Here is a 57,671-nt window from a genome sequence, read left to right as displayed (position 1 = left end):
GTCACGACATATCAGGACACACCGGCCTTGCCGTCTGTCACACTGAGGCGTGGAGGGAGTTCTATGAAGCAGACGCTTCCCGCTGCAGAGATCGGGGTCGTGGTGATCGACGACCGCGCCGAGATCCGCGAGCTCATCGAGGCCCAGCTGGCCCAGTCGACCCGCGTCCGGGTCATCGGCGCAGCGGGTGACGGCCGCTCCGGCATCGAGACCGTGCGCCAGCTGCAGCCCGACGTCGTCCTGCTCGACCTCGGCATGCCCACGATGGACGGCCTCGAGGCACTCCCGCTCCTGCGCTCGGCGGCCCCGGACGCCAAGATCATCGTGCTCTCCGGCTTCCAGGAGCTCTCCCAGGCCCAGCAGGCCCTCGACGCCGGCGCCCACCTCTACCTGGAGAAGACGCTGTCGCTGCAGCTGGCCGACGTCATCGAGGAAGCGGTCGACGGCGACTGAGCCCTGCTGTGGCGGGGGGCCGGCCGGCGCTCAGGCTCGTGGCAGGTAGCCGGGCCTACGGTCCCGTCCATGCCCACCACTCCCTTCGCGGCACCCAAGGTGCCTGCCGTCCTCCTGCTGCTCTGGGTCGTCAAGCTGCTCACCACCGGGATCGGCGAGACCGGGGCCGACTTCCTCGGCACGCTCAGCATCCCGCTGGCGGCCGTCGTCGGTATCGGTGGCTTCGCGGTGGCGCTGTGGCTGCAGCTGCGGGCCGACGCCTACCACCCGGCCCGGTACTGGACGACGGTGCTCAGCGTCGCCCTGTTCGGCACGATGGTCGCCGACGGCCCGCACGTCGCCCTCGGGACGCCGTACTGGGTCGACTCGCTGGTCTACCTCGTGCTGCTCTGCGGGTTGCTGGTCTGGTGGCGGCGCAGCGAGGGCACCCTGTCGGTGCACTCGATCGTCACCGCGCGCCGCGAGCGCTTCTACTGGGGCGTCGTCCTGCTCACCTTCGGTCTCGGCACCGCCCTGGGTGACGCCGCCGCGATCGACGCGGGCCTGGGGTTCGTGTGGTCGATCCTGCTCTTCGGCGTGCTGATCCTGGTGCCGTTGGCCCTGTGGCGGCTCGGGCTCGACGCCACGATCGCCTTCTGGGCGGCGTACGTGATGACGCGGCCGCTGGGCGCCTCGGTGGCCGACTGGCTCGGCAAGTCGCGGCACGACGGCGGCGTGGGCTGGGGAACCGGACCGGTCACCGCGGTGGGCCTGCTGCTCTTCGCGGCGCTGGTCGCCTACCTCGTCGCCACGCACGCCGACCGCGAGACCGGCGTCGCTGCTGCTGCCGTCGTTCCGAGCGAGGCTCAGAGCGAGGCTCAGAGCGACGTGGTGCGCACCGGCATCGAGGCCTGAGCGTCCCAGCCGCACCCGAGCTGGTGACCCGAGAGCGAGGTCCAGGGCAGCCGGACGAGGGCGGCAGTCTCCTCGCCGGCACCGCCGACGTCGTCGGGCGTCACGACCGCCACCCCGCGGGCCACGACGCTCCAGCCGGCCCAGCACTCGTGGCTGACCAGGTCGACCTCGAACGCGACCTGCGCCTGGTGGGCCCAGCGGGCCAGCAGGGTGCGGGCCCGGGTCCTGATCACGACCTCGTCGCCCCACACCCGGTAGTGGACGGGCACGATCTCCGGGCCGCCCGGGGTGGTCAGGGCCATCCGGCCGAGGATGCCGGCGCGCAGCAGCCGATCGCACTCGGCACGGGCCAGCACCGTGGGGTCCTTGAAGGTCCTCATCGCGCCATCGTGGACGGCGCCGGGCGGGGGTCCCAGGGTCCAAGGTCCCGCCCACGGCGTACGCGGCCCCCACGGGGACCAAGGTCCCGGCGCGGCGTGACCGGCGCCCCTGCTGAGCGCTCTGGCGGCCACGACATGATGGGGGGTGTCGAGGAGGCAGAGGCGGCAGCGTCCCGAGGGAGGGAGCGCGCTGCTGCTGGTGCGGCCGGGGATCCAAGGGAGGGAGTCCCGGACGACGAGCCTCCTCGACCTCCCTCGCGCCCGGGGCGTCCCTGCCAGGACGGTCCGGGCGCGAGGCACGCCGTCGGGACGGCGCGCCAGCGGGCGCCACTGGCGCACCGTCAGTCGACGACCTCGAAGCTGATGCCCTGGGCCCGCAGCCGGGCCAGCAGGTTGTCGCCCATCGCCTGGGCGGTGGTGACGCACCCGGCGGTGACCGGGTTGTCATCGAAGGCCAGGCACAGCGCCGACTCGGCGAGCATCTTGGCGGTCTCGGTGTAGCCGGGGTCGCCACCGCTGACCCGGGTGTGGAGCGTCCGCCCGCCGGACTCGGCGACGAAGTCGACGGTGAACCACGACTTCGCGCGCTTGGCCTCGTCGGGCCCCTGGCCCTGCGGCACCTTCGCGAGCAGGAAGCTGCGGGCCGGCGGCACCTGGGCGGCGACCGCGATCAGCGACACCCCGGCCATGCCACCGGCGGCGTAGCGCAGCGTCTTGGTGCCGGCGTAGTGGGAGTAGCGGAAGTCGGGCCCGTACGCCGCCAGCGCGGCGCCGCTGCGGGCGATGACCTGCGGGTCGAGGGTCGGCAGCGGCAGCAGCCAGTAGCCGAGGACCTTGTCGCGGTGGGGCTTGCCGGCCACGGCGCGCGAGGACCGGCCGTCGGCGGGCTTGCCCTGCGCCCGGCGGCGGGCCTTGGCCGCCGCCGACATCTGCTTGGCGCGGGAGAACGCGCCCATCGCGGAGTGGAAGGTGCCGCCCGAGGCGGTGCCCGCGGCGCGGACCACGCCGCGCATCGTGACCGGGTCGCCCTGGGCGCCGCCGGCCTGCAGCTGCTGCACGGTGAAGTAGGCGCCGAGGTCGTGCGGGATCGAGTCGAACCCGCACGCGTGCACGATCCGGGCGCCGCTGGCCTCGGCCGTGGCGTGCTGGGCGACGTAGGTGGTGTCGACGAACTCGGGCTCGCCGGTCAGGTCGACGTAGTCGGTGCCGGTCTCGGCGCACGCGGCGACCAGCGGGCCGCCGAGCTGCTGGTAGGGCCCGACCGTCGTGACGGCGACCTTGGCCCGGCGTACGACGTCGGCCAGGGCGGCCTGGTCGCCGGCGTCGACGACGACCAGCTCGAGCTCGCCGAGGTCGGGGTGCGCGGCAGCGAGCCGGCTGCGGACCGCCTCGAGCTTGGCCCGGTTGCGCCCGGCCAGCGCCCACCTCAGGCCGCTGGGGCCGTGCTCGGCGAGGTAGTCGGCGGTGAGCCCCCCGGTGAACCCGGTGGCACCGAAGAGGACGAGGTCGAGGTCGCGCTGGTCGCTCGGCATGCGCTCATCGTGGCATCCGCACACATCTCCACGCGATCGGGTGGAACCTTCGAGACGGTGCGGCCCGTCGTACGGCAGGACGCACCCGTGCGATCCGTGACGAGAGGACCCGATGGACCACGACGCCGACTACGCGGCCTACGTGCGCGAGTCGTGGAGCACGCTGGTCCGCTCCGCGGTCTTCCTCGGCTGCTCGCCGCACGAGGCCGAGGACCTGGCCCAGACGACCTTGGTGCGCTGCTACACGGCCTGGCCTCGCGTGGTGGGCGCCGACGACCGGGCGGCCTACGTCTACCGGATGCTGCTCAACTGCCTGCGCGACAGCAGGCGGCGACGCTGGTGGGGCGAGCGGCCGTCCGAGCGGCTGCCCGAGCCCGCTCCCGGCGGCGCGGCGAGCCGCGACGAGATGGCCGACGTCGACACCGCCGACGCCGTCCACCGGGCCCTGGCCGGGCTGACCAAGATCAACCGCGACGTGGTGGTGCTGCGCTACTTCACCGGGCTCAGCGAGCAGCAGACCGCCGAGGTGCTCGGCGTGCCGGCCGGCACCGTCAAGAGCCGGCTCTCGCGCTCGCTGGCCCAGCTCGCCGCCGACGACCACCTCACCGACCTGCGGCCCGACGTCACCGACTCCACCGACTCCACTGACTCCACTGAGGGAGCGACCCCATGACCGACCTCGAGAAGCACTGGGACGACCTGCCGGTCGGGCCCGCCCCCGTCGCCGCGATCCTGCGCGAGGCGCGCCGTACGTCGGCCGCCGAGCGCCGGCGCCGCCCCGAGGCCCGGCTCAAGCGGTCGCTGGCCGCGGTCACCGTGCTGGGCGGCGTCGCTGCGGCGTTCGTGGCCGGCACGGTGGTGTCGTCGCCGGGGCCGTCCGGGGAGGGGCCGCTGGGCGGCTCGCCGGGTGGCGCGGCGGGGATCACGCCGGCGGCGTTCCAGGGCGAGCTGCAGGCGCCCGCGTCGTGCGACGAGCTGCGCCAGCACTACGTCGACCGCGGGCTCGACCTGGTCAGCGAGTACGGCTGGGGCGGGCGGGTCTACTACGACGGCCTCTACTACAACCCCACGCTGAGGCGGGGCCCGAACGAGCGCTTCACGGACTTGTCCGGCGCCATGCCCCGCGGCGGCTACGCCCCCCAGCTCACTACGGGAAAGGGTTTGCAGACGGCCGGCGCGTACGGCTCCGACACCGGCACCAACGTCCAGGAGGCCGGGGTCGACGAGCCCGACAGCGTCAAGACCGACGGACGGATCCTGGTGCGGCTGCGCGAGGCCGAGCTGACGACGTACGACGTCTCCGGCGACACCGTCCGCGAGCTCGGCCGCCTCGACCTCGGCGACTTCCACGACGGCGAGATCCTGCTGTCGGGCCAGACGGTGGTCGCGGTCGGCGACGACGGCACGCGCTCCCCGGGCTACGACGTCTACGGCTACCCGCAGGCCTCCCCGCAGACCCGTGTGCTCACGATCGACATCGACGACCCGGAGGCGCCGACGCTCGAGCACACCGTCGACTACGACGCCAGCCTGGTCGCGACGCGCCAGCACGGCCCCGACGTACGGGTGGTGCTGTCGAAGGGCCTGCCCGACCTCGCCTTCGCCGACCCCGACGAGCCCGGCGCCCTGCGCACCAACCGGAGTGCGGTGGAGAGGACCACCCTCGACGACTGGCTCCCCCACGTCTCGGTCGACGGTGGCGAGCCCACCGACCTGCTCACCTGCGACCGGGTGGCGATCCCGCGCGCCGAGCTCGGGCTGGCGACGATGGCGGTCGTGGGGTTCGGCACCGCCACCCCCGGCGAGACCGACGCCCTCGGCCTGGCCGGCGACGCCCCGCTGACCTACGAGTCGTCCGACCACCTCTACCTCGCGGCCAGCGGCTCGACCGACGTGTTCGGCGGCACGATCCCGCGCGGCGGGTACGAAGCCCCCGACGGCACGACCCACGTCTACGACTTCACCCTCGGCGGCACCTCGGCGGCCTACGTCGGCGCCGGCGAGGTCGAGGGCCACGTCCGCGACCGGTGGTCGATGGACGAGCACGACGGCGTGCTGCGGGTCGCGGTCGGCCCGTCGTCGGAGACCGACGCCGCCAACTCGATCGTCACCCTGCGCGCCGACGGCGACGAGCTGGTCGAGGTCGGCCGCGTCGACCGGCTCGGCGTCGGCGAGGAGATCAAGGCGGTGCGCTGGTTCGACGACCTCGCCCTGCTCGTCACCTTCCGCCAGGTCGACCCGCTGTACGCCGTCGACCTCACCGACCCCGCCACTCCGAGGCTGGTCGGCGAGCTCAAGATCCCCGGGTTCTCCAGCTACCTGCACCCGCTCGGCACCATGCGGGTCGTCGGCGTCGGCTCCGACGGCCGCTCCGGCGCCCAGGCCGGGCTCTTCGACGTCACCGACCTGACCGACCCCCGCCGGCTCGACGTGACGTCGTACGGACGCGGCACCTACGCCAAGGCCGGCGACGACCCCCGGCAGTTCACCTGGCTTCCGGAGCAGCGGATCGTCCTCACCGTCATCGCCAAGGGCCGCGCCGGCTACGTGTCGCGGCTCCAGCTCGGCGGTGGGCGGATGACCAACGAGATGACGCGCGTGGAGTTCGGCAGCGACGTCGACGCGGTGCGGCTGGTGCCGGTGTCGGGGAGCAAGGTGGCGCTGGTGACCGGCGAGGACGTGGAGTTCTTCGACCTAAACTGACGGCATGTGCCGCAACATCCGCCCGCTCAACAACTTCGAGCCACCGGCCTCCGACGACGAGGTGCACGCGGCCGCCCTGCAGTACGTCCGCAAGGTCGCGGGCACCACCAAGCCGTCGGCGGCCAACCAGGCGGTCTTCGACCAGGCGGTGCGCGAGATCGCCCACCTCACCCGGCACCTGGTCGACGACCTCGTCACCACCGCGCCACCCAAGGACCGTGCGGTCGAGGCCGAGAAGGCCCGCGCCAAGGCCCGCGTGCGGTACGGCGCGTGAGCACTGCTCTCGGTGCGGCCGCCGAGCCCGGCGTCGAGGCGGCCCTCGAGCTGCTGGCCGGTCGACCCCTGGTCCTGCTGACGGGTGCAGGGATGTCGACCGACTCCGGCATCCCCGACTACCGCGGTCCGGGCTCGCCCAACCGCACGCCGATGACCTACCAGGAGTTCGTGTCGGGACCGCAGGCCAAGCAGCGCTACTGGGCGCGCTCGCACCTCGGCTGGGGCCGCATGAAGCACGCCGACCCCAACCCCGGGCACCACGCCTGCGCCCGGCTCGACCCCACCCTGCTCATCACCCAGAACGTCGACGGCCTGCACGAGGCCGCCGGCTCCCGCGCCCTGGTCGCGCTGCACGGCCGCATCGCCGACGTCGTCTGCCTGTCGTGCCGCGCGACCTCCCCGCGCTCCGCGCTCCAGGCCCGGCTCGAGGAGCTCAACCCCGGCTTCTCCACGCGGTACGCCGACGTGGCCGCCAACCCCGACGGCGACGTCGACCTCGACGACCCGAGCACCTGGGCCGGCTTCATCGTGCCCGCGTGCGAGACGTGCGGCGGCGTCCTCAAGCCCGATGTGGTGTTCTTCGGCGAGAACGTCCCCAAGCCCCGCGTCGAGCGCTGCTACGCCGCCGTCGAGGCGCTCGCCGACTCCGGTGGGGCATTGCTGGTCGCCGGCTCGTCGCTGACGGTGATGAGCGGCTTCCGCTTCGTGCGCCACGCCGCCAAGGCCGGCACCCCCGTCGTCATCGTCAACCGCGGCGCCACCCGCGGGGACGAGCTCGCGACGTACAAGGTGGACGCCGGGTGCTCGGAGTTCTTGGGGGCGTTGGCGTCACTCCAGCCCCAGGATTCACCGGCCGGCCGGTGAATGCTTGTCCGGGACGACGAAATTTTATCGTCCCGGTCAGGGTTTCACCGGCCGGCCGGTGAAACCTGGGACCCGTGGGACGAGACCGCCCTCAGAGCCGCTTGACGAAGATGTGGTCGGCCGCCTCGGGCTCGATCTCGGCGGTCTCGCCGCCGGAGCCGATCAGCACGCCCTCGGTGGTGGCGATCGCGGTGACGGTCTTGTCGGGCATCGCCCCGACGCGGCGCAGGGCGCTCATCAGCGACTCGTCCTTCTGCATCTCCTCGGAGATGCGGCGCACGAGCACCCGGCTCTCGGCGTCGGTGGCGGCCTTCGACAGCGGCTCGACGCCGGCCATGAAGTCCTCGCCGAGCTCGACCTCGCCGAGCTCGTCGAGGCCCGGGATCGGGTTGCCGTACGGCGACTCGGTGGGGTGGTCGAGCAGCTCGACCAGGCGGCGCTCGACGGTCTCGGAGATGACGTGCTCCCAGCGGCAGGCCTCCTCGTGGACCAGCTCCCAGTCGAGGCCGATGACGTCGGTGAGCAGGCGCTCGGCCAGGCGGTGCTTGCGCATCACGCGGGTCGCCAGTCGGCGGCCGTCGTCGGTCAGCTCGAGGTGGCGATCGCCCTCGACGGTGAGCAGGCCGTCGCGCTCCATGCGGGCCACGGTCTGCGAGACGGTCGGGCCGCTCTGGTGCAGGCGCTCGGCGATGCGGGCCCGCAGCGGCACGATGCCCTCCTCGACCAGCTCGTAGATGGTCCGCAGATACATCTCGGTGGTGTCGATGAGGTCGCTCACGCGCCCCATTCTTACCCATGCACGACAGGGTGGTCGCCACGGCGGCCCCGACTGGCACAGTGGCCGCCGTGACGTCCGTGATGTGGTTCCGCCGCGACCTGCGTACTGCCGACAACCCCGCGCTGCTCGCCGCGCTGGCCGACGGGCCGACGCTGCCGCTGTTCGTCCTCGACCCCGCTCTGTGGGACCCGTCGGGCCTGCCCCGCCGCGCCTACCTCGTCGACAGCCTGCGCGCGCTGCGCCGCGACGTGCCCGTCTCGGTGCTCCACGGCGACCCCGTACGCCGTGTGGTCGAGACCGCGCAGGAGGTGGGCGCGACGTCGGTGCACGTCGCCGCCGACTACGGCCCCTACGGCCGGCGCCGGGACGAGGCCGTCGCCGAGGCCCTCGAGGACGCCGGCATCGAGCTGGTCCGCACCGGCTCGCCGTACGCCGTGGCGCCCGACCGGGTCAAGAACGGCAGCGACCAGTCCTACAAGGTCTTCACGCCCTTCTCCCGGGCCTGGGCGGCGCACGGCTGGCGCGACCCGGCCGGCGCGCTGCCCGACGACGCCCGCTGGCGCCACCTCAAGGACACCGTCGACCTGCCCGACGTCGCGCTCCCCGACGGCATCGAGCTGCCCACCGCCGGTGAGGCCGCCGCGAACGAGGCCTGGCACGCGTTCCTCGACAAGGTCACCGACTACGACGACGCGCGCGACAAGCCCGGCGTCGAGGGCACCTCGCGGATGAGCCACCACCTCAAGTACGGCGAGATCCACCCCCGCACGATCCTCGCCGACCTTGCCGGCCGCCAGGGTGCGGGCGCGACGACGTACCGTCAGGAGATCGCCTGGCGCGAGTTCTACGCCGACGTGCTCTTCCAGCGCCCCGACACCGCCCGCGACTACTTGCGCCCCGAGTTCGCGAAGATGCAGTACGACGCCCCCGGGGCCGACTTCGAGGCCTGGCAGGAGGGGCGCACCGGCTACCCCATCGTCGACGCCGGCATGCGCCAGCTGCGCGCCACCGGCTGGATGCACAACCGGGTGCGGATGATCACCGCCAGCTTCCTGGTCAAGGACCTCCACGTCGAGTGGCAGCACGGCGCCCGCCATTTCCTGCAGTGGCTGGTCGACGGCGACCTGGCCTCCAACAACCACGGCTGGCAGTGGACCGCGGGCAGCGGCACCGACGCCTCGCCGTTCTTCCGCGTCTTCAACCCCACCAGCCAGGGTCGCAAGTTCGACCCGTCGGCCGCCTACGTCCGGCAGTGGGTGCCCGAGCTGGCCGACGTCGACGACCCCCACGAGCCCAGCAGCGCCGACCGCAAGGCCACCGGTTACCCCGAGCCGGTCGTCGACCACAAGGCCGAGCGCCAGGAGGCCCTCGACCGCTACCAGCAGATCAAGGCCTGACCCCGGTCCACGCTAGCGTGGCTGCCGTGTCTCACACGCGGCCTCCCCTGACCATCCGCGCGCGGTTCTGCGGGCCGCCCTCCTCCGGCAACGGCGGCTGGACGGCCGGCGCCCTGGCCGCCTACCTGGCGCCCGGCCCGGTGCGGGTGCGGCTGCGGGTGCCGCCGCCGCTCGACGTACCGCTGACCGTCGAGGTCGGCGAGGACGAGCGGCTGGGCGAGACGGCGTGGGTCGTGCGGGGTGACGTGCTGGTGGCCGAGGCGGCCCCGGCCGACGCCGTCGTCCCCACCGTGCCGGGGGTCGACGCGGCGACCGCGCGGGCCGCGGAGGCGTCGTACGCCGGGCTCACCTCGCACCCGTTCCCGACCTGCTTCGTGTGCGGCACCGCGCGCGGCGAGGGCGACGGGCTGCGGATCTTCCCCGGCCGGGTCGCCGACGACCCGCAGGGCCGGGTACGGGTGGCCGCCACCTGGACCCCCGACGCCAGCCTGGGCGACGACACCGCCTCGCTGCCCGTCACCTGGGCCGCGCTCGACTGCGTCGGTGGCTGGGCCGGCGACCTCGAGGAGCGGCTGATGGTGCTCGGCTCGATGACCGCCCACGTGCGCGACCTGCCCCGGGTGGGCGAGCAGCACGTCGTGGTCGGCAGCCACCAGGGCACCGCCGGACGCCGTACCTACACCGCCGCCACGCTCTACGCCGCCGACGGGCGCGTGCTCGGCACCGCGGAGCACGTGTGGTTCGCGGTGGACCCGAAGGACTTCGCGTGAGCGCGCCAGGGCGCGAGTGGTGGCGTGACGCGGTCGTCTACCAGGTCTACGTGCGCAGCTTCGCCTCCTCCGGCGAGCGCGGCGGCGGCCCCGGCATCGGCGACCTGCCCGGCATCACCAGCCGGCTGCCCTACCTGCGCGACCTCGGCGTCGACGCCGTGTGGATCACGCCGTTCTACACCTCCCCGCAGCACGACCACGGCTACGACGTCGCCGACTACCTCGACGTCGACCGGCTCTTCGGCACCCTCGACGACGCCGACGACCTGATCGCCCGGGCGCACGAGCTCGGCCTCAGGGTGATCGTCGACCTGGTGCCCAACCACACCTCCGACGAGCACGCGTGGTTCCGGGCCGCACTGGCCGCCGGGCCCGGCAGCCCCGAGCGGGCGCGCTACCTGTTCCGTGACGGGCGCGGGGCCGACGGCAGCGAGCCGCCCAACAACTGGCGGTCGGTCTTCGGCGGCCCGGCGTGGACCCGGGTGCCCGACGGCCAGTGGTACCTCCACCTCTTCGACACCACCCAGCCCGACCTCGACTGGCGCAACCCCGAGATCGGCGACATGTTCGAGGCGGTGCTGCGCTTCTGGCTCGACCGGGGCGCCGACGGGTTCCGCGTCGACGTCGCCCACGGGCTGGTCAAGGAGGCGTCGCTGCGCGACCAGGAGATGCCCCCGGGCACCGAGGGCCGCGACCCCAACAGGGTGCGCGAGGAGTCGATGGTCGCGCGCACCGACTTCGACGAGCCGATGTGGGACCAGCCCGAGACCCACGACGTCTACCGGCGCTGGCACCGCGTGCTCGCCGACTACGACGGCGACCGGATGGACGTCGCCGAGGCGTGGGCCCGCACCCCCGAGGCGATCGCGGCCTACGTGCGCCCCGACGAGATGCAGCAGGCGTTCAACTTCCTGTGGCTGCTGGCGGGCTGGTCGGCGCAGGAGTTCGCCGACGTGGTCACCAGCACCTTCGCCGCGATGGACCCCGTCGGTGCCAGCCCGACGTGGGTGCTCAGCAACCACGACGTCGTCCGCCACGTCACGCGCTACGGCGGGGGCGCGCAGGGCCTGGCCCGGGCGCGGGCCGCGACCCTGACGATGCTGGCGCTGCCGGGGTCCTCCTACCACTACCAAGGCGAGGAGCTCGGGCTCGAGCAGGTCGACGTGGCCCCCGAGGACCGGCAGGACCCGTCGTGGTTCCGTACCGGCGAGGTCGGCCGCGACGGCTGCCGGGTGCCGGTGCCGTGGTCGGGCGACGCCCCGCCGTACGGCTTCGGCCCGGGCACGTTGCAGCCGTGGATCCCGCAGCCGCTCGACTGGGCGGGGCTGACGGTCCAGGCGCAGACCGGGGTCGAGGGGTCGACGCTCGAGCTCTACCGTGCCGCGCTGGCCGCGCGGCGCGAGCTGCCGGCGGTCGACGCGGTCGACGTGCGCGTCGAGGCCGACGTGCTGGTGGTCGAGCGGGGCGACGTCACGGTCGTCCTCAACTGCGGGACCACCGAGGTGCCGCTGCCCGAGGGTGAGCTGCTGCTCGCGAGCGGCCCGGTCGACGCCGCCGGTGGCGTCGCGGGGTCGCTGCCGCCCGACACCGCGGTGTGGCTCAGGCCTGCGGGTCGGTCGCGTTGAGGGCCCGGTTGTAGCGGCTGAGCTGGGCGACGAACGACGACAGGTCGTCGTCGGACCAGTCGGCGAGCTTCTCGCCGAGCTGCTTCTGTCGGTGCTCGGTGACGTCGGCCATGCGGGTGCGGGCCTCGTCGGTGACCGAGAGCAGGGTGGCGCGGGCGTCGGCGGGGTCCTTCTCGTGGGTCAGCAGCTCGAGCTCGACGAGGTGCTTGACCTGGCGGCTGATCGCTCCCTTGTCGACCTCGAAGAGCTCCGAGATCGCCGAGGCCCGCACGGGCTCGCCCTGCGCGATGGTCGTGAGAATCAGGTACGACGCGGGCTGCAGGTCGGGGTGGACCAGCCGAGCCCGCTCGCCGATCACGCGGCGTACGCGACGGATCAGGACGCCGACCTCGCTCTCGAGGTCACGCAGGGTGTCGGTACGACTCATCGCACGCCCCGCGCGGGCACGGGCACGGTGGCACCGCGCTCGCCGACCGCGTCGCCCGCCGCCTCGACGGGCTCATCGCGGTCGTCGATGGTGGTCCGCAGCGGGACCTCCTTGATGAACAGCACGCACACGAGGGCAAGGATCGCAAAGGGCACGGCGATCAGGAAGATGTGTCCGATGGCTGTGCCGAACGCGTGCTCGTAGAGGTCGCGCACGGGCGCCGGCAGGGCCGCGAGGTCGGGGATCGAGCTGCTCTGGTGGCTGGTCTCGGTGATGCCCATGGCGGCCAGGCCGGAGCGGACGGTGTCGGCGACCTGCGTGGAGAGCACCGCACCCAGGGCCGAGACCCCGATCGAGCCGCCGAGCGAGCGGAAGAACGCGACGACCGAGCTGGCCGCACCCATGTCCTCGAGCTTGGTGTTGTTCTGCACGGCGAGCACGAGGTTCTGCATGGTCGCACCGAGGCCGAGGCCGACCAGGGCCATGAAGAGGCCCACGACCGGCAGCGGGGTGTCGGCGTCGATCGAGCCGAGCAGGGCGAGCCCGGCGACGACGAGCACCAGCCCGCCGACCAGCCAACGCTTCCAGATGCCGGTGTTGCTGATGATGCGGCCGCTGACGACGCTCGACACGAGCAGCCCGCCGACCATGGCGACCGACATCAGGCCGGCCTCGGTCGGGCTCATGCCGCGGGCGAGCTGGAAGTACTGGCTGAGGTAGACGGTCGCGCCGAACATCGCGATGCCGACCATGACCGACGCGGTGGTGGCCAGGGCGGTGGTGCGGTCCTTGAACAGGCGCAGCGGGATGATCGGCTCGACGGCCACCTTCGCCTCGACGTAGAGCGCGGCGGCGATGGTCAGGACGCCGGCGGTGACGAGGACGGCGGTGGTGGTGGAGGCCCAGGCGAACGAGGAGCCGGCCAGCGACACCCAGATGAGCAGGAGGCTGACGCCGCCGACGATGAGCGTGGCGCCGAGGAAGTCGATGTGCACCTCGCGCTTGACGACCGGCAGGTGGAGCTTGCGCTGCAGCACGACGAAGGCCGCCAGGGCGAAGGGCATGCCGACGAAGAAGCAGCCGCGCCAACCCAGGGGGCTGTCGACGACCAGGCCGCCGATGAGCGGGCCCGAGACGGTGGCCAGGCCGAAGACCGCGCCGATGTAGCCGGAGTAGCGACCGCGCTCACGCGGGCTCACCATCGAGGCGATGACGACCTGCACCAGGGCGGTCAGGCCACCGACGCCGAGGCCCTGGATCACCCGGCCCCCGATCAGCACGCCCATGCTTGGTGCGAACGCGCAGACCAGGGACCCGGCGGTGAAGATGACCAGCGCGCTCTGGACCAGGAGCTTCTTGCTGAACAGGTCGGCGAGCTTGCCCCAGATCGGGGTCGTGGCGGTCATGGCCAGCAGGGTCGCGACGACCACCCAGGTGTAGCCGGACTGCGAGCCCTCGAGGTCGGTGACGATGCGCGGCAGCGCGTTGGTGACGACCGTGCTCGACAGCATCGCGACGAACATCGCGAGCAGCAGGCCGCTCAGCGCCTCGAGCACCTCGCGGTGCGTCATGGGTTCGGAGGACGTGTGGACTGACGGGTCGGTCGTGGTCACGGTGGCTGGCTCCATGGGAACTAGAAGGTTGTCGGGGTCAACCTTATTCCAGATTGGTTGACCGTGACAACCAACGTGAGGTGGGTCACCCGGGGTAGTCCCTGCGAAAATCACGACGCGGGGCACCAGATCCGTGATTGTCGTCAGGGACTATCCGGGGCCACCGTCGTCCGCGACCGCGCAAAAACGGACAACCCGCAGGCGTGGCCTCCGGATCCGGGGATCTGGAGGCCGCCCCCGGGGACATGGTCCGGGTTCGCCTGCGGGTCGGGTGACTGCGGTGGATTGACCAGCAGCCTCATCGGGTCGTGTCGGTGGCCCGATGTGATGCCGGGCTGCTAGTGCGCAGCCACCTCACTTGTCCTATGGGAATGCATGCTTAGGACCACCTCCTTTCCGTGTACGACGAGCGTAGGTCGGCCCACCACGGCCCACAAGAGGTTTAACTAACCCCTATGAGTGAGCGCCCCCGACCAACCGTCACCACGTCGTACGACGGCCCCGTCGCGGTCGTGACCCTCGACCGCCCCGAGCGGCGCAACGCCGTCGACAGCGCGACCGCGGCCGCGCTGCTCGCGGCCGTCGAGGCGGCCGACGCCGACCCCGAGGTGGCCGTGCTGGTGCTGACCGGCGCGGGCGGCTACTTCTGCGCCGGCGCCGACCTGCAGGCGCTGGCCGCGGGCGACCGGCAGGACGTCGTGCTCGGCGCCGACGGTCCGGGCCCGATGGGTCCGACCCGGCTGCGCACCGTCAAGCCCGTCGTCGCCGCGATCGAGGGGCCGGCCGTGGCCGGCGGTCTGGAGCTGGCGCTCTGGGCCGACCTGCGGGTCGCGGCGTCCGACGCCGTGCTGGGCGTCTACTGCCGCCGGTTCGGCGTGCCGCTGATCGACCTGGGCACCGTCCGCCTGCCCCGCCTGATCGGGCACAGCCGGGCGATGGACCTCATCCTCACCGGCCGCGGCATCGACGGTGTCGAGGCCGAGCGGATCGGCCTGGTCAACAGGGTCACCGAGCCCGGCGACGCGCTGCGCACCGCCGTCGCGCTGGCCCACGACCTCGCCGCGCTCCCCCAGCAGTGCCTGCGCAACGACCGCCGCTCCGCGATCGAGCAGTGGGGCCGGTCCGAGGACGACGCGATGCGGCACGAGTGGATGCTCGGCCTCGACACGATGGCCTCGGGCGAGACGCTCGACGGCGCGTCGCGCTTCACCGGAGGGGCCGGACGGCACGGTGGTTGAGGTGCGAGCGCAGCGAGCCTCGAAACCCCGTCAGCCGGTCGCCGCGAACTGCGCCTGGTAGAGCCGCGCGTAGGCGCCGTCGGCCGCGAGCAGCTCGGTGTGGGTGCCCTGCTCGACGATCGCGCCGTCCTCCATCACCAGGATCAGGTCGGCGTCGCGGATCGTGGACAGACGGTGGGCGATGACGAACGACGTGCGGTCGCTGCGCAGCGCGGCCATCGCGTGCTGCAGCAGCAGCTCGGTGCGGGTGTCGACCGAGGAGGTCGCCTCGTCGAGGATCAGCAGCGCCGGGTCGGTGAGGAACGCCCGCGCGATGGTCACCAGCTGCCGCTCCCCCGCCGACAGGTTGGAGCCCTCCTCGTCGACGACCGTGTCGTAGCCGTCGGGCAGCGAGTGCACGAAGCGGTCGACGTAGGTCGCGCGGGCGGCCTCGAGCACCTGCTCGTCGGTGGCGCCGGGACGCCCGTAGGCGATGTTGTCGCGGATCGTGCCCTCGAAGAGCCAGGTGTCCTGCAGCACCATCCCGATCCGCCCGCGCAGCACCGACCGGGGCAGGTCGGTGATGTCGGTGCCGTCGATGGTGATGCGGCCGGCGTCGATCTCGTAGAAGCGCATCACGAGGTTGACCAGGGTGGTCTTGCCGGCGCCGGTGGGGCCGACGATGGCGACGGTCTGACCGGGGCGTGCGACCAGCGAGAGGTCGGTGATCAGCGGCTGCTCGGTGTAGGAGAACGACACGTGCTCGAAGGCGACCTCGCCGCGCACGGGGCCCTTCGCGCCGTCGTACGAGGTCACCTCGGAGACCTCCTCGTCGGCGTCGAGCAGCTCGAAGACCCGCTCGGCCGACGCGACGCCCGACTGCAGCAGGTTGACCATCGAGGCGACGGTGGTCAGCGGCTGGGTGAACTGGCGGGTGTACTGCACGAACGCCTGCACCTCGCCCAGCGTGAGCGAGCCGCTGGCGACCCGCAGCGCACCGATGACGGCGACGACGACGTAGTTGAGGTTCCCGATGAACATCATCGACGGCATGATCAGGCCGCTGACGAACTGAGCGCGGAAGCTGACGTCGTAGAGCTCGGCGTTCTGCCGGTCGAACTCCTCCTGCACGGCGTCCTGGCGACCGAACACCTTGACCAGCGAGTGGCCCGAGAAGGTCTCCTCGATGTGGGCGTTGAGCTTGCCCGTACGCCGCCACTGGGCCACGAACTGGCTCTGGGAGCGCTTCATGATCGCGCGGGTCACCAGCAGCGAGACCGGCACGCTGACCAGGGCGACGAGGGCGAGCAGCGGAGAGATCCACAGCATCATCGCCAGCACTGCGACCACGGTCATCAACGAGGTGAGCAGCTGGCTCATCGTCTGCTGCAGGGTGGTCGAGACGTTGTCGATGTCGTTGGTGACGCGGCTCAGCAGCTCGCCGCGCGGCGAGCGGTCGAAGTAGCCGAGGGGCAGCCGGTTGATCTTGTCCTCGACGTCCTGGCGCATCCGGCGCACGGTGCGCTGCACGACGCCGTTGAGGACGTAGCCGGCCAGCCAGCCCAGCAGCGAGGCCAGGGCGTAGATCGCGAGCACGACCAGCAGGGTGCGCCCGACGGCGCCGAAGTCGACGCCGGCGCCGGGCACGACGTCCTGGCCCTGGACGGCGTCGGGCAGCGCCGACTCGGGGGTGCCGGCCGGGAACTGGCGGCCGATGTAGCCGTTGAAGACCAGGTCGGTGGCGTGGCCGAGGATCCGCGGGCCGACCGACATCAGCGCGACGCTGGCGACGGTGATGCCCACGACGAACAGCGCCGGGACCTTGTCGGGGCTCATCCGGCGCATCATCCGCTTGGCCGAGGGACCGAAGTCCATGGCCTTCTGGCCGACCATGCCGCCGCCCATCGGGCCGCGGCCGGGACCGCCGGTCGGGGCCTCGATGCGCTCGGTGGCCTCGAGGACGTGCTCCTTCTTCGACGGCTTGTCACCGTGGGTGGGCTGGGTCATGCCATCGCCTCCTCGGCGGAGAGCTGGGAGCCGACGATCTCCTGGTAGGTCTTGCAGGTGGCGAGCAGCTCGGGGTGGGTGCCGCGGCCGACGACGCGGCCGTCCTCGAGCACGAGGATCTCGTCGGCGTCGCGGATGGTCGAGACGCGCTGGGCGACGACGACGACCGTCGCCTCGGTCGTCACCGGCGCGAGCGCTGCTCTCAGCCGGGCGTCGGTGGCCAGGTCGAGCGCCGAGAACGAGTCGTCGAAGAGGTAGATCCCGGGGCGTCGTACGACGGCGCGCGCGATGGCCAGCCGCTGCCGTTGGCCGCCGGAGAAGTTGGTGCCACCCTGAACGACCTTGGACTCGAGGCCGTCGGGCAGGTCCTCGACGAAGTCGCGGGCCTGGGCGACCTCGAGCGCGGCCCACAGCTCGTCGTCGGTGGCGTCGACCTTGCCGTGGCGCAGGTTGGAGGCGATGGTGCCGGAGAAGAGGTAGCCCTTCTGGGGCACCAGGCCGATCTGGTCCCACAGCACGTCGGGTGCGAGGTCGCGCACGTCGACGCCGGCGACGCGCACGGTGCCGGAGGTGGCGTCGAAGAGCCGCGGCACCAGGTTGACCAGCGTCGACTTGCCGGCGCCGGTGGAGCCGATGACGGCGACGGTCTGGCCGGGCCGCGCGTGCAGCGAGACGTCGGCCAGCACGGGTGACTCCGCACCGGGGTAGGAGAACGTGACGCCGTCGAGGTCGAGCTCGCCGCGCCGCGCGGGGTCGGGGGTGACCGGCTCGGCGGCCGGCACGACCGACGACTCGGTGTCGAGGACCTCGATGATCCGGTCGGCGCACACCGCCGAGCGGGGCACCTGCATCAGCATGAAGGTCGCCATCATGATCGACATCAGGATCTGCATCAGGTAGCTGAGGAACGCCGTCAGCGCGCCGACGCCCATCTGGCCCGAGTCGACGCGGTGGCCGCCGAACCAGATGACGCCGACGCTGGCGACGTTGACCACGAGCATCACCAGCGGGAACATCGTGGCCATCCAGCGCCCGGCGCGCACCGCGACCTCGGTGAGGTCGTCGTTGGCCTTGCCGAAGCGCTGCTTCTCGTGGGGCTCGCGGACGAAGGCGCGCACGACGCGGATGCCGGTGATCTGCTCGCGCAGCACGCGGTTGACCTCGTCGATGCGGCCCTGCATCAGCCGGAAGCTCGGCACCATCCTCGAGATCACGAAGCCGACCGAGAGGAAGAGCGCCGGCACGACCACGGCGAGGATCCAGCCCAGGCCGACGTCCTCGCGCAGCGCCATCACCACGCCACCGACCATCATGATCGGCGACGACGCGGCGATCAGGCAGGCCATCAGCACCAGCATCTGCACCTGGGTGACGTCGTTGGTGCCGCGGGTGATCAGCGACGGGGCGCCGAAGTCCTGCAGCTCGCGGGCCGAGAAAGTGCCGACCCGGCCGAAGAGGTCGGCGCGCAGGTCGCGGCCGAACGCCATGGCGGTGCGGGCGCCGTACCAGGCGGCTCCGACGGAGCCGGCGATCTGCAGCAGCGAGACGCCGAGCATGATCGCGCCGAGCCGGACGATGACGCCGGTGTCGCCGACCGCGACGCCCTCGTCGATGATCTGGGCGTTGAGGCTGGGCAGGTAGAGCATCGCGAGCACGCTCACGAACTGCAGGGCGACGACGGCCAGCAGCCACGGCCGGTAGGCCGGCAGCCGCTCGCGCAGGAGTCGGATCAGCATCAGGGGGTCTCCTCGTCGGTCGGGATGCAGGGGCGGGCGAGTCCGTGCAGGACCGTGGTGACGATCTGCTCGGGGGTCAGCAGGTGTCCGTCGGCGATGTGCTCGTGGCTGCCGGCGAAGGTGAGCAGGCGCAGGACGTGGACGAACTCGTCGACGGGCCACGCCAGGCGGTCGGCGTCGGGGCCGACCACGCCGTGGATGAGCAGCCGCAGCCGCTCGCGCCACGCCACGGCCTCTGGGCTGTCGTGGACGTGGTCGGGCGGACGCACGAGTCCGACCTTCTGCATCAGGGCGAAGGTCGCCCGGAAGCGCTGCTGCAGGATCGCCACCAGCGTCACCAGCCGCGCCTCGAAGGGCAGCCCGGAGTCGATCTCCTCGATGCGCGCGACCAGGTCGCCGGGCTCGAACGCGCGGGCCATCGCGGCCTCGACCAGCTCGTCCTTGGTCTCGACCACGCGGAAGATCGTGCCCTCGGCGACCCCGGCGGCCTCGGCGATCTGCTTGGTGGTCACGTCGCGGCCGTGCTCGCGCAGCAGCCGCAGGGTGACATCGACCAGCACGTCACGCCGGTCGGTCGGGCTCATCGCGGGGGCACGGGGACTCACCCGGCGAGCGTAGGTGAGTGAGCGCTCACTCACAAGCGGGTCCGGGGTGACGACGGCGGGAGTTTCACCGCTGAAGCGGTGAAACTCCCACTTCAGCCACGAAGGTTCGTACGAGGAGTGGGAGTTTCGTCATAGGGGTCACTCCGGGTCGGCGACCGCGGAGCCGGTGCCGGTGACCCGCGCGCCGGACGCCACACCGGGGACGGCGAGCGGGAAGTCGGCGGCGGCGGTGATGCTGACCTCGATCCGCGCGCCGTCGACGGCCACCGAGAACGTCAGACCGGGATGGTCGCGGTAGGCGCCGACGTCGCGCAGGTAGTCCGCGACCGCCGCGCGCGCGACCGACTCGGTGAGCCGCAGCGGCTGGTCGCCCAGCCCGCCGTCGTAGACCTCGGTGCCCTCGGCACCGAGGTCGGCGCCCTGCAGGGCCGCCCCCTCGGCCAGGGTCGCCAGTCCCTGGCGACGCAGGAACGCAGTGCTTGCGTCGACGACGACCGCGATGGTCAGCAGCAGGATCGCCGCGAACCCGATGATCAGTGGCGTCACCGAGCCGCGCTCGTCGCGACGGCTCCCCTCACGGCGCCGCGCCACCGGTGATCTCCTGGTAGCGGCCGATGGGCACGGTGTGGGTGGCGTCGAGGGCGAAGGACGGCGTGCCGCTGCCGAGCATGTCGGGCAGCAGCGGCAGGTCGACCCGGGTCGCGACCCGCACGCTGATGACCGAGGTGCCGCTGTGACAGTCGGCGTACGGCGTGCAGGTGATCCGGACGGCGACCGGCATCCCCTCGAGGCCCTGGTCGGCCAGGGCCTGGGCGGCCGCGGCGGTCGCCGCGCGCTGTCCGGCGGCGTCGTCGGGGGCCAGGGCGAACGCCCGCGCGGCCGAGCGCGCCGCGGTCGTGGTGGCGAAGGCACCGCGCTGGACCTCGAAGACCGACAGCACGACGTAGACCAGTGGGACGAGCAGCAGCACGCCGAGCCACACGGTCTCGACGATCGCGCTCCCCCGGTCGTCGCGGACCCGCCGCGGGCCGGCGCTCACGGCAGCTCCTGCACGGCGTGGCCCTCGACCTCGACCTGAACGGCGGGTCCGCCGAGACCGAGCGCCGGCACCTTCGCGCGGACGACGACCTCGATGGTCGACACCCCGCCCACCACGATCCGGCGCACGGTGATGTCGTCGGCGAACCGGCCCGAGACCGCGCCGTCGATCTGGCTGCGGGTGCGTGCCTCGCCGTCGCCGGGGCCGCGTCCTTGCACCGCGGCGTACCGCGCGCCCTCGGCGGCCGCCGAGGCCAGGGTGTTGCGCACGTGGAGGACCAGCGCGAGCTGGAGGATGCCGAGCACCAGCGGGACCAGCACCACGAGCACCAGCACGAAGTCGACCACCGCCGCCCCGTCGTCGTCGCGGCGACGGGCCGGGGCGCCGGTCGCGGCCACTACTGCACCTTGTTGAGCGCGGCCTCGAGCATCGCGGACAGCTGCGGCTTGGCGATGGCCCCCAGCGCCGCCACGATCGTCGCGCTCATCACGGTGATCAGCACCCAGCCCGGCACGTCGCCGCGCTCCTTGTCGCGGTCGGGGGCGAGCAGGTGCACGTAGATGCGGACCAGCAGGTCGTTGACGTTCCCCATGGTGGTGGGCCTTTCCGAGATGGGCGGGACGGTGGTGCGGGTCAGACAGTGAGGGAGAGCCCGACGAAGCCGGGCCAGAACGCGAACAGGATGGTGACGGGCAGGACCTAGAACTGCCCAAACAGGTACTTTGGAGGCGTGACCAAGCGCGCCGCTCTTTACGCCCGAATCTCCCTCGCCTCCGAGGAGTCCGTCTCCGTCGCTCGGCAACTCCAGGCTGGCCGAAGCCTCACCGAAGCGCGCGGATGGGAGGTCGTCGGGGAGTACGTCGACGACGGCGTCTCCGCCACCAGGAACCGGCCCGAGGACCGCGCGGGCTGGCGAGCCTTGCTCGACTCTCCCGATGCCTTCGACGTCGCCCTCATCTGGAAGATCGACCGACTGTCCCGGTCAACGCTCGACTTCCTGAACGCCGACCGCGCACTACAAGCGAGAGGCGCCGCCCTGGCAGCCGTCGAGGACCCCGTCGACATGACCAGCGGCCAAGGGCGCGCGTTCGCCACGATCCTGGCCGTGTTCGCGCAAATGGAGGCCGAGGCGATCTCGGCCCGTGTCCGGGCATCCCGCGCGCAGCTGCGAGCAGACGGCCGTGTCACCGGTGGCCGACTTCCCTACGGATGGATGTCTGAAAGGCGTGGCGCCGGCCTATACCTGGCCCAGGACCCCGAGCGCATCGGCTACGTAAAGACGGCCGCTCAGATGATCCTGGACGGCAAGACCGTCAAGGCCGTCTGCTCTTGGCTCGACGCCGAGGGCGCGCCGCTACCACCCTCTGCGAACCGCAAGGGTGGTGGGTGGCACTTCTCGACGGTCGCCGGTCTGCTCAGGAACCCGGTGCTTGCTGGCATGCGGCTCGACAATCCCTCAACCAGCCTCGGCGCCTCATCGAAGAAGCGCGGTCCCGAAGTGAAGCGTGACCGTTCCGGCATGCCCGTCATCGACACCGAGGTGGCAATCCTCTCGGCCGCCGACCACCGGCGCCTAATCTCGCTTCTCGACGCCCGAGAGCGCCCCCGCTCGACGCAGACCTCGACATCTCCGTTTTTCTCCCGCCTGGTGAGGTGCGGGCAATGTGACCAGCTCATGCACCGCACCAGGAAGAACGAGCGCGAGGCCCTGGTCTGCCCGGCTTGCTCGATGACCATCGCGACGGCGCAACTCAGGGATCACGTCGTCGGCCGGATGCTCGAGGAGCGCGGGTCGGTGGACCTGGTCGAGGTCGAGGAAGTCACGAAGGACAACGGCGCGGCCGTCGCCGACGTGCAAGCCGCAATCGACGCCACGGCCTCGGCGATGACGCGAGAGGGCGCCGACATTGCCGCGCTGAGCGAACGCATGACCGAACTGGCGGCCGCGCGGACCGCTGCCCGCTCGATCACGCCCAGGACCTCGCGACGGTGGCGCATCACTGGGCAGACGGTTGCGCTCGCCTGGGACCAGGCCGAGGACGACGACGAGCGCCGAGCGGTCCTGGTCGGTCAGGTCGAGTCGCTGCGCATCGTGCGTGGTCGAGTCGGCCGGAAGTTGGACCCCGCGCGTGTCCTGGTCGAGTGGCGGCCGGACCCATATGACGCCGAAGCCGACGCGGCCGACGACCGCGCCACCTGGGACGCGCGGGAGGCCCAGGAGACGGCCTGACAGAACGTAGGACCAGATCCTACAAACAGCCGCTGACCTGCACAAACAGCGCGACACCGAGGCTCCCGAGGCCCATCCCGCACCGCGCGGGGTGGGCCTCCTGTATTGCCGAAGTCATACATACGGGCGTCTGTGTCGATCAGGACAGAGAACGCCCCCGCGCCGGTGAGACGGCCGGGGGCATGGCCAACACGAAAGAGAGAAATGCCAGCGATGACTACATCGGCCACCACGAACCCGAGTTCAAGGCTCAACGCTCGAATGCAGGACCTCCGCGCAGCTCTTGGCCACCCAGGACTTACCAGTCGACAGCAACGACTCCTGGCGGCCCTCCTGACATACATGCCGTTCGACGGCAGCGGATGGACGCTCCGCACGGGAACCCTCGCGCGCGACCTTTACGGCGAGGACACACGCAGCAACCGGAAGAACACCGCGACCGTGCTGCGCGAGTTGCGCGACCTGGGCTTCGTGACGACCGAGGAGAACCGTCGAAACGATGAGTCGCAGTGGGCAAACCGCTTCTTCGTCGAGGTCCACCGCCTCTATACGCATGACGTCACGGTGAAGTCACCTGACCTCATCACAAGGTCACCTGACGTCATGATGAAGTCAGGCCACCTCACAGTGAGGTCGGGTGACTTCACCGTGAGTCCAAGTGACTTCAGCGTGGGGGACCCTCTAAGTACCAATCAGGTCCATAGAGTTCCGGAGTCAGTGCCTGTTGAGCACAAGGAATCAGGACAGCACCTAGATGAAGACGCGCGAGAGCCCTTGTCTCCGCCGTCGTCGCTGCGCTCCTCCGTTGGCGATCTCCTGGGAGACGAGGCTCACGCCTCGTCAGTCCGTGGTCGGGTTGGCGACGTCGGCGAGGTCCAGACGCTCGAGGTCGAGGTCGATCCGGGTGTGATGGCCCTGGCCGTCGAGTTCGGTGTCGACACGCTCGACGACGCCGACCGACACGTCTCGGCCCTCCAGGACCTCGACCGTCTCCTCGACCGGATGATCGAGCAAGGCCACCCGATTGAGATGGCACTGCGAGGGCTGACTCTTCAGCACCCCCAGGACCCGGCTAGCGCAGTCCCGAGACTGCGCGCACTAGTCGAGGAACTTGAAAGCACGGCATGAGCACGCGAATTCGAACGGGCATCTGCATCTCGAACCTCAATCAGATCGAGCACGCGGGCGATGAAGTGGACATGAGCGCAGACATCCAGGATCGACTCCGACGTCGACCAGGGCGCCAATGTGCGTCGGTGCGGCGTCACCGGGTACGCGCGCGGCCCGTGCAGCATCGTGGCGACTTCATCGATAAGCCGCCACCGGGCCGTACCGGCGGGACACATCGGACGGTGCGGGCACATCGTCGCTAGGTCGCTCGATCCGTCGAGGGCCTGGGACCCGGCCAACTGGCGAGTGGAGTGCAAGCCCTGCAGCGACGGCAGCGCTCAGGTCGCAGTGATCGACAATGCGCGCTACCCGTGTAGCGGCATCGGTACACACAACTGGCACCCGAATGAGTAGAGGTCTATGCACGGACCCGGGTCTTCTAGTTCGGAGCGGAGGTTTCCAGCGGTTGCCGAGGCGCGTCGAGGCCCAGCTACCAAGCACGGACCTCGTGTATTCCAATGGGCGACCTGAGATGCTCGCGAGCTTGAGGGGCACGACCTCTCCTGAACCTCAAACCGGGTCTAGCCTCAGCCAATGGGCGAGGTTGCCGGTGAGACTCGCTGCGTCGATGGCAGGATGCGTCGGGATGGATAAGTCGTCGCCACTCAACCTCGAGGCCGGAGCCCGGATCAGTGGCTGGAGGCTCAATCGATCCGTTCCTGGGGCTCGGCATGTCTGGTTCGTATCTAAGCAAGGCACCCAGGGTGTGCTGAAGACGTCGCGAGACGCGCGAAGGTCGTGGTCGTACCAGTCGAAGAGATTTCGCGACGAGGTGCGGGGCATGCGCCTACTTAGTGGCGACCCTGGGATTCTTCGCCTGCTTGACAGTGACGGAAACACATCGCCCCAGTGGATGGTGACCCCTAGAGCAGTCCTGCTTGCGGACCACTTCAGTGATCCAGACCTAGTCGAAGTTGTGCGCGCAATCCATAGTCTTGCTCTGACCCTCGTACGTGTCAGGGAGGCGCACGGGATCGCGCATAGAGACCTAAAGCCGCCGAACCTCTTCTGGTCGGACGGTCGTGCGGTGATCGGTGACTTCGGAATCGCAACCTGGCCGGAACGCGAGGCGGAAACGCGTCTTGGCGGCGGTTTGGGGCCCGCTCATTTTATGGCGCCCGAGGTACGTGAATGGACAGACGAGACAGATCCGTTCCCGGCGGACGTCTTTTCTCTCGCTAAGTGCCTTTGGGCCCTGGCAGCGCACAGCACCTATCCCCCAGACGGTCCCCTCTCCACCTCACGTGACGTAACTTCGCTCGTTCCGGTGTCTGGCGACGTCGCGCTGAGCCTCGCTCGGCTCCTCGAGATCGCAACCTCCGATGACATCCGTGAGCGCCCCTCAATGTCGGAGTTCGCCCGGGAGCTAGCCCTCTGGCTTGGGCAACAGGCTGGGCATGAGTTGAGGTCCTCGCGGAAGTCGGCCAAGGCTCCCGGCGGAATGTCGATCGCTGAATGGACCTACTACAACCGCGCTCGTAAGGGACCGGAGGCGATCGCGAGTGATTCGATCGCTCTGATCCACCGGCCTCTACGGGATCTCGGCCCCCCGGGCGACAGTGGAGACTCAAACAGTGAGCTGACGGGACTTCTCGACAACTACGACGACATGTGGCCCGAAGATTGGGAGTTCGACTTCTCGTCGACGCGTTGCTTGATCTGGGACGGGCACCCGAAACGGGTCATGGTCGCTGCACTTGGATACGGAGACGATGAAGTGACCTACGTTGCTGAGTGGCAGGTTCAAGATGATCAGGGGATCTGGCATTTCGCGTGGCGCGGCGTAGCGCGAGCCCGACTTGGACTTCCCAGCGATCGCGAAGCCGGTAGCGATCTGGCCGAACGAATCAGGTTGGCTGAACCGGGCCCCCTTCTCGGATCGCTGGCTTAAGGGGCCACCCTCGCCCCGTTCGAGCCCTTGACGTTGCGGTGATCCGGCGTTGTTATCTTGTCTGACTTCATTGGTCGAGATGCCCTATATCGCCTACGCGTCGAGGACGAAGCTCGTGTTCTGATAGGCAGCTAGGTCTTCGGCTTGAGTTTCCTCTTCCCCGAGCGATTTGGTGCGTCATCCCGTCGCGCTTTCGCTGCTTCCTCCTGCTTCTCAATCATCGCGAGCGGTCGCGCATCTCCGGCTAGCTGGTAGAGATTCCGGACCCTTTGCTTCGAGAAGCTGGCCGCAGGATTGGTCGAACTGTCGACAAGTTGCTTGCGTACGACGATCAGGTCTTTCTCTGCCAGCTCAGCAGTTCCCCGTGAGCGAATCGAGGGTGTCAGATTGAAGAGCTGCGGGAACCGCTCGGTACTCCACCAAGTCGGGCGGCCGTCGACGTTGCGCTCCTCAGTCAGGACCATCGTCATCGCAATTGCAGCAGCGGACATCCCCTGAATGTGGCCATGAGTCCACAGCTTCAATGGCAGCTTGAAGTAGCGGTGGGAAGACTGCGTAGCCTCCGTGCCTCGACTGTGAGCCGTCGAAGGAAGGACGTACTCCGCACCGGTCCCGGATTCCTCGCGTAAGGTCACGATTGTCGAGTCGCCGCGCCGTCGCTCAAGCCGTACTAGCGACGCCTGCTCCAGACTGTTCAGAGCAGTCGTGATCCGCCTCGCCCCTAGGGTGTTGGGCTCTTCCAGTCCGAGAAGAGCCGCCCAGCGACGGGCCAGGATGTCAGTGTTGTGCGGCTCGCCCGAACAGCGCCAGATCAGTGCCACATATAGCTTGATGGCCACCGCACCGCCCCGCCCGCCAGTCGAAATCAGGTTCGCTAGGGGTGGGGCCACAGCGGGGTCGTCGTTACGTACGAACGAGTTACGAATAGGGATCTCGTCCCGCCGGCCCGAAGCTTGAGCCAGTGCTCGTGCCGCTTCCAATGACCAGTCTGGCACTCGATGCTGATGGTCTTGAACGGGTCCTGCTGACACGGTTCCTCCAGAGGGCTTACCCGATCTACGTAGATCCTACATGCTTCTCCACACTACGGCCGACTGACTTGGTCCGAAGGGCACGACCAACATAGCAACAACTGGTTGACCGAGTGGGCCACAACCACGACGCTCCGTGTGTGACAACTGTCGACGGCGCTTAGCCGAGCTGTCTCGAGCGTGTTGTGGGTCTACCGTAGGTCTCAGAGACGTTCGCAGCGACTCATCCGCAACAACTAGATCCCGTAGCCAGCGGGTCAACTAGTTGGCGGACGTGATCGATGAGGGGTCTTCAGCTCTCAGAAGGTCGTGTACCCGTCGACCTATACCTAGCCACCCTGCGTTAAAGATGCTCAGCAGGATTGGCGACATGGCTGTGGGCGGTGCGGGGCCCCCGGGTGGAACCGGGTGGCCCCGCACTCCACCTCGATCTGGCCCACTGCCGCACACCGAAGGAAAAAGTAAGACGGGAGCGGCCCGAAGGCGACTCCCGTCTGAGTTTCCCGGACCGCTAAGCCCGTGTACATACACTAGCCTACGCGGGTGTCGACACAACCCTCGAGTGTCGCGGATCTCGTGCCCACCAGGCTCCGCGAGTTGGTCGGAGCCAAGACGCCGTGGCATCGATCGCTCTGGCAGGCAGGAACGATACTCGCCCTGCGAGAAGTCCTGGAGTATGCAGACGGCTTCAGGTCAGGTGCGATGAACGTCGAAGGGCTCACGTTCGTATGCGCCTCAGCGAGAGAGCAGGTAGAGCGCGACGTAGGGATCGGGTCGCAAGCAACCCGCGACGCGATGACGACAATCCTCGCTACTGGTCCCGACAAGCAACGAGGCCTATACCAAGATCACGTTGCTGACTCGCTGCTTCAACTGATCCGACGAGCCGAGCGTGGCTATCTACGTCGTTGGGCACGTGCGGTCAGGCAAGGCGATGTTCAACTCGAGGACGCGGAGCTTCTCGCTCGACTCGTAGCAGCGCATCTACTAGATGCAGGGTTTGCGGCCGACCATGTCTATGGATGGCTTGACGCCAAGGCCGACAAGCCGTTGGCAGATCTACTCGAGTTGGCCGACGAGATGTGTACCGAGGACGCTCGCCCATTTCAGGTACTTGTCCCCTTTCAGTCCCTCCCGGGTGAGGTCGCGGACGCAGCAGGCGATCGATTCCGCACCGCCGAAGCCACCGAGGATTTCCTGGCGGCCCGTGGGCTCGAGAAACCTCCTGGTCGAAGGGGCGCAGGTTCGCTCGTGTTCGATGTGGTCGCTAGGGAGCCCTGGTCGGCAGTCGCAGCGGCAGACATCGACGTTCGGAGGTTGGCAGCTCGCGCGGTTGTCGGTCTCACCTCGAAAACCGTGAGCGCGGCGGGCTGGGCCATGGTGCTGGATTCCGTGCACGGTAAGTGGCGGCCCCTCAAGTCGCGACAGCAAAAAGACGTCCTGGTGACTGGTATTGCTCGCCATGGACTGTTGATTCCGAAGACGCGCGGGTCCAGCGCCCGGGACCTAGATGATGCGTTCGAGCTGTTGGCAGCGGTCGACACCTCTACTTCATGGGCGTCAGTAGCTGCGATCTGGGCGGCAGTAGAAGGGCTGTTGGGGCGCGCAGCTGACAAGGGCACGCTCGCTGCTGATCGCATGGCAGCCGTCGTTGCAGCTGGATATGTCCGAGCTGAACTTACGGATCTCGCGACACGTATGGCCAAGCTCGAAGGCCCCGTTTCAGAGGACCTGCGCGACGACAGTCAACCTTTCGGTGTTCGTCTCGATCATCTGTTCGTTGCCATCTCTTCAAAGCAGCCACTGCCGTCGCTGACAGCCGAGGACGGCGCTGCGGTGCTCCGTCTGCAATCCATTGTTGATGACCCGGAAGTGCTTCGCCGTGTCGAGAGCTACCTGAAGGCTTCCTTCCGCCGGCTGTACCAGCAGCGCAACCTCCTACTACATGGAGGACGGTTCGACTCGGTTGTTCTACCGATGACGATGCGATCAGTCCCGATCCTTGTAGCTGCGGGGCTGGATCGAGTTGTCTATGCGGTGTCTGACGTTCGAGATGGCGTGACTCCTCTAGGTCTTGCAGCTCGGGCACAGAACGAGTTGGCGATGTTGGGGAGTGATGGGGCGCGGCAGCTCCATCGGCTCCTCGATTGACGCTCCGGAGCACCCTCCCTGCATGTCACGTCCGCAGATGGACGAGGCGACTTCTTTCGTCATGGAGCAGTCGGAGCGCGGTCCTCGCTCAGGCTGCAGCCGATGCTTCGGACGACACGGCTGGAGTGTCGGTGCGTCGCTCTAGGTTGAGAACACAAGCTGGTGTCATCAACCTCGCCGTGGCGACGGCAGCACACGTGCTGTCGCGCTTACGGTGCTGGCTAAGGTGCGTCGGAGTCGAAGATGAGAGGACATCGAGTGGTCAGGCCCAAGCGTTACGCAGCAATGTCTCTGTTCTCCGGGTGCGGAGGCATGGACCTGGGAGCAGAGGCTTCGGACACTGCCAAGGTCGTCTGGGCCATCGACAACGAGCACTGGGCAGTCGAGACCTACAGACGAAACCTTGGGAAGCACATCGTCGAGGGTGACATCACGACGACCGACGTACCCGACATTGCGTGCGACATCCTTCTCGCAGGGCCACCCTGCCAGGACTACTCAACCCTCTGGAACCACGACGGGCTGATGACTGCCCGAGGCAACCTCTTCCGTGAGGTCGCCCGGTTTCTTCACGAGCTTCAGCCAGCGGGATTTGTGCTCGAGAACGTCCCTGGCCTCCTCAGCGCGAACAAGGGAGTCGCTTGGACGCTGGTAAGACACGCACTGAAGTCGCCGAGCAGCTTCGTTTCGGGGGACATTCGATCGGGCGGGCGAGGTGTTCACTACGACATCAGCGCACAGGTAGTTGACATGGCAGACCTCGGGGTGCCGCAGCACCGAGAGAGGCTGATCGTGATCGGAGTCCGTCGCGACCTCGGCATCCGACCACCGATCATCCCTGCGCCGTTCCAGGGCAAACCACGGACAGTTCATGATGTGCTGGACGTTGACCCGATTGCTTTGGGAGCGCCGAACCATGAGGTTGGACTCGACTCCAACGACGTAATTGAGCGTCTGAAACTGATTCCACAAGGGGCTAACTTCGAAGCGGTTCCAGCCGGGCACCCGCTTGCAGTTAAGGGCCTCATCAGTCATGTGTACCGGCGTCTCGACCCCAACAAGCCCTCGTACACCGTCATCGCCGGCGGTGGCGGTGGAACGCATGGCTATCACCACATCGAGCCACGACGGCTGTCTAATCGCGAGAAGGCCCGCCTGCAGTCGTTCCCAGACGACTTCGTATTCGAGTTTGGTAGAGAAGAGCGCGATCGTCGATCTGCTTACCCACGTGTCCGGCGGCAGATCGGGAACGCAGTTCCGCCGAAGGCTGCGGAAGTCATAGTGGGTGCCCTCAGCGAAGCATTGAAGGCAGCCGGCGTTCCCGCTCGAACCGGTGCGGAGCTAGCGGCCGCCCGGAAGGGCCTGCCACCGTCACGCCGAGTACTCCTTGAAAGTACGACAAAGAAAGCTGCCTCGTGACAGTCGATGGAGACCTCCCCTCCGAAGCGCCGGTTGTATCGGCCCTCAGGTCACTATCGGTGTTCTCTGCCGATCAGTCTGGCGCCTACCGCGAGCACTTCGCCGACATGGCGTCCGCTCTTGGCGACGACATCGCGACTAAGCTTTCGGGCTTTGTTTCCAGATGGGCGCGGAGCGCAGCACCGGGGATCGTGATCCTCACCGGCAACGCAGGCACCGGAAAAACCGCTATCGCGGAGGCCTACTGCAAAGCGGCTGGTGGCGAACTCCCGGAGTCCGATGAACTCGTCGAGGTCGCTTCTGGGCAACATGTGATCAAAGACCTTTCGGGCTTGCCGAACGCCGAGGCACGCGCTCGCACACTGCGGCTCGTGCTGTCTCACGGAGAATCCCAGACGCTCATCTGTGCCAACGAAGGCGTTCTGCGTGATGCGTTCGGGGATGTTCAAGTTGATTCTGAGACGGCTGGCGTTCTCGAAGCGGCGCTGCGTAGCGGCGCCGCAGCGAGCGATGGGTTGACCATCGTGAACGTGAACCGCCAGCGTCCGACAGGCGATCGGATGTGGAATCAAGTCCTGGACTACGTCACTCGCGAAGACCTCTGGGCGGGTTGCGACGGATGTCCTTCCCTGGCCGGTGGATGTCCCATGCGGAGCAACGCCGAGCAGCTGCGCCGTGCAGACGTACGCGAGCAACTGCGGACTCTTGTGCGTCTCGCGAGTGGCGAGGCCGTGCCGACGCTGAGGGAGGTCCTGGCCATCCTGGCCTGGGCGATCGTCGGCTCGAATGGCTGTGACGATGTGAAGGCCGGGGTGCGAGACCTAGGCGAGAGTGCCTTCGTCGCAAATGAGGGTTACTTCACGAGGTTGCTCGGAGGGGGCCTGGAAGCCAACACGGCAGAGCGGTCGCCCTTGTTGATAGGTCTGCGTCGATCCGGTCTCGGACGAGTTAGCGATCTGGAAGTTGACGGATGGTTGCGGGACGCAAGCGGAGCGACTGAGGCGGTGCGCCGGATCGCTGGTGACCCCCATGTCACTCGTCCTGATTTGGCATCCGAGCGCCTGACCGGCCTCGCCGGCTCGCTCTCGCCGTTGGACCGCGTACGTACCGCTCAAGGAGAGATGACGTTTCACGCCCTCGGCGAGATGGTTTCAACAGACGAAGATCCGACCCGCGTAGAGGACGGTCTTACCGCACTAGTACGTGGCGACGGGGCTACCAACGTCCCGGTCGAGCGGCTGTGGCGCCAGCGGGTCTACTTCGAAGCCGCAGAGGAGCTGGGCGGCTCGCCTGCCAGCTCCCGACGGCTCATCAATTTCCGGCACGTCGGCGACCTATTGACCTTGGCCTCGAAAGCGTCTGTGGGCGGTGACACAGTCATAGAGCTGAGCGAACTCATCCGGGGGCTCAATTTCTTGGTGACTGGTTTCTCCAGTCCGAACGAGGGCCTGATAGTCCCCGATCCAGCGTGTCTCTTCGCGCGAGACCCAGGGTCGTTCCGACCAGCACGACCCTCGCTAGTGCACAGCCAGGTGCAGATCGATGACCTTGCTTTGCGCGTTCCTGACAGAGGCTTGGTTGAAGAGGTCCTGGACATCGATCACGTCGAGATCGAGCTTGTGGTTCGAGGCGATGACGGGTTGGTGCTCCGTATCGGTCCACGCATGTACGAGGCCATCCGTGAAGCCGCCGCTTATCGAGGCCCGGTTGGTCAGGGCGTCGCTGAGATGAACGACCTGCGTGGGTTCTACGGTCGACTGGCGACTCAGCTCGAGGCGACGGACCAAACGCTGCGAGTTGCCGATCCAGATTCGACACCGCCTGCGCTAGTCACGATCTCCCTGCCGCACTTCACCGCCAGGCGAGGCGCACGATGAACCAGCGAAAGAGTGAGTATCGACTTGGTCCTGGCGCGGTGGCGGACGCCCTGTTCTGCCTAGCCCCCGACCGAGATGAGCGTGCCCCTCAACTATGTGCCGAAACGCTCCTTACGCTTGTTCAGAATCGTTACAGCGTTTCCACGTCCGCTCACGATCTGCGCTCGCCCAAGCGTCAGCGGTTCGCCATCCGAAGTCTCGCGCTCGGGGAGAACTTTCTTGGAGGACGGGAGCAAGGTCGAGTTGGCGATGCCGAGACCACTCCTGAGGCCTACGGTGCGTTGCTGGCCATGGGCGGCACAATCAGAGGTTCGGCCAATCTGGGTCTTGCCCAGCAGGCGCTGCAGGGCCTCGTAGATCCAGAAACGCAGCGCGGGCAGGCGGGCGCTTGGCTGTTGCGTCCTTTCCACGAAGCGTTGCTCTGGTATGACGCCCGCAAGCCAAGTCCGCGTCGAAACGAGTACACGGTGCGCAAGGTCTATATGCGCGGAAGCGGCATCACTCTCGCCAGGCTGCTCTGTGCGCCAGGAAACGAAGAGGATGCACAATTAGGGCACCTCGCAGTGGGCGCCATCAAGCAAGCCTTGACGTTGCAGAGCCCACTGGCGGAGATCGCTAGCACCCTTGAGTCGGCTCTGCCAAGAAACGAACTGTGGACCGACAGGGCGATAGATGTCGAGGACGACGAGGCAGCCGCGTGGGAGCGCGGAGCAGACGAGCGACTCAGTGGCCTCGGGTCGAGCCTATGTCGCCACGCCGAGGGAGTGATGCTTCAGGGCAGCGCCAGTGGTCCGGCGAAACTTTGGCAACTTCGTAGCGTCCTTGCGCTTGATCTAGCCCTACATGTTCTGCGAACCGCTTGGGACGCTACCGGCACTGCAAGTGACGACCAGTTCCTACTTTTAAGCTTCGGTAGCCAGCCACGCGCCATGGATCCTGTTCGTCAGCGGTCCGAAGATTCGTATCGTCGAGCACGTATCAGAATGAGTGAAGCCGTCGTCAGCACCCTCGCTGACCGGATGCAGCACCTACGCGAGGTCGAGCGGGTCGTGTCGTTTTCTGGGGATTTTCGAGACCCAGTGCTGGCTGACAGTGCTCCTGAAAGCGTCAGTAGTCAGCTCGGTCGGCTCGCTCCAGGGACTTCGAGGAGCGAATACGTACGGCTGGCCCGTCTAGCCGTTGAAACAGCGAACTACAGCCGTAGTGCTGAAGACGGGTTCCGGGTTCTATTGGAATCTGTAGGGATGCTCGTCGGCACGGGCGCCTACAGGTATCTGTCGGCGGGTCCTGACCTATTAGCCGCCTTTGTGGGAGCGCTGTCCGAACGGATGCCGATGTCGAGTCGCGAGTTCATCGCTACCGTCAAAGAAGAGTGGAACATCGTGATCAGTCAGGAAACAGCCGCAGGCACCTCACTAGCGTCGCAGCTCGACGGGGCGTGGCTCGCTCAGAACGCACGATCCGCTGAGCGCCTAATGAGCGAAGCTGGCCTTGCGGTCGGTCTATCAGATCGAACTACCATGGTCGGCGAACGTGCCGCCAGGACCCACTGATGAGCGCAAGGCTCGGAGGTGCCCTTGCTGAGTACCTCCGTCGCGAGCTTCGCGCGGATAAGCGAAACTTCGTCTTAATCGAGGGCATCCCTGTCGGGGTCGCCGAGGGAATGAGTCGCAGCTGGGACGAACGTCTCCCTAGGCTGGCCGTGGTCTCAAGTGAGCCGGCGAGGTTCGGCGGGCACGCCCTACAGCATGTGTCTGGGACGCAACTACGCAACGATCGCTCGAGCACCCGTGGCGTCGTTCTGGTCTTGTGCGACGGCGAACAGGTTCCAGACAGGCAGTCACTCAATCTGTTCGATTCTGTATCGCCGGCTGTGCTTCTAGCGAACGCAGAAGGAATGGGGATCCTTTCCCAGCAGTCACCGGCGGTGGACTTGGACGGGCCGGCCAGAGCGGTCCGAGAAGCCATCAACCAGGTGTCTGCCGCGAGCCGTCCGAGTGCAACATCCGTTGCCTCGTATCTTGACGAGTTGGCAATCGGTACAGATCCGCTCCTCGCGCTTCCTACCCTGGGAGGCTTCCGGGACCGCTTGACGGCTGGCACCCGAGCCGATTCCGTGCGAATTTCGGACAATCTCGCACTCGCGGGCCGCCGGACCAGCGATGAGCTGTTGAAATCGAGTGCGTTCGCCGACCTTCGACGTCGCGCTGCCTCAGTTCTTGAAAGGCGACCCGACGTCGGCCGCGCGGGTAGCCGGGAGGCTGCGGACAGAGTTATGGCCGAGTTGCAATCGGGTGACGCCAGCTTGCTTCGGTCGCTTTGGTTCGACGAAGCGCGTGAGATCTTCGAGCAACGAACTGAAAACCTCACAACGATGGCTCTTAGAGAGATGGGGCAGTTTCGCGCAGGTCTGGAGGACGGAAGTCAAGCTCACGATCTTCCGTGGAAGGTCTACGAGCAGCGAGCAGAGGAGCTACGCAGCGGCACGCAGCAGAAAGAGGCCGCGCGCGAGCTATGCGATCTTGATGACTCACAACGACAGCAGATTTTTGCGGTGGCCACGCGGCGCAAGATTGAGCGTCTGCTTCGTGACAAGGCGATCAGTGGAAGTAAGCCTTCCTGCCCAGAAGCTGCAATCGTAAAGGGAGCACAGCAGCTGGGCGGAATGATCCAGCGGGTCGAAGTGCGATCTCCCGAGCCACCAGCGACGGGAGCCGCCATGAACCGTTCAAGCGCGGGTCGAGTTCTGACCCTCGCCTGCGCGCGCCTTCGCCTAGGAGCTTTGGTGCGCGCCTGGGAACGGCTAGGCGCTGAGATCGATGGACTGCTTCTCCGTGCTGCCGATGACGGGGATCTAGGAGACTTGCACGCTGCTCTGGCCGATGCAGCGCTCTCAACTGGAGGCTCGCTGCCGCCGCTGCAACTGCGACTACATGCCTCCGACGGGACGACCGTTCAGGTTGACTGGAGTCCGGATTTGGACGACGTTGCAACTCTTAGGTCAGCTCTTTTCTTCGCAGAGGCCCCGACCTTGAGCCTTGAGCTCTCAGTTGAACCGACCTTGCAAGGCTTTTGCTCAACACCAAGCGTGGGAGTAACCACCACATTGCCTGCAGCGCTACTGCCCGTCGCTCGCGCGCTGCAGAAGCTGGCACAGGACTCGCTCGAGAGAGGCTTAGACCCAACTCGACTCCGTGAGTGGGGCGCGCAATGGACCCGGGTGTGTCTCAAGATGCGCGACGCTGGAGAGACAGATGGCCTTGAGGCAATGGCAGTTGCGGGTGCCGTCCTGGGAGGTGATCGCGCAGCAGCACTAACGCCGTTCGCGCCGATGAAGGCGGAGTGGCTCGCACAGTACTTAGACAGCCTCTGGCGGCTGATCGCCGAGGTCGAGGAACCGTCGGATCGGGCCGAAGCGGGCGAAGCCGTAGCTTCATCGAACGCAATTGCGAGATCGACCGCCTCGCACCACCCAGCTCACCTCCAATTGTCGACGCACGATCGTGTGCTGCTACCGACAAGTGAAGGCCGACTGTGGAGTCTGTTCGGGGGGACATCACATCGAGATGAGAGTGGGTATGCAGGAGACGCGCTCACATCGATCGTCACGCAACTGTTGACTCTGCAGCCAGAGGCCGCAGGTCATCTTCGCTGTCTAGCTTGGGGTTCTGGAGCAGCCGACCTTCTTGTTCGTGAGGCCGTCGGCCTAATTGGCAAACGTGCTGGGCTTACGACGATTCAGAAGATCGAGGTCTTCTGCGTAGGTATTTCCGAAGAGGACCGACCACGCCCCGAGACTCTTGCGTATGCCGACGACCAGCTACGAAGTCAGCGGGACGTCCTCGAGCTTAGGTACATCGAGGATCTCTCGGCGGCACGCGAACTACTCAGGCCATCGGCTACTGCGCCAGCTGTACACCTAGCTCTGGTGACGGGTTTGACGAACGCGCCGAGTGCGCTGCAGATCGAGTCACCTGAGGTGGCACTACCTGATCTCGATGACGAAGTCCTGTTCGCGCCTCGTGTCTGGCAGCGCGCACAGAAAGACCGCCGAATCCTGCTGATGCCTCCCTCGGCCTCACAACTCGGACGCACGTGGCTACTTCTACAGAACGCCATCGAAGACGCCTGGCCGGACGATGACGAGCTTGTGCGAGTGCCCGAAGTGAGGACAGGTGCGCTTGATCTAGCACCTCGGCTTCGAGAGGTGCACGACCTGGCCCTATGGGTGGCCACTCTTGACCGCTACGCAACTCGCGACAGCCTCGAGCACGCACTCGGTGGAGGCCAGAACGTCGCGATCCTGCACCAGGAGCGTCGCCTGGGCGGAGATAGCCCGCTCTCCCTGGTTCTGAGTCAGCGGTCGGGTGGCCCGGCCGACCGGGCTATCGGACGCAGCCTCCGGGCTGCCGGCATCATCAGCGATGTCGAAGTCGCTCTTGAGATAGGCACGCAACTGCGAGAGGTCGCAAGCCAGGGCTACGGGATCCTTGCCTTGCAAGCTGCTACCAGCGGCGCTGGCATCAATGAATTGGTCGGGCACGTAGTGGCGTTCAGCTTGCTGGCGAACACCACCACGCCGTGGCCACTCCCGCCGGGCTGCCGAGTGCTGTTAGTGAGCCTGGACGAATACCGACACTGGTTCCCTGGCAAACGCGCCGACCTACTGGCCATTGCCTTAGACACCAAGGACAGGGGAGTCCACGTCGCAACGATCGAGGTCAAGGCGCGCAGATCGGACGAGAACGACGCGGCAGCTGGAGCGCTTGATCAGCTGAACCAAACCCTTGCGGTGACGCAATGGGCTGCCTACCCGAAGGCAGGAAGTGTTCACAGTCGCTTGTGGCTAAACCGAATTGCTGAGGCGGCCTATGCCGTTGCGCGTGAGTCGCGATTCAAGCTGTCCGCTGACGAGATCGGTGCTCTCGAGGAGTTTAGGAGGGGGCGTGGCACTCTCGAATGGGCGGGGGTCGGGCTGGTCTTTGGTCCAAAGGTAGAGCCATTCCAACGGACTTACAGGACAGGCGTGGCAAGCGACATCGTTCCCGTCGTACTCCACGGAGTGCAGCTCACTGAGGATCTCCTTCGCCGAGCGACCTCAACCAAGCTGACTGAGCTGCGTACGGTCGAAGCGGATCGGCCACCACTGGTAAGTACCAGAACCCGCCGACGTCCAGAGGCTGGCGTCGCGAGCGGAGTCTCGTCGCAGACGCCTCCAAGTAGCGAGAACGACGACCACGACCAACCTGGCGGCAACCCGTTCAGCGGGCGGCGCGCAGCATCGCCGGGAGAAGGCGTCGAAAGCAGCTCGAATGCTGAGGAAACAGGTAGCGAGATCGAAGGCCCGGCGGAGCCGGGTGCGACTGAGGATGAACTCACATCTGAGCCGGGCGTCACTGAGCATGTCGCTGCGCTAGCCACCAACGAGGCCGGCAGCAGCGCCGGTAACATCGTAGGTCCAAAGAGCGAACCCGTTTTTGACGCTCCGCTTCTAGGGTGGGACGCCACCTCAAACGAAGAGGTGCGCTGGCATCCAGCGGGACCCGGACAGACAGCTCTCCAGAACGGTCACACTGAGATCTGGGGTTCATCGGGGATGGGCAAAACTCAGTTCACGATGTGTCTGCTAGGACAACTGGCGCACCACAGCGGAAGTCGCTTTGGTATTGCTGATTTCAAAAATGACTACAGCGACGAAACAGGCTTTCCCGCATTCGCTGACGCCGAGTTCGTGGACCTCTGGAACGGCGGAGCTCCATACAATCCGTTGGCGCTGGACGACCCGAGCCCGCGCGCCATTCAGAGCGCCGTGATCGAGTTGCGCGACACAGTTGATGAAGCGGTGCGGTCGGTGGGGGCTCGCTTAGGTGTGCGCCAGAAGGCAAAGCTCGAAGAAGCGCTCACAAAGGCCTACGGGTCGAGCCGGCTAGAAGGTCGATGGCCAACGCTACGCACGCTCGACGACAATCTCGATCAGGACCTCTCAGGCGTCATTGGTGACCTCACCAAAAACGACCTATTCAAGTCAGGGGAGCCCCTCGGTGCGGTGATCGGTTCAAACGTGGTGTTTGGTCTCTCGAAGATCCCGGGAAACGGCCAGACCACCGTGTTGGCAGCCGGGTTCATTTTCTCGGCGCTCCTCCTGCGAGTCCAAAACCTGGTGCCGGCGCACAACACAATTCGCTACATCGTGGTCGTCGACGAGGCACACAGAGTCGCGAACTTCAAAGCAATTCAGACCATGATTCGGGAGGGACGCTCGAAGGGACTAGCCGTGCTCCTCGCGACCCAGGGCCCCGTCGATCTGCCAGATGTCGTCGCGGCAAATGCTCAGACGAAGATCTGCTTTGGCCTTCCAGATGCAACGATCGCGACGATGGCAGCGAGAAAAATGGAACCGGGCAACCCGCGTCTCGCAGAGCAGATCCGCACGTTGGACAAGGGTGAGGCCTTCGTGAGTTTCAAGGGTGAAGCTCCACGGCTGGTCAAGATGGTCCAAGCTTGGCGAGACGGCCAATCGCTGGGCCTCTCGAATCTGGGAAGTTGAAGCTTCTCCAAGTAGCTGACTCCAACGCGAAGGAGAAACATGGCTAGAGTCCGGAGTTTCAAGGCTGGGTCTCAGCTTGTCCGTCCACATCCGACCGAGGTGGATTGCCACTATCAAGTGCTCACGACCCCGAGTGGTCAGAAGCTGGTGCACCTGTCGACATTTGGATCTGATGCACGGGCGAGCGATGCGAAAAGTAGCCAGTCGCTGCAGTTTGACGAGGAAACGGCAGTGGCGCTCATGGCCGTTCTGCGGGTGGCGTTTCCAGCAGCAGCTGCCCAGTGAGTCCCGTGGCGGTGGTAGCGCTTTGCCAGCTACTCGCCCCGAACCTCTGAGGCACGAAGCGCCGATCGCGATCGGCCACCGACCTCGGCCGAGCAGGTGTACCGCTAGCCAACCTCCAGTACGAAGGTGTGGCCGTCGAGTGCATACAGGCCGCCCTCGCCCGCCTGCCAGTAGTCGACGGAGTAGTCGAGCTGAGTCACGTCGGCGACGTAGACGTTGCCGAAGCTCAACTCTTCGCTGGTTTCGACCGGGCGCGCGTCGAAGTAGATGCCGTGAGGTAGCGCGTCGGTCGGGACGTGGATGAGGTAACGGCGCCCATCAAGATCGTCAGCTTCAATCACCGAGCCCCAGGTCCCGTTGGGGTCGTTCCGCGCCCATGCGTTGATGAACCGGGCGTACTCGGCTGCCCGTACTACGGGGACAGCCCAGCTGTTCCACGGGACGTCGTACGTCAGGGGCGAGAGGGCCAGCTCGGCGTCCAACGTCGCGTCAAACTCCATGCCGTCATATCGGCATGGCCTAGCGGAGACTCCATGCATCGTAAAATCCTTTCGTAGTTGGATGGTTCGTGCCCCATTGGCCGCTGTTGGCGTAACAGTGCCTAGGCGCTAGCTCCTGTGCAGCTACTCGGACTGCCGACTTGGACCCCTACGTGAACGGCAGTCGATGCAACGAGCCTGCGGTGGGGTCGGCTGATGCGCTAGTGATCGGTCACACGGCTGTGGTGGGACGCCGACGGCGACCTAGGCAAACAGCTCGGCGACTGGAACGCGAAGTCCTTTGGCTAGTCTCACGATCACGTCGAGTGACGGATTTCGGACGCCCGTCTCGATCGATGCCAAGTAGGACCTGTGGAGTTCCGCGCGTTCGGCTAGATCCTCCTGCGTCCAACCTCGATCGCGACGTATCCGACCGACGTTCTCACCGAACGCTCGGCGATGCGCACGCTGCTCGAAGGACAGAGCAGTACCGGGCATCTTCCGACCCTGTTCGTCTACGCCTGCGATGTCCGTACTCAATGAGTAACAATCGTCGCGACGCAGCCGCCGATAGAGGACGGAGAGGAACGAGACATGACCGACGCAGAGGAGCGCGGAGCGGCGATACCGGGGTGGTATCCCGACCAGACCATGACTGGCAGCCAGCGCTACTGGGACGGCACATCGTGGACGGAGCACGTGGCACCGATGACACCGCTTCGCGAGGACGACCGGATGGCGGGGCAGTCCTGGCCGACGCCGGTCCTGATGGTGCTGGTCGGTGCGGTCGTCCTAGTCGTCTTCGGGGTGATAGCCGTCATCGCGTCGAACAATCAGGACGACGAGGCGTGCGACACGCTTCGCTCGATATCTCCGGGGGCGTCGTGCTGAACCGTTGGCCTCGCGTCGTCGGGCTAGGGGCCACTGTGGTGGTGACGTACAGCCTGGTTGGCTGCGGTGACGACACCGTGGATACCGGCGACTTCGTGCAGGACACTATGAACGAGTACGTCACCTCTCTGCCGCAGGCAACGGAGGATTGTGGAACGCTGCGCGACTGGGTCGCCGACGCTCGCGATGAGTCCGTGCCTGAGGATGATCAGCTCGCTAGCGCCTGGGAAGGCGTGATCGGTGCCGCCGACGACTATGCGGCGATCTGCGAGAGCGGAGACCCAACTGATAAGGCATCCGGGCTCTTCGGCATCAATGACGCGCTCGAAGAACTAGAGAGCCGAGTCGCGCAGCTGTGACCCCGGAGCGCCGTCCGCCTGTGCCCGTAGCACGACCGAGCGAACCGTCATGGGAGACCACGACGATGCTCGACGTGGCCTCAAGCCCCGGGCGTCCAACTCGGCGGCAATCTCTCGGTAGCTCATCCCCTCGGCGCGAGATTGGACGATCGTCTGGATCACCAGTTGCTCGTCTCTCACAGGCGCAGCATCCCGGCTCCGGCCACGTCCCGCTCCGGTGTAGCCGTAGGCATAGCTGCCAGTCGACTTCCGGCCAGTTGCCGCCTTGGCATCCCGCCCGTCCTTTAGTCGTTTAGTTACGAGGCGACGTTCAAGCTCGCTAAACACACCGACGACCTGTCTCAGGGCGGTCCGGAGCGGGTCGTCCACATCGTCTTTCAGGACCATCCCTTGGTCGACAGTGAAGACATTGCCGTCCGCCTGCCAGATCATCGCGAGTGTTGCCTCCTGGACGCTCAGGCTCCGAGCAAGACGGTCAAGCCTCGCGATCACGATGCCGTCGACCGTCCCGGTGAGAACGGCATGCAAAGCCTCCGTTAGTCCTGGGCGGTCGAGTGCTTCCGTCGCCCCTGACACGCCAGCATCGCTGACGAGATCGATGAGCTTGTGGTCCCCCGAATTTATCCACGAACGGATTGCTCTCTCCTGGGTGACAAGGCCGAAGCCGTCGAGCTGGGATTCGCTGCTGACGCGCAGATAGCCGATGAGTCTCATTTCCTTCTTCCTTGGCGCATAGGAGCACCGCAGGTCGCTGACCTGCGGTGTAAGTGATTCCTGGGATTCGAGTACAGAGTTGGCCCCGAAGGGGTGTCAGTAGCCTTCGGGCAGCGCCGTGGCGCTGGCCGCGCCGTCGCCATGTTTTAGAGCGACCTAAAGACGAACACGCCACCTCCGGAAGCGGGGTGAGTCGTGTAGTCGTGTGCGAGGTCTCGAGCCCAGGCGCCCATGTTGAAGTAGGCCGTTAGGTGCTCGGGCATCTCGGCTCCATAGCCGCAGTCCTCGAAGAGTTCGGCGGCATAGTCGGTGAAGCTCGGCCACTCGCCCACGTAGCGCTCGTCGAAGTCGGGCAGGCTTGGCAGGTCGCCGAAACCTTGCGCGACGTAGTCACCGGAGCGGACCCATGCAGCGAGCGCCTCGCGCTGCCACTCGTCGACCTCCGCCAGGAGAGCGCCCCATTCGGTGGCCTCCTGGGGCGACATCTCCCGTGAGACCGGCAGGCCATCGGTGTCCATGACCCACAGTTCTTCGCAGCCCCCGTGGGCGGCTCCGCCTGCGTCGGCGTGCATGGCGCGGGGGGTGACCGTGGCGGCGTCTTCGGCGGCGTACCAGTCGCCCACGAGCTGGCCGTTGTTGTAGCAGGCAAGACATCCGATCCAGACGCGCGGCTCCGTCCTGCCTGTTGAAGTCTCGTCGGCGGGGTGAGCCAGGCTGCTGAGGCTCTTGTGGCGCTGAGTTTCGCTCGACATGATGATTCTCCTCTGGAATGCGAAGAGCCCCAGCGGGTTGCTGGGGCTCGAGAGTTGCCGGCTCGGATCTGGTTAACGACGCAAACGCCGCATGGTCCAGTGCGTTGCGAGCCGTTCACTCCTTCAGGAGTGCCGCCATCAAGCACCACATCCGGGCTTTCAACTTGATGCCGTATCTACCCCCCCCGTTCTATGAACCGCTACGGGCGGGCGGCGTCCCGACGGACGCCTGGTGCGTACGCACAGCAGCCTTGGTTCGGCCCTCGATGTTCGGATTGAGGCAGGCTCAGCAGGGTTCGGACGGCCGTCCAAACAGTCTCCTGACGCCGTAGCGCTATACGTACAACGGCAGCGGTGCTCACGCGTACGAGTGGTATTCGTGGGGTACTCATGAGCGAGGCGGGGCACCGAAGATAGGACCTGCTCTCATGAGTACGACGTGGTACTCATGGCGAATCTGTATGTATAGCGGGCTCCAACGGTTGCCGAGATGACCCCTCGGCGACGACGAACTGCCCCACTGCATGAGTGGGCCTCCATAGGTGTGTGGGCCGCCAGTGTCCATTGCGATTCAGACGGGTGTCCATGGGGTCAAAGCTCAATCAAGTTGAACCTCAACCTCAACCTTCAGGCACTTGAAGTCCGGCACCTGAAAATGCCTGATTACTGTGTTCTAGACGAGGAAGACGACGGGCACCATCATCAGCACCTCGCGTCGGGCGGCGACCTCGATGAGCTCGCGCCGGCCGGCCTCGCGGACGTCACCGGCCTGGGCGTGCAGGACGTCGGCCAGGGGCGTGCCGCGCTCGACCGCGATCGCGACGCCCTGGGCGAAGCGGGAGACCAGCGGCAGCCCGGTGGTGGCCGCCATCCGGTCGAACGCCACGCCCACGGGCTCGCCGGTGCGGATGGCGGCCAGCACCTGGGCGAGGTCGCGCGACAGCTCGCCGGCGCTGCGCTGCACCACGCGCCCCAGGGCCGCGACCGGTCCCTCGCCGGCGGCGACGGCGAGCGCGAGGAGCTCGGCGAGGGTGGGGAACTCGGCGAGGATCCGCCGTTCACGGGCCCGGACCTGGCTGGTCAGCCAGGTGTCGCGGGCCAGGACCCCGCTGACGAACGCGATCGCGCAGACCAGCAGCGCCCCGACCGGGGAGACGGGACCGGACAGCGCCCGCAGCACGCCGTACGCCGCCGCGACGGCGAAGCCCACCAGCCCCCACTGCACCTGCTCGACCCGGAAGTCGTGCACGGTCCGCTCGAGCCCAGCCCGCTCGAGCCGACGCTCCACCGACCTCGCCCCACCGAGGACCCGCTCGACGGTGTCGGCCGCCGAGCGCAGCACCGGCCCGAAGACCCCGGCGGCGGCCGAGCGCGACCCCGCACCCGCTACGGGCCCGGACGTCAGCCGCGACGCACCGGGCACGGCGACGTCGCGGACGTAGGGCAGCACCCGCGCCGCGAGCGGCGGTCGCCGGATGACCAGCACCCGGCGCACGACGAGCAGGAGCCCCAGACCGGTCGTCGCGCCGAGCAGCGCGCCCCAGGCCGCCGGTGTCACAGCAGGATCCGTCGTTCGGTGGGGAGCCGGCCGATGCGCATCATCACCCGGTAGGCCACGACGCAGACCAGGGCGCCGACCGCCAGGATCACCGCACCCGTCGCGGACCGGTAGCGGTGGATCACCTCGGACTGCAGGGACATCATCAGCAGCACGGTCCACGGTGCCGCCACCGCCAGGCGCGCCCCGTTGACCGCCCAGGCCTGGCGCGCCTCGAGCTCGGAGCGGGTGCGCAGGTCGTCGCGCAGGTAGCCCGACAGGTTGCGCAGCAACCGCCCGAGCTCGCCGCCGCCGACCTCGCGGGCGATCCGCAGACCCTCCACGACACGGTCGCCGACGGGGTCGGCCAGACGTTCCTTGAGCTGGTCGAGGCTGTCGCCGAAGCGTCCGGTCACCTGGTAGTCGAGGGCGAACGCCTCGAAGGCCGGCCGCAGCGGCTCGGGACCCCGGGTCGCCAACCCGGCGAGCGCGTCGGGCAGCGACAGCCCGGCCCGCACGGCCGAGGAGAGGTTGTCGATCGCCTCGGGCCAGACCTCGGCGAGCTCGCGCAGGCGCCGTCGTGCCCGGCCCGACACGATGGCCACGGGCAGGTAGCCCGCGATCGCCCCGAAGGCGACCGCGACCGGCGGGGTGCCCGAGACCCCCTGCACCACGAGGGCCGCCACCAGACCGGCACCGACGCACAGGGCGACGAACCCGCTGACCGCCACGTCACCCAGGCCGGCGCTGCTGAGCAACCGGCGGGTGCGGCCCGGCGGACGCGCACCGCGGCGGTCAGAGCCCGTGCGGGGCAGCGCGAACGCCGACCAGATCAGCAGCAGCCCGAGCCCGACGCCCAGCCCCACGAGTGCGCCCATCGCGTCACCGGCCTTCCTGCAGCAGCGCGTGGACGTCGATGCCGAGGCGCTCGAAGAGCTCGAGCCGCGGCGGCATGCCGTGGGTCCGCCGCAGCTCCTGACCGTGCCGCACGAAGATCGGCTCGACCTCGATGATGTCGTTCTCGACCCGGCCCGGCACCGCGACGATCTCGTTGACCCGTCGTGTGCCGTGGGGGTCGATGCCGAGGTGGACGACCAGGTCGACCGACGCAGCCACGGTCGGCACCACGAACCGGGCCGAGATGTTCTCACCGGCCAGCAGCGGCAACGTGCACATCTTGACCAGCGCCTCCCGGGCGCTGTTGGCGTGCAGCGTGCACATGCCCGGCAGACCGGCGTTGAGCGCGAGCAGCAGGTCGAGACACTCCTCGGAACGCACCTCACCGACGATCACTCGGCTCGGCCGCATCCGCAGCGCCTCCTTGACCAGGTCACGCAACCGGATCTCGCCGGTGCCCTCAAGCCCGGCCTGCCGGGTCTGCATCGGGACCCAGTCGGGGTGGGGGAACCTCAGCTCGAAGACCTCCTCGGCGCTGACCACCCGCTCCCCACCCGGGATGCTCGCGGCCAGGCAGTTGAGCAGCGTGGTCTTGCCCGCCTGGGTGCCACCGGCGACCAGGATGTTGAGCCCCGCGCGCACGCTCGCCTCGAGGAACGCCGCCGCCCGCGGGCTGATGCTGCCCAGCTCGACCAGGTCACCCAGCTGCCCGGCCCGCAGCACGAACTTGCGGATGTTGACCGCCGAGAACCCCCGACTGATCCCCTCGAGCACCACGTGCAGCCGGTGCCCCTGGGGCAGCATCGCGTCAACGAACGGCGCACTCACGTCGAGCCGACGGCCGCTGGACTTCAGCATCCGCTCGACCAGCTCGGTCACCTGCGCCCGCGTCAGCACCAGGTTGGTCAGCTCGTGACGCCCCCTCCTCGCCACGAAGACCCGCGACGGGTCGTTGATCCAGATTTCCTCGACCGTCGGGTCGTCGAGGAACGCCTGCAACGGCCCGAACCCCGAGACCCGCGCCACCAGCTCACCCACCAACGCCCCCACGTCGGCCACCGGCACTACCTGGCCGGTCAGGCTCCGCTCGTCGTGCTCACGCACCACCGCCTCGGCGATCCGACGCACCACCGCAGCATCGCGCTGCGGGTCGACACCCTCACGGCGCACCAGCTCGCGCACCGTCCGGTCGAGGTCGTCGACCAGGCCGACGGGATCATGGGTCAGCGTCACCGGCGAGCCCCCTTTCCCGAGACGAAGCGCGCTGGTGGCAGGACCATAGATCGACCGGCCCACCACGAACCAGACCCCCGAAGCGATCTGTGGACAACCCGCGCAGATTTTGCCCTCGCAGACGACCAGGGCACCGGGCCGAGACGCCGAGACGCCTCCTTGCTCGCCACTCGGTCACGGTGCCGTCGTCGAGCCCGTGCCGGATGACAGCCTGCATCCGGACCTGCCCGCCCCGCTCGGACCGCGGGCGGGCCACGATCACGTCCCGGTGAGTGCTCGGCGCCTGACGTAGAACGTCAACAGCGAGTTGCTCCCGTCACCCAGCCACACCTCGGTGATGGTGACCTGGTCTCCGACAGCGACGCTCTGTGCGTCCGCGTCGAGCAGGATCGCGACACCGCACTTGTCGTCGCCGGGGCGGTCGACGCACAAGGAGTCGCCGTCGGCAGAGATCGCGGTGACGGAAGCACCGAACGTGTCCCCCTCGCGTACGTGGTCGCTGCTCGACCCCGCGCGCACGCCGAGCAGGAACGCAGCGACGACGAAAACGGCGATGAGCCCGACGATCGCGGACAGGTTGCGGGTCCTGCTGGTCGTCAGTTGCATGGCAGGTACGAACCGATCTGGGTCAGCGTCACCGACGAGCCCACCTCTCCCGAGACGAAGCGCGCTGGTGGCAGGACCGTAATCGACCGGCCCACCACGAACCAGACCCCCCGAAGCGATCTGGGGACGACCCACGCAGATTGTGCCCTCGCAGACGAGCAGGACACCGGGCCGAGACGGCGACACGCCTCCTTGCTCCCCCCTCGATCACGGCGTCGGCGTTGAACCCGTGCCGCATCACAGCCCGCCGCGGACGCGCCCGCCGCGCTTGGGCTGCGGCGGGGATCACGACCAAGGCTCCGCGGTCGTCCTAGTACTCAGCGGGTGAGGTGGGGTGGGTCCGATCTCGCGGACGGGCCCCGGTGGTCGGACACGATGCATCCCGCTGCTTCACGCCGGGCGGACCGGCGACGACCGGCCACGGACGGCGCGGTCTTTCGCAGGGTGGTCCGGTCAGCGGTTGGCGGCAGCTGCCCCGGGAGTGGCGAGGACCGACGAGGCGCTCGTCGGGTCGGGGCCGTCGGCACCGTCAACGTCACGGACGTCGACGACCCGGTCCCGTCCGCCGGCCTTCGCGGCGTACAGCGCTCGGTCGGCGTGGTCGAGCAGGCTCGGCACGTCGTCGAGGTCCGGGCCGGAGGCGACGGTGGTGCCGAGGCTCGCGGTCAGGGCGACCTCGAGGCCACCGTGACCCGGCACGCGGATCTGGGCGACGAGCCGGCGCACCCGCTCGGCGACCGCGGCGGTGCCCTCGGTGTCGGCGTCGTCGAGGACGAGCAGGAACTCCTCGCCACCCATGCGTGCGGCGAGGTCGTGGAAGCGGCAGCAGTCGCCGAGCACCCGACCGACCGCACGCAGCACCAGGTCGCCGGTCTCGTGACCGTGGACGTCGTTGATCGTCTTGAAGTGGTCGAGGTCGAGGGCGACGATCCCCAGCGACGTGCCGCGGTGGCGCGCGTGCGCGACCATCCGCGGCAGCCGGGCACAGGCCTCGCGCCGGTTGTCCAGCCCGGTGAGGACGTCGACCCTGGCGTCGAGCTGTGCCTGCGTCTTCAGGGTGCGGAACGCCTGTTGCATGGCCATCACCACCACGCCGGCGGCCAGGATGGTCAGGGTGCGGCCGGCGTACCAGCCCAGGCTGAAGCGGGTGTGCGTGGTGTAGGTGAGGGCCAGGTCGCACAGGCAGACGAGCACCGCGACGGCGGTCCAGCGCTCCGGCCCGGTCCGCTCTCGGGTGCCGAGGGCGATCACGAGCAGCGAGACGACGACGACCGGTACGACGACCGGTGCGGTGAACGTGGTCATCCGGGAGGTGTCGAGCCCGACGATCAGGGCCGGCAGCGACCGGGCGTTGACCAGCAGGAGCAGCACCATCACGAGCGCAAGCCCGACCGCGCCCGACGTGACCGCGACCGCGGTGCGCAGCCTCGCAGGCGCTGGGGTACGGCGGTTCCACCGGTGCGGCCACGGCGCCCAGGCCAGGCCGAGCAGGAACGGGAACCCGCCGTGCCAGGCGAGGTAGAAGTAGGGGGCCATCGAGGCCGTCAGCGCGAACGGCGGGTCGGTGGCGACGGCGCCCGGGAACGCCAGCGCGTACGCCGACATCGCGACCAGCGACCAGGCGTACGCCGACGCCATCGCCAGCAGCCGCAGGTCACCGCCGTCGCGGTAGTCGCCGACCAGCAGGTAGACCGACAGCACGTCGAAGACCGTGACGATGCCGATCATCGCCGGCACGAAGCTGACCGAGGGGCCCAACGCGACGGCCCCCCACGGCAGCACCGCCGCCGACGCGAGGACGGTCACCCCGGACACGACCCAGGGGGCTCGGTGCGAGGACGACGCCCCCGGTCCGGGACGGTCCGAGCGGGTCCGACGGGGCCGGCCGGGGCGCACGGCGGTCACGGCACGTGCGCCGCGCGCGTTCTGCGGGCGGTGCAGGACAAGCTCCATCGCGCCGGTCCTCCTGAGTCCCTGCCCGTACGGCGACGGCACGGGAGCGGCCCGCGCCACCCCTTGGATCGGCCGGCAGGCCGCCGATTGAAGACCTTTCGTACCACGTTCGAGCGAGCCTTGCGGGTGTCACGGGGCCGACGTTGAGGAGATCTTGACCTGGGCAGGGCAGCCTCGGCCCATGACCACCGACCTGGTGGCCCAGACAGGGCCCGGACAGAAGGCGTCTCGCGTCGAGCTCGTCGCCGCGACGACGACCGCGCTGCGTCGGGTGCTCGCCGTCGACGACGCGTGGCTGATCGAGTCGGAGCGCCTGGCCGAGGACGTCGCACGGTGGACCCGGCTCACCGAGGTGGCCCGTCCGGGCGACCTCGCGACGCCCGGCATGTCCGGTGGACGCGGCCCCCTGGGTTTCGTGGGCTGCGCACCGGTCGAGTGCGAGGGCCGGCGGATCGGCGTCCTGCTCGTGCGCAGTCGCGCCTCCCGGGTCTGGACCGAGCGCGACCGCCTGGTGCTGCGACGCGCCGCGCGCGAGCTCGGCGACGCCCTGGCCACGATCGAGGCCCAGGAGGACTGCGGCGTCGAACGGCTCGCCGGGCACGTGGCGATGCTGCCGGACGAGGTCCTCCACCTGCTCGACCACGAGCTCCGCACACCGTTGGCGGTGATGCTGGGCGGCCTGGACCTGCTGGGCTCCGGCGCGCTGGGTCAGCTCACCGAGGAGCAGCGGGACATGGTGACGCGTCTCGAACGCAACGCCGCGGCGCTCCTGCAGGTCGCGCGGCACGTCACCCGCGGCGGGGAGCGCAGCGACGACCCCGAGGTGTCAGGGTCCGAGCTGCTGGCGCTCGTCGTGGCCAGGCTGCGGTCGGCGACCTGACGGTGCTCGGACTCCCGAGGCTCAGCCGGTCGGCCATGCCGCCGTCCCGGGGGCCTCGTCCCAGGCCCCGCCGGGAGCGCAATCGGCCGACCGGTAGTCGGGCCCGACCTGGGGGTAGACCTCGGACCAGTAGCGCGACGCGAGCGCGTCGCCCTGTGCCTGGGTCGCGCCGAGCAGGCGGGCGACGGTGGCGTCGCGCTGCAGGGCACGGCACTCGGTGCGTGCCTCGTTGGTCTCCCCCGTCAGGTGCATCGCCTCGTGAGCGAGGACGTGCACGGCCACGACCTGCTCGCGGCTCGGCGAGCTCTTGTCCGAGCCGAGCCAGCCACGCAGGTCCTGGCAGGTCTCCCAGGTCACGAAGGCCTCCTGGGGCAGCGACCCGTCGGCGGCGTACTCGACGTAGCCCTGGTAGCGCAGGGCGTAGAACATCGCCGCGCCCAGGCGCTGGCACCGCACGTGCACGTCGTCGCGGCCCGTCACCGAGCGCACGGCCCCCGACAGCTCGCCCTGGGCGGCGATCCAGCGCCACTCCAGGGCCCCGTTGACGACCAGGACGAGAGCGACGAGCCCGATCAGGACCGGGGCCCGTCGTCCGCTGAGGTGGCGGTAGCCGAGCCAGAGCAGCACGACGACGCAGGCGACCAGCGCCAGGGGGCGCGCGGCGAGGAGCTCCACGTGGTGAGCATCGGCTCCGCCCGTGCCCGGGTGGAGGCGCAGGTCAGCAGTCCTCGGCGCCCGCGTCGATCCCGAGCAGCGCGACCGCCCGCCCGACGGTCTGGTCGACCGACCCGGCGACGTCGACGACGACGCCGTCCTCGTCGGGGGCCAGCGGCTCGAGCGTGGCGACCTGGGAGTCGAGCAGGGAGGCCGGCATGAAGTGGCCGGGCCGGTCGGCCTGGCGGCGGGCGATGGTCTCGTGGGCGCCGTCGAGGTGCACGAACCGTACGGCGGGCGCGTGCCGGCGCAGCAGGTCGCGGTAGGAGCGCTTGAGCGCCGAGCAGGCGACGACCGCGCCCTGCGGCTGGTCGGCGAGCCAGGCCCCGACCGCGACCAACCAGGGCAGCCGGTCGGCGTCGTCGAGCGGGTGCCCGGCGCTCATCTTGGCGATGTTGGCCGCCGGGTGCATCTCGTCGGCGTCACCGAACGCCACCCCGAGCCGCTGGGCCAGGCCTGCACCGACCGTGGACTTGCCGGAGCCGGAGACCCCCATGACGACCAGGAGCGGAGGACGGCGGGCGATGGGCACACCAGAGCGTGCGTCGGCGGCCGGCCGATCGCCAAACCTGCGCTTGATCCGCCCCCTCAGGGCTGTGACGACGCGGCCCGCTCGAGGGTGGCCAGGAGCGCCGGGACCGTCATCGGCTTGGTGAGGTAGTCGTCCATGCCGGCCTCGAGCGCCTCGGCCCGCATCTCGACCGACGCGTGGGCGCTGAGGCCCACCACGTGTCGTGGTCGACGGTCGCCACGGTCGCGCAGCGTGCGGGCCACCTCGAGGCCGTCCATGCCGGGCATCTGCACGTCGAGCAGCATCAGGTCGTAGTCGTCGTCTCCGGCGGCCCGCAGCGCCTCGGGCCCCGACGACGCCATCGTGGCGGTGTAGCCCAGGCGCCCGAGCATCATCATCAGCACGCGCTGGTTCACGGCGTTGTCGTCGACCGCGAGGATGCGCAGCGGCTGGCGCGCCGCCAGGCCCGGGTCGAGCCGCTCGCGCGAGCGGCGCGGCTGCCACGCCTGCGAGCGCGCCAGGAGACCCACGATCGACTCGTGCAGCACCGACGGGTCGATGGGCTTCTCGTGCACGGGGACGTCGGAGAGCCGAGCGACGTCGAGCGCCGAGCGGGCACCGACCTCGGAGGACAGCACCATGATCGGCAGCTCCCGTCCGGCCGTGAGGTCGCGCAGCGCGCGAGCCAGCTCGGCACCGGTGCGCGACGGCATCTGGAAGTCGAGCAGCGCCATGTCGAAGCGCTCGCCGGCCTTCAGCAGGCCGAGCGCGGCCCCGGGGCTGCTGACGCTGACGGGCTCCATGCCCCAGGCCCTCACGTAGTCGGCCGTGATGCGCTGCGCGGTGGGGTTGTCGTCGACGACCAGGACCCGCGCCCCCGCGACCTCGGACCCCTGGCCGGGGCCGTGCTCCTCGCGCGGTGCCGTGGCCCCGCCGAGCCGCGCGGTGAGGGTGAACACCGAGCCCCGGCCGGGCTCGCTGGTGACCGCGATGTCGCCCCCCATCAGCCGGGCCAGCGCGCGCGAGATCGCCAGCCCCAGGCCGCTGCCCTCGCCGCCGCGGGTGCTGGAGGCGTCGGCCTGCACGAAGGCGTGGAAGAGCCCCGCCGCCGCCTCGGGGGCGATCCCGATGCCGGTGTCGTGCACCTCGGCGCGCAACAGCCATCCGTCGGCCGCGGGCTCGGCGTCCACGAACAGGTCCACGCTTCCGTGCTCGGTGAACTTGATGGCGTTGCCGAGCAGGTTGAGCAGCACCTGGCGCAGCCGCGCCGGGTCGCCGGCCACCGACTCGGGAACGCCCGCTGCGACGCTGCTGCGCAGCGTGAGGCCCTTGGCGGCCGCCGCGAGCGAGACGATGTCGACGACGGCGTCGACGCAGCCGCGCACGGAGAACGGCGTCGACTCCAGGCTGAGCATCTCGGCCTCGAGCCTGGAGAAGTCCAGGATGTCGCTGATCACCGCGAGCAGCTGCTCGCCGGAGCTGCGGATGGTCTCGGTGAACTCGAGCTGCTCGAGGTCGAGGTCGGTGTCAAGCAGCAGCGCGGTCATGCCGATGACGGCGTTCATCGGCGTGCGCAGCTCGTGGCTCATGTTGGCCAGGAACCTGCTCTTGGCGTCGGCCGCCTCGGCCAGGACGCGGTTGGCCTCCTGCAGCCGGTCGGCGGTCTCGCGGCGCAGGACCGAGAGGCTGAGCGCACCAGCGACCCGTGCCCGCAGCTCGCGGGCGCTGAACGGCTTGACCAGGTAGTCGTCGGCGCCCGCCTCGATGCCGTCGACGGTGGACTCCTCACCTGCCCGCGCCGACAGCATGATGATCGGGACGGTCGACGTGCGCTCGTCGGCCCGCAGGGCGGCGACCAGGCCGAAGCCGTCGAGGCCGGGCATCATCACGTCGGTCAGCACCAGGTCGGGCGGCACGGCCAGCACGGCGTCGAGGGCCGAGCGCCCGTCGGGGTGGACCTCGACACGGTAGGCCGGCTCGAGCAGACGTCGGACGTGCTGACGCATGTCCTCGTTGTCGTCGGCGAGCACGATGCGCGGGGCGTCGCCGACCGGCGGCTCGGTCGGCCCCTCGTCGGCGCGCAGCCAGCGCAGCGCCTCGCGGGCCTGCTCGGCCGCGAGACCGCTGGTCCATCCCGCAGCGGCCCGGTGCGAGACGCGGTCCTGCGGCAGGTGGTCGCTGCCTGCGGGGAGCACGACGGTGACCGTCGTGCCCACGTCGACGGTGCTGGCCACGGTCACCCGTCCGCCGTGGACGTCGACGAGCTCCTTGACCAGGGCCAGCCCGATGCCCGTGCCCTCGATCGAGCGGGTCCGCGACCCCTGCACCCGGTGGAAGCGCTCGAAGAGCAGCGGGAGCTCGGTCTCGGGGATGCCGACGCCGGTGTCGGTCACGACCAGCTGGACCCCGTCGCCGTGGGGCGCGACCTCGACCGTGATCGAGCCCGCGAAGGTGTGCTTGAAGGCGTTGGACAGCAGGTTGGTCACGACCTTCTCCCACAGGTCGTGGTCGACCCAGGCCACGACCGGGGCGACCCGCACGTCGAGCGCCAGGCCGGCGCTCTCGACCGCGGAGCGGAACTGCCCCGCCAGCTCGGCGCTGTAGGATCCGAGGTCGGTCGCCTCGAAGCTGGCGGTGTCGTGGCCCGACTCGACCCGCGAGAACTCCAGCAGCGTGTTGACCAGGCGCAGCAGCCGAAGCGTGTTGCGGTGCACGGTCTCGAGACGCTGACCGTCGAGGTCGGGGCGCGCGGACAGCTCCTCCTCTAGCGGACCGAGCATGAGGGTGAGCGGGGTGCGGAACTCGTGGGAGACGTTGGAGAAGAACGTCGTCTTGGCCCGGTCGAGCTCGGCCAGCTCCTCGGCGCGGCGACGTTCGCGCTCGTAGGCGATCGCGCCGGACAACCCCGCCGACACCACCTGCGCGACCAGCTCGTGGTGGGCGCGCACGCCCTCGTCGTAGGGCAGCCGCGGACTGGAGCCGAGGGCCAGGACGGCGCGCAGGTCGGCCACGCCCGCAGGGTCGATCGGCATGACCACCACGTGCTCGACCGGCACCTGCGGTGTCCCGGTCGTCAGCCCGGCGAGCAGGTCGGGGGCGGCGACGTCGACGCGCTGCCCGGTCGCGGCTGCGGCCTGGACGGGCGAGCCGGGGCCTGAGGCCAGGGCGGCCGGCGGCGCGACCCCCTCGGCCAGGCCGGTGGTGGCGGCGACCGCGAGGGAGTCGACGTCGGGGCCCAGGTAGAGGCCGACGAACGGCAGGTCCGAGGTGGCGCGGCCCAGGACCTCGGCGGCGGCCTCGACGGCCTGGTCGAGCCCGCGCGCCTGCCCCATGCGGATGGTGAGGTCCCGCAGCGTGCGGGTGCGGCGGATGGCCAGGTTGGGGGCCGTCGTCTCGCTGACGGGGTGGAACAGCCCGACCACGGCGCCGTGCTCGTCGAGGATCGGGCTCAGCGAGAAGGTGAACCACGTCTCCTCGAGGTAGCCGTTGCGCTCGAGGAACATCGGCTGGTCCTCGAGGTAGGCGGCCTGCCCGGACCGGGCGGTCTCGAAAGGCCCACCGATCGCCGGCCACGCCGACTCCCACAGCACGCGGTAGTCGGATCCGAAGCCGTCCGGGTGGGCGTCCCCGCAGATCACGGCGTAGCCGGCGTTCCAGATCTGCACCGCCCCGGGGCCCCAGATGATGTTGATCGGGAACGACGAGTTGAGCGCGAGCGAGACGACGGCGCGCAGGTTCTCGGGCCAGTCCCCGATCGGCCCGAGCGGGGTCGTGGACCAGTCCCGGCCGCGGATCAGGTCCACGATCTCGCGGTCGCCACTGAGCCAGTCGGTGTCCCCCATCACGCCAGGATGCCAGGTGTGCTCCTCCTGACGGGTGATTTCGGGGCGCTACGGTGATAGTCGTGAACGAGGTGCCGCCCGGTGTCGACCACGACCAGGTCGACCTCCTGCGCGAGCTGTTCGGCTCGTCCTTCGCAGACACCCTGACCGTGTGGCTCGAGACCACCGAGCAGGACCTGAGTCGTCTGGCCCGGGCCGCGGCGACCGGCTCGCTCGACGACGTACGGCAGGCCGCCCACAGCGTCAAGGGGGCTGCGTCCAACATGGGGGCGTCCGCGCTCGCCGAGGCCGCCCTGGCCGTCGAGCTGGCCGACGACCTGCCGAGCACCGACGTCGTGGCGTCGTTGGGCGACCTGCTCCGGCGCACCCACCGCTACCTCTCACGCCCCTGAGCCGCACCCCGGAACCGGATCCCGGAGTCGCGCGACCGGTCGGGTAACACACTTCTTACCGCCCCGGCTACGCAGCGAATTCCTGCCGAAACCACCCCGAAACCGCAGGGGCGTTGAGTCCTCGGCATGACCCGCCGACCGCCCAGCACCTCGGGGCACCGCGACGCGCACCGCCACATCGGGCGGCTGCCGGCGTACGGCTTCTACGGCGGCCCGCCGATCAACCCCGACACCACCGCGCTGGAGACGGTCGAGGAGCTCTTCGCGACGCTCGACGCCGAGGGCACCGAGCGGGCCCTGGTGCTGCCCAACTACGGCGTCCCGGACCCCGACGTCGCCTTCGGGCTCAACCACCTCGCGCTCGAGGCCGCGCAGAAGGACGACCGGGTGCGGTGCGGGCTGTGGGTCAGCCCGAAGCAGAGCGACGCCGAGCGCAACGACGCGGCCCTGCGGCTCGCCGTCGAGGACGGCGTGGTCGCGCTCAAGACGAGCTTCCTGCTCGGCGGCACCCCCGACGACCCCGACTGCGCCGAGCAGCTCGACCGCATCTTCACCACCGCGGCCGACCTCGGGCTCGTCCTGCACGTGCACACCTCCCCCGGCGCCGCCTCCGACGTCGACCGGATCGCCACCCTCGTCGACCGCTACGGCGACGACACCAAGATCCACCTGGTCCACCTCGGTGGCGGGATGAGCGGCCACCTCAAGCTCATCGGCGGGCTGTTCTTCGACTGGATCGAGTCCGGCAAGCAGGTCTACACCGACACCAGCTGGGCGATCGGCTTCGCCCCGGCCTGGTTGGCGCAGGAGATCGAGCGCCGCGGCGTCGGCCACGACCGGGTCCTCTTCGCCACCGACGCGCCCTGGGGCGACTTCGAGGGCGAGCACGCCCGACTCCGCGCGGCCAGCGGCGACGGCGCCCTGGCCCGCGCGTTCTTCCAGGACAACTTCGAGGAGCTCTATGGCACCGCCTGACGGCACGCTCTGGTCGCGGTTCAAGGCCGCGTTCGGCGGCGACCCACCCGACTCCCCGGTCTCACCCGAGCCCGCCGGGACCGCAGCACCCACCCAACCCAGCACCACACCCGAGGAGCACCGCATGTCCGTGTACGACGACGAGATCCTGGCCGCGATGGAGAAGTCCAAGGCCGAGGTGCCGCACCCCTCGCAGGACAAGGGGACCAACCTCTACGGCTCGACCAAGCTCTTCCCCGACTACCAGGCCAGCGAGGGCCAGGCCTGGCTCACGCTCGTCCACGGCATCCCGCACGAGAGCTCGGTCAGCTTCGTCGCCGTCCTGCAGACCACCCGCGCGCTGCGCAAGGGCTTCGACGCCACGCTGTACTTCTACGGTCCCGGCGCGCTGGCCTGCGCCGACACCCGCGGCTTCCCGACCACCGGCGACGTCGCCTTCCCCGGCAACCAGAACATGAACGACGCGATCAAGACGTTCATCGCCGAGGGCGGCACGGTGCTGTGCTGCCGCTTCGGCATGGCGCTGCACGGCCAGCGCGAGGAGGACCTGATCGAGGGCGTCATCCCCTGCCACCCGCTCGACGTGCAGGACGCCGTCATCCACTTCGCCAACAAGGGCGCGATCATCAACAGCGTCTACAACCTCTGACATGGGCGCCGACACCCGCGTGGACCTGGCCATCCAGGGCATCCGGCTGCTCGACGCTCCGGTCGCGCGCCGCGCGGGCGCCGGCCCCAGCGACGACGGGCACGTGCTGCTCGACGGTGTGGGGGCGGCGGTGCCGCTCAACCCCCGCAGCCCCTACACCGTCAGCGGCGGCAAGCTCCTCCTCGACGGCGCCGACACCGGCATGGGTGTCGAGGCCGTCGCCCGACCGAGGTTCTACGACCTCACCACCGCCGACGGCGTCTCCTACGAGAAGATCGCCCGGCTGCACTCCTCGCACGTGCTAGCCACCACGGTCGTGCAGACCTGCGTGCGCTACGACGAGCGCGAGCGCTGCCGCTTCTGCGCGATCGAGGAGTCGCTCAACGCCGGCGCCACCGTCGCGGTGAAGTCGCCGGCGCAGATCGCCGAGGTGGCCAAGGCCGCGCACGACCTCGACGGCATCACGCAGATGGTGATGACCACCGGCACCAGCAACGGCCGCGACCGCGGCGCCACCCACCTGGCCCGCTGCGTGCGGGCCGTGCGCGAGGTGCTGCCCGACCTGCCGATCCAGGTGCAGTGCGAGCCTCCCGGCGACCTGCAGACCATCCAGGACCTGTACGACGCCGGCGCCCGCTCGATCGGCATCCACGTCGAGTCCCTCGACGACGCGGTGCGGCTGAGGTGGATGCCGGGCAAGGGGTCGGTGCCGATGGCCGAGTACCGCGCCGCCTGGGCCGAGGCCGTGCGCGTCTTCGGCTGGAACCAGGTCTCGACCTACCTGCTCGTCGGCCTCGGCGAGGACCCCGACGAGCTCGTCGCCGGCGCGGTCGAGCTCATCGAGATGGGCGTCTACCCGTTCGTCGTGCCGTTCCGGCCCCTGGCCGGCACCCTGGCCACCGACGTCGACGGCGCCACCGCCCCGGAGCCCGCCGACGTCTACCGGGTCACCGCCCGGGTGTCCGCGGCCCTGCGGGCCCACGGGATGCTCGGCGCCGACCAGGCCGCCGGGTGCGCCGCGTGCGGCGCCTGCTCGGCCCTCGGCGCCTGCACGTCCGACGAGGCCGCGTCGTGACCACCGGCCTCACCTTCGTCGACGAGGTCATCCTCACCGGCTCGCGGCGCCAGGCCCCCACCCTCGACTCGTTCGTCGTCGTCCGCGCCGAGGCGGCCGAGGTCACGGCCTACCGGGCGCTGCGTCGTGACGTGTTCGTGCACGAGCAGGGCCTGTTCGACGGCTCCGACCACGACGACGTCGACGACGACTCGCGCACCGTCGTCCTGGTCGCCGTCGCGACCCACCCGTCCAGCGGCGGCGAGGTCCTCGGCGGCGTCCGGCTCCACCCCGCCCTGCCGGGCCGCGACCTTGG

At 68.8% G+C, this 57,671-nt stretch carries 51 protein-coding genes (1 of these 51 cut by a window edge); 26 read left to right on the top strand and 25 right to left on the bottom strand.

Annotated features, from left to right (window positions below; translation table 11 throughout):
• Positions 1-63 precede the first annotated feature (63 nt).
• Entirely contained in the window at positions 64-453 is a 390-nt protein-coding gene (locus FZC61_RS09060) for a response regulator (RefSeq protein ID WP_148613805.1), read from the top strand.
• A gap of 69 nt (positions 454-522) precedes the next feature.
• Positions 523-1,347: a COG4705 family protein gene (locus tag FZC61_RS09055; RefSeq protein ID WP_148613804.1), complete on the top strand. Its 825-nt coding sequence runs from the start codon at positions 523-525 to the stop codon at positions 1,345-1,347.
• Here FZC61_RS09055 and FZC61_RS09050 read toward each other — a convergent pair.
• Together FZC61_RS09050 and FZC61_RS09045 are read right to left on the bottom strand one after the other, a co-directional pair.
• Positions 1,311-1,727: a pyridoxamine 5'-phosphate oxidase family protein gene (locus tag FZC61_RS09050; RefSeq protein ID WP_148613803.1), complete on the bottom strand. Its 417-nt coding sequence runs from the start codon at positions 1,725-1,727 to the stop codon at positions 1,311-1,313. The two genes, FZC61_RS09055 and FZC61_RS09050, sit on opposite strands and share 37 nt — an antisense overlap.
• 341 nt (positions 1,728-2,068) lie before the next feature.
• A complete protein-coding gene (locus tag FZC61_RS09045) occupies positions 2,069-3,259 on the bottom strand; it encodes a saccharopine dehydrogenase family protein (protein WP_148613802.1) in 1,191 nt (396 codons plus the stop codon).
• Positions 3,260-3,371: 112 nt separating this feature from the next.
• Here FZC61_RS09045 and FZC61_RS09040 point away from each other — a divergent pair, with 112 nt between their 5' ends.
• From FZC61_RS09040 to FZC61_RS09025, 4 genes are read left to right on the top strand one after another with little or no spacing between them, the layout of a single operon-like run.
• Entirely contained in the window at positions 3,372-3,932 is a 561-nt protein-coding gene (locus FZC61_RS09040) for a SigE family RNA polymerase sigma factor (RefSeq protein WP_148613801.1), read from the top strand.
• A complete protein-coding gene (locus FZC61_RS09035; protein ID WP_148613800.1) occupies positions 3,929-5,962 on the top strand; it encodes a beta-propeller domain-containing protein in 2,034 nt (677 codons plus the stop codon). Before FZC61_RS09040 ends, FZC61_RS09035 begins: the two co-directional genes overlap by 4 nt.
• Positions 5,963-5,966: 4 nt before the next feature.
• A complete protein-coding gene (locus tag FZC61_RS09030) occupies positions 5,967-6,236 on the top strand; it encodes a DUF2277 domain-containing protein (protein WP_148613799.1) in 270 nt (89 codons plus the stop codon).
• Positions 6,233-7,102 (top strand): NAD-dependent protein deacetylase, encoded by an 870-nt coding sequence (locus FZC61_RS09025; protein ID WP_246142611.1) that lies wholly within the window; start codon positions 6,233-6,235, stop codon positions 7,100-7,102. The genes FZC61_RS09030 and FZC61_RS09025 overlap by 4 nt, the downstream gene beginning before the upstream one ends.
• Positions 7,103-7,193: 91 nt before the next feature.
• Here FZC61_RS09025 and FZC61_RS09020 read toward each other — a convergent pair whose 3' ends face one another.
• Positions 7,194-7,880 carry an iron-dependent transcriptional repressor DtxR gene (locus tag FZC61_RS09020; protein WP_148613798.1) on the bottom strand — a complete coding sequence of 229 codons (687 nt, stop codon included), beginning with the start codon at positions 7,878-7,880 and terminating at the stop codon, positions 7,194-7,196.
• Positions 7,881-7,948: 68 nt separating this feature from the next.
• Between FZC61_RS09020 and FZC61_RS09015 the strand changes: the two genes are divergently transcribed.
• Genes FZC61_RS09015 through FZC61_RS09005 form a run of 3 tightly spaced genes read left to right on the top strand, consistent with a single transcriptional unit; the run spans position 7,949 to position 11,672 of the window.
• Positions 7,949-9,277 carry a cryptochrome/photolyase family protein gene (locus tag FZC61_RS09015; RefSeq protein ID WP_246142610.1) on the top strand — a complete coding sequence of 443 codons (1,329 nt, stop codon included), beginning with the start codon at positions 7,949-7,951 and terminating at the stop codon, positions 9,275-9,277.
• 26 nt (positions 9,278-9,303) lie between these two features.
• Positions 9,304-10,047 carry a hypothetical protein gene (locus tag FZC61_RS09010; protein ID WP_246142609.1) on the top strand — a complete coding sequence of 248 codons (744 nt, stop codon included), beginning with the start codon at positions 9,304-9,306 and terminating at the stop codon, positions 10,045-10,047.
• Positions 10,044-11,672 carry a glycoside hydrolase family 13 protein gene (locus FZC61_RS09005; RefSeq protein WP_148613796.1) on the top strand — a complete coding sequence of 543 codons (1,629 nt, stop codon included), beginning with the start codon at positions 10,044-10,046 and terminating at the stop codon, positions 11,670-11,672. The genes FZC61_RS09010 and FZC61_RS09005 overlap by 4 nt, the downstream gene beginning before the upstream one ends.
• Here FZC61_RS09005 and FZC61_RS09000 read toward each other — a convergent pair.
• Together FZC61_RS09000 and FZC61_RS08995 are read right to left on the bottom strand one after the other, a co-directional pair.
• Positions 11,647-12,099, bottom strand: a complete 453-nt coding sequence (locus tag FZC61_RS09000) for a MarR family winged helix-turn-helix transcriptional regulator (protein WP_148613795.1) — start codon at positions 12,097-12,099, stop codon at positions 11,647-11,649. The genes FZC61_RS09005 and FZC61_RS09000 overlap by 26 nt on opposite strands.
• A complete protein-coding gene (locus FZC61_RS08995; RefSeq protein WP_148613794.1) occupies positions 12,096-13,670 on the bottom strand; it encodes an MDR family MFS transporter in 1,575 nt (524 codons plus the stop codon). Before FZC61_RS08995 ends, FZC61_RS09000 begins: the two co-directional genes overlap by 4 nt.
• Before the next feature lie 497 nt (positions 13,671-14,167).
• Between FZC61_RS08995 and FZC61_RS08990 the strand changes: the two genes are divergently transcribed.
• Positions 14,168-14,950 carry a crotonase/enoyl-CoA hydratase family protein gene (locus FZC61_RS08990; RefSeq protein WP_148613793.1) on the top strand — a complete coding sequence of 261 codons (783 nt, stop codon included), beginning with the start codon at positions 14,168-14,170 and terminating at the stop codon, positions 14,948-14,950.
• Between the two features lie 30 nt (positions 14,951-14,980).
• On the opposite strand, the gene FZC61_RS08985 is transcribed toward FZC61_RS08990, so the two are convergent.
• The 7 genes from FZC61_RS08985 to FZC61_RS08955 form a co-directional block, all read right to left on the bottom strand.
• A complete protein-coding gene (locus FZC61_RS08985) occupies positions 14,981-16,936 on the bottom strand; it encodes an ABC transporter ATP-binding protein (RefSeq protein WP_148613792.1) in 1,956 nt (651 codons plus the stop codon).
• A complete protein-coding gene (locus tag FZC61_RS08980) occupies positions 16,933-18,672 on the bottom strand; it encodes an ABC transporter ATP-binding protein (RefSeq protein WP_148613791.1) in 1,740 nt (579 codons plus the stop codon). Before FZC61_RS08980 ends, FZC61_RS08985 begins: the two co-directional genes overlap by 4 nt.
• Entirely contained in the window at positions 18,672-19,277 is a 606-nt protein-coding gene (locus tag FZC61_RS08975; protein ID WP_148613790.1) for a TetR/AcrR family transcriptional regulator, read from the bottom strand. Before FZC61_RS08975 ends, FZC61_RS08980 begins: the two co-directional genes overlap by 1 nt.
• Before the next feature lie 138 nt (positions 19,278-19,415).
• On the bottom strand, positions 19,416-19,868 hold the full coding sequence (locus tag FZC61_RS08970; protein WP_148613789.1) for a pilus assembly protein TadG-related protein: 453 nt from the start codon (positions 19,866-19,868) through the stop codon (positions 19,416-19,418).
• Positions 19,852-20,316 (bottom strand): hypothetical protein, encoded by a 465-nt coding sequence (locus FZC61_RS08965; RefSeq protein ID WP_148613788.1) that lies wholly within the window; start codon positions 20,314-20,316, stop codon positions 19,852-19,854. The genes FZC61_RS08970 and FZC61_RS08965 overlap by 17 nt, the downstream gene beginning before the upstream one ends.
• Positions 20,313-20,714, bottom strand: a complete 402-nt coding sequence (locus tag FZC61_RS08960; RefSeq protein ID WP_148613787.1) for a TadE/TadG family type IV pilus assembly protein — start codon at positions 20,712-20,714, stop codon at positions 20,313-20,315. Before FZC61_RS08960 ends, FZC61_RS08965 begins: the two co-directional genes overlap by 4 nt.
• Complete coding sequence (locus FZC61_RS08955) at positions 20,714-20,908, bottom strand: hypothetical protein (RefSeq protein WP_148613786.1); 195 nt, start codon at positions 20,906-20,908, stop codon at positions 20,714-20,716. Before FZC61_RS08955 ends, FZC61_RS08960 begins: the two co-directional genes overlap by 1 nt.
• 138 nt (positions 20,909-21,046) lie before the next feature.
• Here FZC61_RS08955 and FZC61_RS08950 point away from each other — a divergent pair, with 138 nt between their 5' ends.
• From FZC61_RS08950 to FZC61_RS08940, 3 genes are all read left to right on the top strand, one after another.
• A complete protein-coding gene (locus tag FZC61_RS08950) occupies positions 21,047-22,546 on the top strand; it encodes a recombinase family protein (protein ID WP_148613785.1) in 1,500 nt (499 codons plus the stop codon).
• A 342-nt stretch (positions 22,547-22,888) separates the two neighbouring features.
• Complete coding sequence (locus FZC61_RS08945) at positions 22,889-23,674, top strand: hypothetical protein (RefSeq protein WP_148613784.1); 786 nt, start codon at positions 22,889-22,891, stop codon at positions 23,672-23,674.
• Positions 23,675-24,014: 340 nt separating this feature from the next.
• The gene (locus FZC61_RS08940; RefSeq protein ID WP_148613783.1) at positions 24,015-25,607 is read left to right on the top strand and encodes a protein kinase domain-containing protein; all 1,593 of its coding nucleotides are present in this window, start codon (positions 24,015-24,017) and stop codon (positions 25,605-25,607) included.
• Positions 25,608-25,738: 131 nt separating this feature from the next.
• On the opposite strand, the gene FZC61_RS08935 is transcribed toward FZC61_RS08940, so the two are convergent.
• Complete coding sequence (locus FZC61_RS08935; protein WP_148613782.1) at positions 25,739-26,446, bottom strand: hypothetical protein; 708 nt, start codon at positions 26,444-26,446, stop codon at positions 25,739-25,741.
• 735 nt (positions 26,447-27,181) lie between these two features.
• Here FZC61_RS08935 and FZC61_RS08930 point away from each other — a divergent pair.
• The 5 genes from FZC61_RS08930 to FZC61_RS08910 all read left to right on the top strand — a co-directional run bounded on the left by FZC61_RS08930 (position 27,182) and on the right by FZC61_RS08910 (position 38,632).
• The gene (locus tag FZC61_RS08930; protein WP_148613781.1) at positions 27,182-28,789 is read left to right on the top strand and encodes a hypothetical protein; all 1,608 of its coding nucleotides are present in this window, start codon (positions 27,182-27,184) and stop codon (positions 28,787-28,789) included.
• Positions 28,790-29,032: 243 nt separating this feature from the next.
• Entirely contained in the window at positions 29,033-30,208 is a 1,176-nt protein-coding gene (locus FZC61_RS08925; RefSeq protein ID WP_148613780.1) for a DNA (cytosine-5-)-methyltransferase, read from the top strand.
• A gap of 59 nt (positions 30,209-30,267) precedes the next feature.
• On the top strand, positions 30,268-32,085 hold the full coding sequence (locus FZC61_RS08920; RefSeq protein WP_211357169.1) for a hypothetical protein: 1,818 nt from the start codon (positions 30,268-30,270) through the stop codon (positions 32,083-32,085).
• Complete coding sequence (locus FZC61_RS08915) at positions 32,082-33,638, top strand: hypothetical protein (RefSeq protein WP_148613778.1); 1,557 nt, start codon at positions 32,082-32,084, stop codon at positions 33,636-33,638. Before FZC61_RS08920 ends, FZC61_RS08915 begins: the two co-directional genes overlap by 4 nt.
• Positions 33,638-38,632 carry an ATP-binding protein gene (locus FZC61_RS08910; RefSeq protein WP_148613777.1) on the top strand — a complete coding sequence of 1,665 codons (4,995 nt, stop codon included), beginning with the start codon at positions 33,638-33,640 and terminating at the stop codon, positions 38,630-38,632. Before FZC61_RS08915 ends, FZC61_RS08910 begins: the two co-directional genes overlap by 1 nt.
• A gap of 389 nt (positions 38,633-39,021) precedes the next feature.
• Here FZC61_RS08910 and FZC61_RS08900 read toward each other — a convergent pair whose 3' ends face one another.
• The gene (locus FZC61_RS08900) at positions 39,022-39,417 is read right to left on the bottom strand and encodes a hypothetical protein (protein ID WP_148613775.1); all 396 of its coding nucleotides are present in this window, start codon (positions 39,415-39,417) and stop codon (positions 39,022-39,024) included.
• Between the two features lie 243 nt (positions 39,418-39,660).
• On the bottom strand, positions 39,661-39,894 hold the full coding sequence (locus tag FZC61_RS24040) for a helix-turn-helix domain-containing protein (protein ID WP_148613774.1): 234 nt from the start codon (positions 39,892-39,894) through the stop codon (positions 39,661-39,663).
• A gap of 96 nt (positions 39,895-39,990) precedes the next feature.
• Between FZC61_RS24040 and FZC61_RS08890 the strand changes: the two genes are divergently transcribed.
• Positions 39,991-40,287, top strand: a complete 297-nt coding sequence (locus FZC61_RS08890; protein WP_148613773.1) for a DUF2510 domain-containing protein — start codon at positions 39,991-39,993, stop codon at positions 40,285-40,287.
• A 38-nt stretch (positions 40,288-40,325) separates the two neighbouring features.
• On the top strand, positions 40,326-40,646 hold the full coding sequence (locus FZC61_RS08885) for a hypothetical protein (protein WP_148613772.1): 321 nt from the start codon (positions 40,326-40,328) through the stop codon (positions 40,644-40,646).
• On the opposite strand, the gene FZC61_RS08880 is transcribed toward FZC61_RS08885, so the two are convergent.
• The 7 genes from FZC61_RS08880 to FZC61_RS08850 all read right to left on the bottom strand — a co-directional run bounded on the left by FZC61_RS08880 (position 40,620) and on the right by FZC61_RS08850 (position 48,200).
• Positions 40,620-41,360 carry a recombinase family protein gene (locus FZC61_RS08880; RefSeq protein ID WP_148613771.1) on the bottom strand — a complete coding sequence of 247 codons (741 nt, stop codon included), beginning with the start codon at positions 41,358-41,360 and terminating at the stop codon, positions 40,620-40,622. The genes FZC61_RS08885 and FZC61_RS08880 overlap by 27 nt on opposite strands.
• 146 nt (positions 41,361-41,506) lie before the next feature.
• The gene (locus FZC61_RS08875; protein WP_148613770.1) at positions 41,507-42,112 is read right to left on the bottom strand and encodes an antirestriction protein ArdA; all 606 of its coding nucleotides are present in this window, start codon (positions 42,110-42,112) and stop codon (positions 41,507-41,509) included.
• A gap of 673 nt (positions 42,113-42,785) precedes the next feature.
• Positions 42,786-43,670, bottom strand: a complete 885-nt coding sequence (locus tag FZC61_RS08870; protein ID WP_148613769.1) for a type II secretion system F family protein — start codon at positions 43,668-43,670, stop codon at positions 42,786-42,788.
• On the bottom strand, positions 43,667-44,527 hold the full coding sequence (locus tag FZC61_RS08865; RefSeq protein ID WP_148613768.1) for a type II secretion system F family protein: 861 nt from the start codon (positions 44,525-44,527) through the stop codon (positions 43,667-43,669). The genes FZC61_RS08870 and FZC61_RS08865 overlap by 4 nt, the downstream gene beginning before the upstream one ends.
• Before the next feature lie 4 nt (positions 44,528-44,531).
• On the bottom strand, positions 44,532-45,779 hold the full coding sequence (locus FZC61_RS08860; RefSeq protein ID WP_170286037.1) for a TadA family conjugal transfer-associated ATPase: 1,248 nt from the start codon (positions 45,777-45,779) through the stop codon (positions 44,532-44,534).
• Positions 45,780-46,037: 258 nt separating this feature from the next.
• Positions 46,038-46,385, bottom strand: a complete 348-nt coding sequence (locus tag FZC61_RS08855; protein ID WP_148613767.1) for a hypothetical protein — start codon at positions 46,383-46,385, stop codon at positions 46,038-46,040.
• A 453-nt stretch (positions 46,386-46,838) separates the two neighbouring features.
• Entirely contained in the window at positions 46,839-48,200 is a 1,362-nt protein-coding gene (locus FZC61_RS08850) for a sensor domain-containing diguanylate cyclase (RefSeq protein ID WP_211357168.1), read from the bottom strand.
• A 319-nt stretch (positions 48,201-48,519) separates the two neighbouring features.
• Here FZC61_RS08850 and FZC61_RS08845 point away from each other — a divergent pair, with 319 nt between their 5' ends.
• Positions 48,520-49,218, top strand: a complete 699-nt coding sequence (locus FZC61_RS08845) for a histidine kinase dimerization/phospho-acceptor domain-containing protein (protein ID WP_148613765.1) — start codon at positions 48,520-48,522, stop codon at positions 49,216-49,218.
• A 21-nt stretch (positions 49,219-49,239) separates the two neighbouring features.
• On the opposite strand, the gene FZC61_RS08840 is transcribed toward FZC61_RS08845, so the two are convergent.
• From FZC61_RS08840 to FZC61_RS08830, 3 genes are all read right to left on the bottom strand, one after another.
• Positions 49,240-49,893: a hypothetical protein gene (locus tag FZC61_RS08840; protein WP_148613764.1), complete on the bottom strand. Its 654-nt coding sequence runs from the start codon at positions 49,891-49,893 to the stop codon at positions 49,240-49,242.
• Between the two features lie 43 nt (positions 49,894-49,936).
• A complete protein-coding gene (locus tag FZC61_RS08835) occupies positions 49,937-50,428 on the bottom strand; it encodes a gluconokinase (RefSeq protein ID WP_148613928.1) in 492 nt (163 codons plus the stop codon).
• Positions 50,429-50,520: 92 nt separating this feature from the next.
• Complete coding sequence (locus tag FZC61_RS08830; RefSeq protein WP_148613763.1) at positions 50,521-54,285, bottom strand: response regulator; 3,765 nt, start codon at positions 54,283-54,285, stop codon at positions 50,521-50,523.
• A 62-nt stretch (positions 54,286-54,347) separates the two neighbouring features.
• On the opposite strand from FZC61_RS08830, the gene FZC61_RS08825 reads away from it, so the two are divergent.
• From FZC61_RS08825 to FZC61_RS08805, 5 genes are all read left to right on the top strand, one after another.
• Complete coding sequence (locus tag FZC61_RS08825; RefSeq protein ID WP_170286035.1) at positions 54,348-54,677, top strand: Hpt domain-containing protein; 330 nt, start codon at positions 54,348-54,350, stop codon at positions 54,675-54,677.
• A gap of 126 nt (positions 54,678-54,803) precedes the next feature.
• Entirely contained in the window at positions 54,804-55,652 is an 849-nt protein-coding gene (locus FZC61_RS08820) for an amidohydrolase family protein (protein ID WP_148613761.1), read from the top strand.
• A gap of 124 nt (positions 55,653-55,776) precedes the next feature.
• The gene (locus FZC61_RS08815) at positions 55,777-56,301 is read left to right on the top strand and encodes an MSMEG_0572/Sll0783 family nitrogen starvation response protein (RefSeq protein WP_140011492.1); all 525 of its coding nucleotides are present in this window, start codon (positions 55,777-55,779) and stop codon (positions 56,299-56,301) included.
• Position 56,302: 1 nt separating this feature from the next.
• Positions 56,303-57,376 (top strand): MSMEG_0568 family radical SAM protein, encoded by a 1,074-nt coding sequence (locus FZC61_RS08810; protein WP_148613760.1) that lies wholly within the window; start codon positions 56,303-56,305, stop codon positions 57,374-57,376.
• On the top strand, positions 57,373-57,671 hold the 5' portion of the coding sequence (locus FZC61_RS08805) for an MSMEG_0567/sll0787 family protein (RefSeq protein WP_148613759.1). It continues 1,135 nt past the right edge of the window; 299 of the gene's 1,434 nt are visible here — the first part of the coding sequence; its start codon is at positions 57,373-57,375; its stop codon lies off the right edge, out of view. The genes FZC61_RS08810 and FZC61_RS08805 overlap by 4 nt, the downstream gene beginning before the upstream one ends.

This window comes from Nocardioides rubriscoriae (assembly GCF_008087085.1).
In the GTDB taxonomy this organism is placed as follows: domain Bacteria; phylum Actinomycetota; class Actinomycetes; order Propionibacteriales; family Nocardioidaceae; genus Nocardioides; species Nocardioides rubriscoriae.
The sequence above is the reverse complement of the archived record's forward strand: the minus strand, read 5'-3'. Positions and strand labels throughout refer to the sequence as shown.

Bases quoted from the DNA above. Each gene is read 5' to 3' on its own strand.
- FZC61_RS09060 (WP_148613805.1), top strand. From the start codon at position 64: ATGAAGCAGACGCTTCCCGCTGCAGAGATCGGGGTCGTGGTGATCGAC.
- FZC61_RS09055 (WP_148613804.1), top strand. From the start codon at position 523: ATGCCCACCACTCCCTTCGCGGCACCCAAGGTGCCTGCCGTCCTCCTG.
- FZC61_RS09050 (WP_148613803.1), bottom strand. From the start codon at position 1,727: ATGAGGACCTTCAAGGACCCCACGGTGCTGGCCCGTGCCGAGTGCGAT.
- FZC61_RS09045 (WP_148613802.1), bottom strand. From the start codon at position 3,259: ATGCCGAGCGACCAGCGCGACCTCGACCTCGTCCTCTTCGGTGCCACC.
- FZC61_RS09040 (WP_148613801.1), top strand. From the start codon at position 3,372: ATGGACCACGACGCCGACTACGCGGCCTACGTGCGCGAGTCGTGGAGC.
- FZC61_RS09035 (WP_148613800.1), top strand. From the start codon at position 3,929: ATGACCGACCTCGAGAAGCACTGGGACGACCTGCCGGTCGGGCCCGCC.
- FZC61_RS09030 (WP_148613799.1), top strand. From the start codon at position 5,967: ATGTGCCGCAACATCCGCCCGCTCAACAACTTCGAGCCACCGGCCTCC.
- FZC61_RS09000 (WP_148613795.1), bottom strand. From the start codon at position 12,099: ATGAGTCGTACCGACACCCTGCGTGACCTCGAGAGCGAGGTCGGCGTC.
- FZC61_RS08995 (WP_148613794.1), bottom strand. From the start codon at position 13,670: ATGACGCACCGCGAGGTGCTCGAGGCGCTGAGCGGCCTGCTGCTCGCG.
- FZC61_RS08990 (WP_148613793.1), top strand. From the start codon at position 14,168: ATGAGTGAGCGCCCCCGACCAACCGTCACCACGTCGTACGACGGCCCC.
- FZC61_RS08985 (WP_148613792.1), bottom strand. From the start codon at position 16,936: ATGACCCAGCCCACCCACGGTGACAAGCCGTCGAAGAAGGAGCACGTC.
- FZC61_RS08980 (WP_148613791.1), bottom strand. From the start codon at position 18,672: ATGCTGATCCGACTCCTGCGCGAGCGGCTGCCGGCCTACCGGCCGTGG.
- FZC61_RS08955 (WP_148613786.1), bottom strand. From the start codon at position 20,908: ATGGGGAACGTCAACGACCTGCTGGTCCGCATCTACGTGCACCTGCTC.
- FZC61_RS08945 (WP_148613784.1), top strand. From the start codon at position 22,889: ATGCCGTTCGACGGCAGCGGATGGACGCTCCGCACGGGAACCCTCGCG.
- FZC61_RS08940 (WP_148613783.1), top strand. From the start codon at position 24,015: ATGCGCGCTACCCGTGTAGCGGCATCGGTACACACAACTGGCACCCGA.
- FZC61_RS08925 (WP_148613780.1), top strand. From the start codon at position 29,033: ATGAGAGGACATCGAGTGGTCAGGCCCAAGCGTTACGCAGCAATGTCT.
- FZC61_RS08915 (WP_148613778.1), top strand. From the start codon at position 32,082: ATGAACCAGCGAAAGAGTGAGTATCGACTTGGTCCTGGCGCGGTGGCG.
- FZC61_RS08910 (WP_148613777.1), top strand. From the start codon at position 33,638: ATGAGCGCAAGGCTCGGAGGTGCCCTTGCTGAGTACCTCCGTCGCGAG.
- FZC61_RS08900 (WP_148613775.1), bottom strand. From the start codon at position 39,417: ATGGAGTTTGACGCGACGTTGGACGCCGAGCTGGCCCTCTCGCCCCTG.
- FZC61_RS24040 (WP_148613774.1), bottom strand. From the start codon at position 39,894: ATGCCCGGTACTGCTCTGTCCTTCGAGCAGCGTGCGCATCGCCGAGCG.
- FZC61_RS08890 (WP_148613773.1), top strand. From the start codon at position 39,991: ATGACCGACGCAGAGGAGCGCGGAGCGGCGATACCGGGGTGGTATCCC.
- FZC61_RS08880 (WP_148613771.1), bottom strand. From the start codon at position 41,360: ATGAGACTCATCGGCTATCTGCGCGTCAGCAGCGAATCCCAGCTCGAC.
- FZC61_RS08875 (WP_148613770.1), bottom strand. From the start codon at position 42,112: ATGTCGAGCGAAACTCAGCGCCACAAGAGCCTCAGCAGCCTGGCTCAC.
- FZC61_RS08865 (WP_148613768.1), bottom strand. From the start codon at position 44,527: ATGGGCGCACTCGTGGGGCTGGGCGTCGGGCTCGGGCTGCTGCTGATC.
- FZC61_RS08855 (WP_148613767.1), bottom strand. From the start codon at position 46,385: ATGCAACTGACGACCAGCAGGACCCGCAACCTGTCCGCGATCGTCGGG.
- FZC61_RS08845 (WP_148613765.1), top strand. From the start codon at position 48,520: ATGACCACCGACCTGGTGGCCCAGACAGGGCCCGGACAGAAGGCGTCT.
- FZC61_RS08835 (WP_148613928.1), bottom strand. From the start codon at position 50,428: ATGGGGGTCTCCGGCTCCGGCAAGTCCACGGTCGGTGCAGGCCTGGCC.
- FZC61_RS08830 (WP_148613763.1), bottom strand. From the start codon at position 54,285: ATGGGGGACACCGACTGGCTCAGTGGCGACCGCGAGATCGTGGACCTG.
- FZC61_RS08820 (WP_148613761.1), top strand. From the start codon at position 54,804: ATGACCCGCCGACCGCCCAGCACCTCGGGGCACCGCGACGCGCACCGC.
- FZC61_RS08815 (WP_140011492.1), top strand. From the start codon at position 55,777: ATGTCCGTGTACGACGACGAGATCCTGGCCGCGATGGAGAAGTCCAAG.
- FZC61_RS08810 (WP_148613760.1), top strand. From the start codon at position 56,303: ATGGGCGCCGACACCCGCGTGGACCTGGCCATCCAGGGCATCCGGCTG.